Raw genomic sequence first — 57,671 nt, 5'->3', positions numbered from 1 at the left:
CAATAACATTGATCCATGGCGCGGGGGTGCTTTGGCCATCTTGCAGCACGGTGACATATTCGCGGCCATCCAGATCAAAACCACCGGTTCCGTTGAAGAACTCAAGCTGCGGCGGAGTGATCGACGCGCTGGGCAAGGCAGGTAGCGCAAGTTTTTGCGGCGCAGGGGCTGGGGTGACGGGTAGCAGATCAAGCTGCGCGCCAATGCTGCCCCGGCTGGCGATCAGCACTATGGCGGCTGCGGCCATCAGACGCGCGCGCGTCTCGTGTGGGGTCATATCGGCGCGCAAAGTATAGATCCTGCCGCCTGTTCCCGTTGTGCTGGGGCGGGCTTGGGACGAGCGCACGGCGGCTTCAATCGCGATTTGCAGATCTTGCACATAGGACGAGGCGCGGTCGTTCAGGATCACCAGATCGACCGCCAACTGCCGCATCTGCCAGTATTCTGCCGCTGCGAGCACCTCTTGCAGCCGCCCGATATCCTCGGCATCGCTGATCAGGAACAACACGATTGGCAGGTCGCCCGATACGCCCAAAGCCCAGAGATCGGATTGTGGCCCGGCCCCGGCGCGGATTTGCGCCGCATTGGCCCGCAGCCGCCCATCGCCGCGCACCAACATACCGGCCAGCCTTTGGAAATCGGTGGTGGTGGTCGCGCTGACACCCAGATGGCGCAGTTGCACCTGCGTTTGTGTCCAAGCGAGTGTCACTGCGCGACCAAAGGCGGAGGGGTCGCGGTGGCGTTCGACTAGATCCAACAAAGCCTCGGGCGTGTCGGCCACCATGGTCCAGAACGTTACGCGCACGCGGCCGCCACCGGGGATCAGCACCCGACGGCGCAGCGAAAATATTGGGTCCAGCACAGTGCCAATGGTGCCGGAAAGCGGGGATTCGGCGGCGGCAGGATTGCTTAGCATATGGCCACGCCCGATGAACTGCGCCCGGTCTGTTTCGTATTGCAGTGGTGCTGTCTCGGCACCTTCCACCACGGCGACATGCGCGGCCCAGACCTCGGGGTCAGACGGGCTGCGTTTGCGGCGCGTGGCGATCAGCACGCCCAGTTCGGGCAAATAATCGGTGACAACGAACAGCTTTGAGAACGCCGGATGCGACAGATCGGCAGAGGGGGCCGCCAGCACGAGTTCGGCGTAAGAGGTTACGTCAATCTCACGTGGATGACGCCCGGTGTTGGTGAGCGTCACGCGGCGAGCTTCGGCGTCATCCTCGGCAGAGACCACCACCTCGGTATGGGTCAGCAGATGGCGGGCGGTGTGGGTGAAGGCCGCGTGATGTTCACAAAACACCGCGCGGTGTAGGCCGGAATCCCGCCCGATGGGCAGCACGCCCGCCGACCATTGCCCGCCCGAGCGCACATCGCGCAGATAGATGAAGCCGCCATGCTGTGCCTGCGTTGCATCGGCGCGCCAGCGGGTGATCGCCAGATCGCGCCAGCGGCTAAAGCCCGCACCGGTGGGGGTCAGCATCACGCCATAGCTGCCGTTGGACAGCAGATGAGCGGTTGGCGCAACGGTGATCGGGTTGTCAAAATGGCGCACAACGGGGGTGGACAGGGTTTCGACCGCCGCCACCAAGACTTCTTTGGCGCGGGGCGGGGCGATGGGCACATCGCGCGGCACCCGTTCTTGCAACAACATCTCGACCGCCTGAATGATCGGCTCGGCGTGGAAACGGTCGCGCAACAGCCCATGATGCAGCACATTGGCGATGGCGGTGATGGTCATGCCCTGATGATGCGCCATAAAGCTGCGCACCACGACATTGGTGGCACCTTCGGGCAGTCGGGATGCGGTGAAATCCACCGCTTCATAAAAGCCAAAGCGCCCTTCTGCGCCCAGATCAGCCAAAGCCGCATAGTTCTGCAGCGCCGCTTGGGCATCGACCATTGTGGCAAGCCCAGTGGCATAGGGGGCCAGCACGCGGTTTTCGCTGAGGCCGCGTTTCAGCCCCAGCCCCGGCACGCCGAAGTTGGAATATTGATACGTCATCTCCAGATCGCGGGCATTGTAAGCAGATTCCGAGATGCCCCATGGAATACCTAGACTTGCAGCATAGGCCTGTTGTTGCTCGACGATCCGGCGGTTTGTCTCATCCAGCACCGATCCAGCAGGCGCGCGCATCACCAGCGAGGGCATCAGATATTCAAACATGCTGCCCGACCAAGAAATCAGCGCCGATCCCGCGCCGATCGGGGTGGCTCCGCGACCAAGCCGAAACCAATGCCGGGTTTCCACATCGCCCTTGGCAATCGCAAACAGGCTGGCAAGTCGTGCCTCTGACGCCAGAAGGTCATAGCAGTTGGCGTCTAACGTGTTGGTCGAGACGGAAAAGCCAATCGACAGCAGCTGCTTTTCCGGCTGCATCAGAAAGCCAAACTCCATATCCATTGCCAGTTGCCGCGCCAGATCGCCCACGGCGCGCAGGCGTTCGGGTGAAGCGGGATCAGCCAGTTGGCTGGCGTGGCTGGCGGCAACCGCACGGGTCCAGAACGCCAGTTCTGAGTCTGCTCCGGCATGGGCCTCGGCCAATGCAGCGGCCTGAGGTGCAAGTGCGGGTTGGTTTGCCACGCGCTCAAGTAGGGCAGACAACTGCGGCTCTGGGTTGGCCGAAAGCGCCTCAAGCGCCAAAGCCAGCGCCTCCTGCAGCCCGCGCAGGTCGGGTGCAGAGGGGCGTGTTTGCCATTCTTGGCAGGCCTGCGCGACGGCAATCAGATGGCCCGCAAGGTTACCGCTATCGACGCTGGAGACATAGGCCGGGTCCAGCACGCGCAGATCCGAGGTGTCGTACCAGTTGTAAAGATGGCCGCGAAACCGTGGCAGGCGCTGCATGGTGGTCAGGGTTTGCTCCAGCCGCGTCACGGCCTCAGCCTGACCGATCCAGCCCATGTCTTTTGCCACCGCCACCGACAGCAAATACAGGCCGATATTGGTGGGAGAGGTGCGAGTGGCCACCACCGGGCGTGGGATTTCCTGAAAGTTGTCGGGGGGCAGGAAATGGTTGGCCTCGGTCACAAAGGCCTCAAAGTAGCGCCAAGTGCGCCGGGCGATCAGGCGCAATGCGGTGCTCTCAGCAGTGGTCAGCGGTGGCATGGCGCGACCCATGCGGGGCAGGCTGATCAGGCGTGCGACTGCAGGGGCGGCCAGCCAAATGGTGGCAAAGGTCAGGGCCAATGGCCAGATAGGGCCATTCAAAGCCACGGCCAAGCCGCAGATGAGCAGCCCCAGCGTCACGCCGCGCGCTTTAAGCAAATAGAACCGGGCATAGCTGGGAAGACCGCCGCCGCTGGATTGCGCCGCCGTCAGCCATTCCAACAAATGCGTGCCGCTGCGCAACCGAACAGCGGTGCGAACAATTGCGTCCAGCATCAGCGCCGCCGTATCCGCCAAAAGAACCACCGTCAGGCAAATCTGTGCAAACGCGATCTTTACATCCGCCAGCAGGGCCTGAAAGTGACTGCGCGCGGTGATCCCCGCACGTCCCGGCAGAATGGCCAGCGGCAGCGCGATCAGCCTTGGCAGGGCCAGCAACACCAGCGCCGCCGCCGTCCAAGCTAAGGCCTGCGGCAGCGGCAACAGCCAGCCAACAAACAACGAAAGCAGTGTCATCGGGGCCAGTAGAGAGCGGCGTAGGTTGTCGAGCATCTTCCAGCGGTTGACCGCCGAAATTCCGCCCGTGGTTTTCCGGCTGCCACTGATCCACGGCAACAACTGCCAATCGCCGCGCACCCAGCGGTGCTGGCGGCGGGCGTCGACGTCTTGGCGGGCGGGGAAATCCTCGACCACCTGAATATCCGAGGCAAGGCCCGCGCGCGCAAAGCTGCCCTCGAACAAATCATGACTTAACAAGGTGTTGTCCGGCACCCGGCCTTCGATGGCTGCCATGAAAGCATCAACGTCATATATGCCTTTGCCAGTAAACGATCCTTCAGAGAACAAATCCTGATACACATCCGAGCTTGCCGCCGCGTAGGGCTCAATCCCACCGGGGCTGGAGGAGATCCGTTGATAGAGCGAGCCGTCCATCCCCAGCGGCAAGGCTGGGGTCACCTGCGGCTGCAAAATGCCGTAGCCCGTGATCACGCGCTGAGTGGCAGGGTCGATGACCGGACGGTTCAGCGGATGCGCCATTTTGCCGATCAACCGCCGCACGGTGTCACGCAAAATCCGGGTGTCGGCATCCAGCGTGATGACAAATTTCACGCCTTGCGGCACCACCGCGCTCGGCAGAAAGCTGGTATCCGCCGCGCCGCGCAGCAATCGGTTCAGCTCGATCAACTTGCCGCGTTTGCGCTCCCACCCCATCCAAACACCTTCGGACGGGTTCCATTGTCGCTCGCGGTGCAGAAACAGAAACCTGTCGCCATCGCCGGAGGGATAGGTGGCATTCAACTTAGCAATCGCTGCGCGCGCAGTGGTGATCAAAGCGGTGTCAAGTGGCGTGGTGGCCTCGGCTGTATCCGGGCCATCGGACAACAGCGCGTAATGCAGCGCCCCACCGACGCTGGAGAGGTGATGCACCTCAAGTTGTTCGATCTGCTGCATCAGGTCTTGCACATTGGCCAGCAAAACCGGCACCGCAACAAGCGTGCGCAAATTTGCGGGGATGCCGTCTTCCAGCGACAGGCCCGGCAGCGGCTTGGGTCCGACCAGCCGGGTGATCAGCAGATTGACCAGCGCGGCTCCAGCCTCAACCGCCAGCCAGACGCCACTGAGAATAAGCGCTGCACTGTGCAATCCAGTGAGCCACAAGGCCGCGGTCAGAAACAGCACCGAAGCCAAAGCAATCGCGCCCAAATACCCCGGCAACCCCATCCGCCGCCACTGTCGCCCCAGTGTCATGCGCAGGGGCGGCGCATAGCCGAGATTGCGACACAGGGCATCGCGACCCGCGCCAAGCAGCGCAAAACCCGGATCACGCGCGGCAGGCGTGTCGCCCGTTTGCGCCATGGTCAAAGCAGCTTCCGTCACCGCAGCCTCGTCATGGCCTGAATGGCGGGCGAGCATTTCAATGGCGGTGCGGTAGCTGTTGCGGGTGGCAAAATCCATCTCGCCGTAGCCCGAAGTTGCGCGCAAGCGCGCCTCAATCAAGCTGGCCGCTTCAAAAAAATCGGCCCAATCCATTTCGGAAAGCCGCCGCATCGAGGCGACGATATTGCGCATGGTCACATTCGACGCGCCTTGCCGCGCTTGCGCATTGGCCACCACCGACTCAACCGACAGCCCCAAATGCCGCAAACGGTCATCGAGCCAACCCGCCAGCGGCGTTTCCGCCGGATCGGTGCCGCGCAGGCGTTTGGCCACCTGTGCCGCCATGATCTCGCGCAGATCAACACCATCCAACCCGGCCAGAACCGCATGGGCAGAAATACCGGAAGCGCTGGAGGCCAAGACCTGATCGACCAAATCGTCCGCAGCTTGACGCAGGCGGTTTGCCTCGGTGATCTGCTCTGCCAAGCGGCGCATATTCTCGATCAACACGATGCGCAGGGTGATCGCCACTGCCCATAACTCGCCAATCGTCAATGGCTGAACCGTTTGATAGGATTGGACAAAACGCAACAGCGCCGTCTCAGACAAGAGGCTATCGGTATGCGCAACATAGGCCCAAGCCAATCCCAGCACACGCGGATAGCCGGCCAGAGGGCCATCGGCGAGTTTTGGCAAATGCCGATAATAGCCGGGCGGCAGATCGTCTTCGATCTGGCGCAGCTGTTGCTCGACGATATGAAAATTGTCCAACAACCACTCGGCGGCGGGGGTGATGGCCTGGCCTGCATCCAGCGACTGCGCCCCTGCCCGATAGGCGGCAAGCAAAGCCTTGGCATTATCTTTCACCCGCGTCAGCAGACTGGACACCGCGAGAGGGTGGTCTTGGCTGATGGGTTGAGCCGCTGCCAAGCTTACCGCGTGATGCTCTAACCGCTCGATCCCAAATAGATCAGAGCGGATCGGTGCTTTGTCACTCCACAGCTTGTCGACGGGCTTGCTCTGCAGCCAACCGGCAAGGCGCAAGCGCCCCGTCACCTGGCGTTCGCCGCGCTAACTTCTGCTGGCTGCGGCTCGGGCAGCTCACTCGGCTGCGTGAGGGGCTTGACTTGGCTTGGTCCAAGCCGGGTATTTTGCGGCAAATCGGACCGCACCCGACGGGCCATCGCTGCCCATTTGACTTCGATCTGGTCCCAACTCATCGGCTTTCCTTTCAAGATTCGCAAAGATAAAAATACAACTCCGACGAGAGGCAATCGTTCCCATCGCGCGATGTTTTGTTTGGGCCCAAGTTGAGCAGGGCCACGATTTTCACGCGGTGCTTAGACCTGCATTGACATGTGCCGGGCATTGGCATCGGGCGGATTACGCGGGTAGCGCGCCCATCAATGGCAGGCAACAACTGCCAAGCCACTGATATAGCCCATCACATTCTAGCTCAAATCACAACCTAAGATTGCAAAATGCCGGACCGTCAAATTGTCTGACTGAACTATCATCCCAAAGCCCCAAGCAAATTGCTCATTTCAGCAGCAAGCTCCAATGTGACAGCTGAAGTGTAACGATTCCTCGCCGTCGCAGCTGTGAAGCATGTTTGTGCATCTTTGCCTTCGCGCCCCAAATGTCTGGAGGTCTTGGCTGTGCCAAACAGCAGGTCATTGTCCAAACTGTCCGTCGAGGGGTTTGCAACACATTGCAAGCTTTGGGAAAATTTGACCAGATCGTCCCGCACAGAGATCATCTCAGCGACCAGCATATCGTATTGTGTGACGTCGCTATCTCTGCCGCAAGAATCGACATGCGGGGCAAGCAAAACAGCATTTTCGTTTGCCATCGTCGGGCTCCTCATCATGAAAAACGCAGCGTGGGCGTGGGCCAAGCGGCACCAGCGGATTGCAATCAACTTGGCCTCGGGAGCGGGCCACCGCACTAACTACGATCAGTCAGTGGCTTGCATTTTCAAAAAACGAAACTGATTTTGTTCAAGCGAAACCGCAGGCGTAAGCCCCCCGATCTCGCAGTGAAAATTGTGCAAACGCCAACATGGATCAGTGTTACGGCCCATTTTGAGTGGCAAATTTGGCCCTGAACTGTGACTAAGTGCAGTTCAGTTTTGGTGAAAACTGCAGTGAAACTCTGGGGCTAAATCGACCGATTCCTCGTTGGCTCTGGCGTTTCACGGCACATTATAGGCGCTACCAAAGCACCAAGATCACCGCAGCAGCGGGCCTTCGTGATCCAGATAAGCGCGGTCAAAGCCTGAAAGGTCGACCAAGGCCTCATAGTTTTGAAACTGGACCTTACCCTTTTGGAAGGTCAGCAAGCCTTCTTCGCGCAACTCGCGCAGCACGCGGTTGACGTGCACCGCGCTGAGCCCCAGAGCATCCGCCAGCTGATATTGTGACAGCGGGCAGCTAAAACCTTTGCGATCCGCAAGCCCCACCAGTTTCAAACGCGCACCCAATTCCAGCAGGAAATGCGCCATGCGTTCGCTTGCATTGCGTCGGCCCAAGCCTACCAAATGCTCGACCACCATGGCCTCATCGCGCGACGCCGCCCAAAGCACGGCAGTGGCCAAACGCGGCGTTTGGGTGAAGGCCGCCAGCAAATCTTGCTCTTTGACCTCTGAAGCGTGAACTCGGGTGATCGGTTCGACATTGTGATCAGCTGTGCGGAACAAAACCGACCGCAGCCCCAGGAAATCGCCCGGAATCTGGAAGTCAACAATCTGGCGCGTGCCGCCCGGTAAAAGCTTGTAAGAACAGGCCCAGCCCGAGGCGACGATATACGCGGTCTGGTCCACTTGACCCTGATGGATCATGTCGCGACCAGCCGCGAAGCTGCGCCTGCGACGATAAACATCTGACAAAACTGACAAATCGTCCTGCGATAAACGAACGAACGCTGTCAGCTTGCGGGCAAAGGGGCTGTCCAAAATCGACAGTCCAGTACTTTGTTCCGCCATACCTTACCCCTTTGGGTTGCGACTGCGGGCCAGAGACCAGCCCGGCGCTATGTGCTGCATATCAGGGCCGTTGATACTGATGCAGATTAGCACGTTATTCGGTTTAACCGTAAAGATATCCACGGGGTTGCTCAAATGCGTGATAGCCCCATAGACTCCCTACAGAAAGTTAAACTTGATGTCCGCTGTCACCGACGTTGCTGGACTTGCCGCCCTTGCAATCTGCGAATCCCTGATGCTCGCGCTGAACGATCGCAAAGTTCTTCCTGAAATTGAAATTGTCGGAGTCATCAAAGACGCCGCCGCTGCGCATGAAAATGTGTCTGCGGGCGATATATCCGCCGCAACGCATGCGGCCGTGGCGGCGCTGATCAACAAAATCATCGACGGTGGAAACTCGGTGCGCCGCCACTAGGCTCAGGGCCAAGCGGTCAAAACCCAGATCATCGCAAAACGCCTGAACGCCCGCTTGGGGTTTCGATTGCCACTCAGGATGGAAAACGATCAGCGTCACGCTTCCCAACCCAACGTTGTGGCCTAACTTGGCCACGCGAAGGGGAGGGGTTTGATGCAATATCGATACTTTGGCCGCACCGGGTGGCAGGTCAGTGAGATCGCCGTTGGCGCATGGCAACTGGGCGGCGATTGGGGCGCGGTGGATGATGACACCTCGATCCGAACCTTGCAGCACGCCTTTGATCGCGGGGTCAATTTCGTGGATACCGCCTATATCTATGGCAACGGCCATGCCGAGGAGGTGATCGGACGTGCCTTGCGCACCTGGTCTGGTCGTAAAATTTACGTCGCCACCAAGGCGCAGCCGGTGGAATGGCCCGCACCCGATGACGAGGCTCCGCAGATGCGCGGGCGCTATCCGGCGTGGTATCTGCGCCGTATGGTCGATGACGCCCTGCGTCGGTTGCAACTGGAGCGGATTGACCTGTTTCAACTGCACTCTTGGATGGGGTCGGGGCTTTATGAACTTGATTGGCTTGAGACCCTGAACGCCTTGCGCATCGAGGGAAAGATCGACCAGATCGGCGTCTCGATCCGCGATTATCGCCCGGCCGATGGCGTTGATCTGGCGCGGTTGGGTCTGGTGGCCAGTCAGCAAGTTGTGCTGAACCTGTTCGAGCAACGCCCGGCGGGGGACTTGTTTCAAGCGGGTGCGGGAAGCCAAGGCTTTATCGCACGGGTGCCATTGGACTCGGGGTCTCTGGTGGGGCATTGGGACGAGAACACCTATGCCAGCTTTGCCGCAGGCTCGGTTCCTGCGCAGTTGTTCCGGGGGGATCGGCTTGCCGAAACGCTGGCGCGTGTGCGTGCTTTGAAGACGCTCTGCGCGCCATATTATCCGACTTTGGCCGAGGCGGCGATGCGCTATGTGTTGTCTTGCCCCGAGCTGTCTTGCGTGATCCCGGGCATGTTGAACCCAGAGCAGGTGGATATGAATGTGATCTACAGTGACGGCGCGCCTTTCCCGGCCGAGTTGAAAGCCGCACTTGCCGCACATGTCTGGCCGCGCAATTTCTACCAGTAGCCACAGCTTCGACCGATAGGATGGCCATGACCCGCCAATTAGAACTGCTGCGACCTGGCCAGATTGCCGCGGAAATCGCCCGTTGCCCACGGGTTTGGCTGCCGCTCGGAACGATTGAATACCACAGCCAGCATTTGCCCGTGGGTCTGGATGGCTTGCAGGCGCACGGCCTTTGTCTGGACGCGGCAGAGATCGCGGGCGGGCTGGTCTATCCGCCGCTGTGGTGGGGCACGGGCGGCGGTCATGGCGGTTATCCCTGGACGGTGATGATGCCAGTACAGACCGAGATATTCGGCATCCTAGAGCAGACCCTGAATCGATTGCAGACCTTTGGTGTGCGGCAAGTGGTGCTGTTCACCGGCCATTTCGCCGATGAGCAATTGGCGATGATTGCGCAGCTTGCCGCCGACTGGAACGCGCAGAAGGGGCCATTGCAAGCCTTGGCGTTGGGCGTCAACGGCAATGCAGATGCGCCGCTGCCGCCCGATCACGCGGGGCGGTTTGAAACCACACTGCTGGCGGCGTTTCATCCGAAGGCCGTGGACATCACAATGCTGTCCCCCCCGCAGCCTGATGAGGCAGGCGAAGATCCATTCGGCCCGCAGCGCCATGCACCCACCCATAGCCTACATGGCATTTTTGGCGCTGATCCGCGCGACTATGCACCCGAAGACGCAGCCAATTTGCGCCGTGCGATGGCCACATGGTTGGCCGCGTGTGCAGGCACAATCTAGGCTAGTCCGGTGCCTTGTCGGGCAGGTTTTCTGGCCCGTACAGCACGATTGGCACGGTCGAGGCATAGGGCGGCGCGATATGGGTGGCCTCGGCAAAAGCGAAGTGGTTCAGCAGCACGTCAATGGCGAATTGCGCCTGCAATTCCGGGCTTTGGTCGATGGTCAGGGTCATCAGCCCGTCGCGCAGGCTTTGATAGGTGAAAGCGGTCAACTCGTGCCCGATGAACACCGGCGGCCTAAGGGCAATCCCTGCGCGGATTGCGCCCACCACACCGCGATTGGCAGCCCCCACATTGTAGATCGCCACAGCTTCGGGATGGCGGCGTAAAGCGTCTTTCAGCCGGGCCTCGGACCGCACCATATCATCGCCGCCCTCAACAATCTCAACAATGGGAAACTCCGCCGCATGGGCGACCAGATACGCCGTCAGCCCGCGCACGCGCTCGGCATGCGACTGAAATCCCAGATGGTTGCACAGCACTACCACAGGGCCGGGTGTGGTCATGCGTGACAGGAAATATCCTGCCGAACGCCCCGCCTTAGCGTGGTCAGTCCCGGCATAGGCCAGACGCGCTGACCCCGGCAGGTCTGAAATCATCGTCACCACGGGTTTGCCGCGCGCGGCCAGTTCAGCGATGGCCGCGTGGATCTGCGGGTGATCTTGGGCATAAACAATCGCCGCATCGCAGGGGCTGCACAACAGCGCCCGCGCAATCGTCGCCGGGGCTTCGTTCTCAAGCGTAGTGCGATGGATTGCAACCGAATGATCCATGCGGTCTGACAGACGGCGAAACTCCACCCCCATGCGGCGGATCAGCGGCAGTTCGGGGCGGGCGAGAATGACGTTGATCCGCACCATGCGGTGATGGCTGACCGGCAGCATCCGCCTAAGCCCCAAGCTGCGCGCCGCCTGCAAAACCTGTTGGCGCACCTCATCCGAGACATTGCCACGCTCGTTGATCACACGGTCCACAGTGGCGCTGCCAACCCCGGCAAGCTGGGCTACATCGGCCAAAGTGATGCGAGGGGGTCGGTTATTTTCGGACATAATTCCAACAATTTAGCGATTGCAGACCACAGAAGCACAGCAAGCCTGATGGGTTTCAATCAACTATCCACTGCGACAATATGTCAAGCGGTTCTAGAACTGCCCGCAGCAATGTAGCCGAGTGCCGGATGCGAGACAGGCACCAAAGCACGGTTTGAGACGGTCGGGGGGATGGATGGAGGATCTGAAATTTGGCAAGCGCAACAAGCGTGGGGATTTTTCACCCAGTAAACCGTTGCAAGTGGCCCCAATCATCGTCTGGCCGCCGAAACCGTTGAAATTGCTCGCTTGGCTGCCGCATTACATCTTGCCTTGGAACGCGCTGTTCATGGGTTTTGCCGCAGTGATCTGGTTCTATCTAACGCCCTCCAAGGAAACGCTGCAAACCCTGCACTGGACTTGGATCGTGTTTATTCTGCTGCGCAATGCTGCCCTAGTGTTCCTGTTCTACGGTGCGTTGGAGCTGCGGCTTTATATCCGTCGCGCGCAGGGCAACCGCTTCAAATTCAACGGGCTGTTCCCGGCAGATAAGAAATCGGATGTGTTCATGTTCAAAAGCCAGAACATCGACAACATCCTGCGCAGCTTTGGCACCGGCGTGCCAATCTGGACTGCCTATGAAGTCGGGATGCTCTATGCTTGGGCGCATGGCTTTGGCCCTTGGACCACGTTTGAGGCCCATCCCTGGGCGCTGATCGCCCTGCTGGCCATCATCCCGCTGTTTCACGAGGCGCACTTCTTCTGCATCCATCGGCTGATCCACACGCCGTTCCTGTATAAATGGGTGCATTCGGTCCACCACAACTCGGTCAACCCCTCGCCGTGGTCCAGCCTGTCGATGCATCCGGTCGAACACCTGCTGTATTGGTCGGATATTCTGATCCATCTGGTGCTGCCGTCGCACCCGCTGTTGATGCTCTATCATCTGCAAGTCACTGGTACGGGTGCTGTGGTCGGCCACATCGGCTTTGACAAGATCGAGGCGGGCGAGGCCGCAATGGATAGCCACGCTTATGCCCACTATCTGCACCATAAGTATTTTGAGGTGAATTACTCTGACGGCATGGTGCCCTTCGACCAATGGTTCGGCACATGGCATGACGGCTCGGCTGATGGTGAAGCTCGGATGGAAGTGCGGTTCCAACGCACCCGCGCCAAAGCCAACGCGAAGGTGAACAACACCAATTCGACGACGGGCAGCTAAAGTCGATCACCGAAAGGCACTGCGGGAGGAGGAGAGATCCCCCAGCGCCCTACGACCCATAACACCCAATATCCGCCCACAACGGCGGCAACTCGGAGGAGATGCGACCATGAAATTTCCGAAACTGAACATGAAGACCGCTCTGATGGCGACGGTTCTGGCCTTTGGCGCGCAAGCTGCACTGGCCGAAGGCGTCAGCATTGCGGTGGTCGGTGGCAAGGCGGACGACCCGTTTTTTGCCAAGGTGAAAAAGGGCATTGATGATGCCACATTGGTGGTGGCGGCCCATGGTGGCACGGTCAATTATCTGATGCTGCAAAACTATGACAACATCGGCGGCGACGCGGCAAATCTGGTGCGCACCGCGATTTCGCAGGGCGCTTCGGTGATTGCGGTGCCAAACTGGGTGCCCGATGCGGAGGACGAGGCGATCAAGGCTGCCATGGATGCCGGAATCCCGGTGATGCTGTATAACTCGGGTGGCGCGGATAAAGCCAAAGAGTTGGGCGCGATCAATTACATCGGCAACGAAGAATATCCGGCAGGTTTGGCAGCGGGGGCCTATTTCGGCAGCCATGGCTTCAAAAACGTGATCTGTGTCAACACTGTTCCGGGTGCGCAGAACCTTGAAGACCGCTGCAAGGGCGTGGCGGACGGCATCGCCAAGGAGGGTGGTGTTTCCACCCAACTGCCGCTGCCAGCCTCCAGCTTTGGCGATCCGACAGCTGTGGCCGAAGCGATCAAGGCGACCCTGATGAAAGACTCCACCATCAACGGCGTGGCCACCATTTCGGCAGCGGATGCCAATTCTGCGGCCACGGGGATCGAGCAGGCAGCCCTGACGGCAAAGGTGCAACTCGCGTCCTTCGATATGGACGGCGCGGGGCTGGACCGTATCAAGGCGGGCACGCAACTGTTTGCGGTCGATCAACAGCCGTGGCTGCAAGGCTTTCTGGCGGTGTCGATGGCGGATGCCTATGTCAGCTTTGGCACCGCGATTGCCACCGCTCCGGTGCTGACCGGGCCGGGCATTGTCGATAGCGCCAATGTTGACGCCACCATCGCTGGTGCTGCGGCTGGGTTCCGCTAAGCTTTCACCCGCCATCCGGCCCCGCAAGATTGCGGCGGGGCCGGACATTTCAAGCGCCATGATCTGACCCACCCGCGACGCTGCGCGGTAAAGCCTCGGATCTGCATCGACGGGAACCCGTACATGACCAATACCCCCACCTCGTTTTCCATCGGTGCCTTGTTGCGCCGTCCCGAGACAGGCTCTTTTCTGGGACTCGCTGCCGTGTTCGGCTTTTTCACCTTCTTTGGCGGCAGCAACTTTGCCTCAATCGGTGGGGCTGCGTCTTGGCTGAATGTGGCCGCGGCGCTGGGCATCATCGCTATCCCCATCGGCCTTTTGATGATTGCAGGCGAGTTGGATATTTCCATCGGTTCCTTGGTGCCCGCAGGGTCGATGATGGTGGCGATCATTTCGGGGCATTTCCATATGCCGATGCTGCTGGGCATTGGCGCCGCCTTGGCACTCGGGGCATTTGTCGGTCTGATCAACGGCCTTTTGGTGGTGCGCACCGCCGTTCCCAGCTTTATCGTCACGCTTGGCACGCTGTTTGCGGTGGCGGGGCTAACGCTCGGGCTGTCGGTTCTGGTCACTGGCACCACCTCGGTCGCATTAAAGGCCGGGCCCGAGGCGAAATGGCTATTGGGCCGCTTCATTGGTGGCGTGTTCCAAGTCACCATCCTGTGGTGGATTGCGGCGGCGCTGCTTTGGGGTTTCCTGTTGCACTTCACCCGCTTTGGCAACTGGATCTTCGCCATGGGCGGTGACAAGGTGTCCGCCCGCAACGCAGGTATCCCGACCGACTGGATGACAATCCTGCTGTTCATGTGCAGCGGTGCCAGCGCCACCTTTGTTGGCGTAAGCCAGGCCATTCTGTATAACTCGGCCCAAGTGTCTGCGGGGCAATCCTATATCTTCAACGCGATCATTTCGGTTGTGGTCGGCGGCGTGCTGCTGACCGGAGGATATGGCTCGGTGGTGGGGATCATCCTTGGAACGCTGACCTTCGCCGTGGTCAGCCAAGGCATCTATTACACCGGATTTGACGCCAACTGGGCCAGCCTGATCATCGGCGTGCTGCTGTTGCTGGCGGTGCTGATGAACAACACCTTCCGCAAAATGGCGCTGTCCTATGCGCCGAAGAAGAAAGGAGCCAAAGCATGACTGCGCCCATCCTCAAGCTGATCAACGTCAACAAATCCTTCGGCCCGATCGACGTTTTGCATGACCTGAACCTAGAACTGCGGGCGGGCGAAGTCCTGTGCCTGCTCGGCGATAACGGCGCCGGGAAATCAACTGTGATCCGGCTGTTGTCGGGCGTGCATCAGCCCTCTAGCGGCACGATTGAGATGGACGGTGCGCCCGCCAAATTCGCCAGCCCGCGGGATGCCTCCAACCACGGCATCGCCACAGTTCATCAGTTCGGCGGCACGTTTCCGTTGATGTCCATCGGGCGGTCGTTTTTCGTCAGGGTCGAGCCCACCAAAGGCTGGGGCCCGTTCAAGATCTATGACCGGAAGAAAGCTAATGCCATCGCGGTGGAGGCCGTGCAACGCCTTGGTATCACCCGCATCACCGATGGCGACCGTTTGGTGGGCGGGCTTTCCGGCGGCGAGCGGCAATCCTTGGCCATCGCCCGCGCCGTTCACTTTGGCGCGCGGGTGTTGATCTTGGATGAACCCACCGCAGCTTTGGGCGTCAAACAAGCTACCCATGTGCTGCGCATCGTCAATGAGGCCAAACGGCGCGGCTTGGCGGTGATCTTCATCACCCATCAAGTGATGCACGCCATGGCGGTGGGCGATCATTTTGCGGTGTTGATCCGGGGGGCGATTGCCGCCGATTTCCGCAAGGGTGACAAAACCCGTGAAGAAATCACCGACCTGATGGCGGGTGGCGAGACCATGGCCGCGCTTGAAGCCGAGATTGAGGGTTTTAGGACCGCCCCTGACGGCCAACCCGCCAAATTGGCCTGATTGAAGAGTTTCCCAGGGTGTTGACCTCTCCCAGCACCCCAAACCTGTCCGGGCCGGGGTATGCCTCGGCCCGGACGCTTTAAGCATAGTGGGTCGTCCACGGCCCTCTCAAACTCAGACCAAAAACGCCCCGGACCAAGCCGGGGCGTTGCATTTGCCTTTTTCTGGGGTCAGAGCAGGAAGTCGCCCGCACCCAAATTCAAGTTCCCGGTCAGTTGCACGATCAGATCGGGGTTGCCGTCGCCATCCAGATTGACCGCGATCTGGGTGATCGCATCGGCTCCGGCGCCGAACTTCTCGATATGGATGGTGCCCGCCGCATTGCCACCCAGCACCAAGGCAAAGGCCTGATCTCCGGCCGCAATCGGATCGGCGTCAAGGCCAGTGAAGTCCAGCTTGTCGATGCCAATCTGGAAGTCGGTGATCAGATCAGCGCCGCCGAGTTGGTTCAAAGAGTCGGTGCTGGCGCGGAACACAAACACATCCGTACCGCTGCCCCCGGTCAGCACATCCGCCCCGGCATCACCGATCAGCACATCGTTGCCGGTGCCACCGCTTAGCAGATCGGCACCCGCACCCCCCTCAACCCGATCATTGTCGAAGCTGCCATCGATGGAGTCGTTGCCGTCACCGCCCGTTAGGGTGTCATTGCCCAGAAAGCCCGTCATCACGTCGTTGCCGCTATCTCCGGCCATCACGTCATTGCCCGTGCCGCCGTTCATCACATCATTGCCGCTATCGCCATGCATCTGATCGTCGCCCGAGTCGCCGTTCAGCCGATCATCGCTGGAACCGCCACTCATCACATCATTGCCCGAGTCTCCGTCCAACGTGTCGCTGCTGCTGCCGCCGAAGATCAGGTCATTGCCTGCGCCGCCAAACAGTTGGTCCGCATCAAAGCCGCCGTCGATGCTATCCGCGCCGTCACCGCCCAAAATGGTGTCATTGCCAAAGCCGCCGAGGATGGTATCGCTGCCGCCCATGCCGTCCAATCGGTTTGCCACCGAACTGCCGCTGATCGTGTCCACATTGCTGGTGCCGATCACGTTCTCAAAGCCCGAGAAAGTGGTGGTGCCGAAGGTGCCAGTCACAAGGTTGATCTGGTTGTTGCCGCCGATCACCTGAAACAGCGTCGACATATTGGTGAAATCCAGCGTGTCGGTGCCGCTGTCGCCAAACAGCGTATCGCCCGAGCTGGCCAGCACGGTATCGTTGCCAATCCCGCCGCGCACCAGATCATTGCCCGCGCCGCCATCCAGCCGATCATCGCCCTCCCCACCGTCAAGGCTGTCATTGTCCAAGCCGCCCGTCAGCACATCATTGCCGCTGCCGCCAGTGATGCTGTCGTTACCTGTATCGCCTGCCATCGTATCGGCATCGGTGCCCCCATCCATCCGGTCATTGCCGCTGCCGCCGCTCATCGCGTCACGACCCGAGCCGCCAAACATCTGGTCATTGCCAGCCCCCCCGGACACCGTGTCATTGTCGGACCCCGCGTCGATCAGGTCATTGTCGTTGCCGCCATCAAGGCTGTCACGCCCGCTGCCGCCAAAGATACTGTCATTGCCAGAGCCGCCAAAGATGCTGTCATTGCCGCTCAAGCCTTGCAACTGATTGGCTAGGCTGTTGCCCACCAAACGGTCGGCAAAGCCCGAGCCATTCACATTCTCGATGCTGATCAAATGGTCGCCCTGCGCAAAACCACCGCTTTGCACCGTGCGATTCAGATCGACATTCACCGCAGCGGTCGAGCTGCTGTAGGTGGCGGTATCGGTATCCGCGCCACCGTTTAGAGTGTCATTGCCAAGCCCGCCAAACAGCGTGTCATTGCCATCATCGCCGTTCAGATTGTCATTGCCGGAAACCCCCAGCACAGCCTCGTCGTGCAGCACGTCATTGCCTTCGCCGCCCGACAGGGTGTCGTCGCCAACGTAGGAAAACAGCGTGTCATTGCCGGTCAGACCGGAAATCACATCGTTCAAGACGCCCAAAGTGCCATCGGTGACTTCCGAGTCATTGCCAAGGGTGCCGGATTTGCCAAAAAGGGATGCCATTTTAATCTCCATCAAAACTGTGTCACGCGGCGTGATTGCCGTCGTAGGGCTTAAATGCCATGCGGCGGCGCGGGCGGCTGTTCCCTGCGGAACAGGGGTTTTGTGTGCAAACCCTTGCGTGAAATCACAGGGCAGGCGAAGTTTGCCAAAAGCTTCGGAGCCCGGATGAGCCCTGCACCGCCCTCACGCGAAAAACCAAGCTTCTGGCGGTCTTTCCCGCTGTTTCAGGATCTGCCCGATGCGGTGCTTGCGTACATTGATGCCGCCGCCACCCCGCAGCGCTGGGCAGCGGGCGAGGCGATCTTTCAGCGTGGCGATGCGGGCGAATGGCTGCTGGCGCTGAAATCGGGCCGCGTGCGGCTGTCGCTGATCACCCAAGCTGGCCGCGAACTGACCCTGCGCCATGCCGAAGCGGGCGATACTTTGGGCGAATTGGCGCTGTTCGATCAAGATCCCCGCTCGGCAGATGCCACCGCGGTGCTGAACACCACAGGCTATGTCCTCGCCCGTCGAAGTTACGAGGCGCTCGCCAGCAAGCACCCCGCCCTGACCATGGGCGTGGCACGCTACCTCAGCCGCCGCCTGCGCGAGACGACTGAACAGTTGGAATCCATCGCGCTCTACCCGCTCGAAGCCCGTGCCGCGCGGTTCCTGCTGTTCACCTTGCGGCAGTTGAACGGTCTCGATCTGCCCAGCCGCGCCACCCTGCGGCTAGAGATCAGCCAGACCGAACTCGCCACCGTGCTGGGCGCCAGCCGCCCCAAGGTCAACCGCGCGCTTTTGGCGCTGGCTGAAGCGGGCGCATTGATCAAAGGGCCAGACGGTTGGGATTGCGACATTCCCGCGCTGCAAGCCTTGGCCGAACCCGATGCAGATTGAACGGGCTGCCCGGCGCGCAGGCTTTGTGGCGCTGCTGGTGGCGGGTGCTGTGGCTTTGGCGATGCCCGACCGCTTGCATGATCTGCGCGAGGCGACGCTTGATGTGGGCCTAGCCGCGACTGCGGCAGCACCATCGGGTCAAGTGCAAGTGATTGAGATCACGGCACAAGATTTAGCCCAACTTGGCCGCTGGCCGTGGCCACGCACCAGATTGGCGCGGGTGATCGACCAGATCGCTGCCCAAAATCCCAATGTTCTGGGCCTCGATCTGGTGCTCTCCGGCCCCGATCCCGCCGGACCACTGGCCTTGTCCGATGTGCCCGGGGGCAAGGCCCTGACCGATGGCGATGACGCCCTGCAAATCGCTTTGTCCCGCGTACCAACGGTTCTCGCCGCCGCTTTGTCCGATCAATCTGCCCCCGTGCCACCGTTGGCCCCGCTGCTGTCGTCCGGCCCGCCGGTGCCAACGCAGCCATGGTTTGCCAATGGCTTAGAAGCCTCAACCCTGACCGCAGCGGGCCTAGGCGTCAGCGCGCTGCGCGGGGAGGCACAGGGCAGGGTCCGTCGCGTGCCCCTGCTGGTGCTGGCAGATCAATCCCCCGCCCCCGGATTTGCCACTGAAGTTGTGCGACTGGCCCAAGGCGCAAGCGCGCTGCGCATCGGGCAAGGCAAATTAAGCCTCGGTGCGATTGTCCTGCCCCTCGGCACCCAAGCCGACCTGCGCATCCGCCCGACTGATCCCGCCAAATGGAGCAACCGGACCATCAGTTTGGCGCAAGCCTTGTCACAAGACCACGATTTTTCCGCAAAAATCGTCTTACTTGGCCTCAGCGCGCCGCAGGCGGCCTCCTTGCGCCCAACGGCTGTCACCCCGCTCGCGCCCTCGGTGCAGATCCAAGCCGATGCAATCGAAACCATGCTTTCGGGCCACATGCTGCTACGTCCGGCTTGGGCGGCATGGGTCGAGATTGCGGCAGCTGTGGCGATGGCCCTGCTGGCGCTTTGGATCGCCGCGCACGGCTCCGCCACCAAAGCCTTAGCCGTGACGCTCGGTCTGCCCTTGCTCTGGGCTGTCGCCACCACCGCGCTGTGCCTGCGCGCGGGCCTTGCACTCGACCCGGTCAACCCCGCTCTGCTGCCGCTCGCCACGGGCCTCACCGCCACCACCGCCGCGATGCTGGCCGCCCGCCGCCATGCCCAAGTCCTGCGGCGGCGGTTTGAGCGGCATCTCTCGCCCGCTGTGGTGGCGCGGATCGCCGCGCAATCGGGCCTCAGCCGTCTTCCCGGCGAGGTGCGCGAGATCACCGCTTTGTTCACCGACATCGCGGGTTTCTCGCCCTATGCCGACGCGCTGTCGCCCACCGATCTGATCGCCATCCTCGACCGCTATTTCGCCGGGCTGACCCTGATCGTCCACGCCCATGGCGGCATGGTGGACAAGTTTGTCGGCGATGCCGCACATGTGCTGTTCAACGCCCCCTTCGATCTGCCAGACCACTGCGCCCGCGCGGTGAAAGCGGGGCAAGCGCTACAAGCCTACGGCGTTGCATTCGCCGCTGATCCGCAGAACCAAGGCCTCGGCATCACCCGCGTCGGGATGGAATGTGGCGTGCTGGTGGTCGGTGATGTCGGTGCGGGGGAAAAGCTGGATTACACCGCGCACGGTCGCGCGATGAACATCGCCGCACGGTTGGAGCAAGCGGGCAAAGGCCTTGGTGTCACGCTTTTGGCAGGGCCAGCTTTATACGCGGCACTTCCTGCGCTGCAATGGCACAGCATGGGCGAGGTCGAGTTGCGCGGCTTCGGCAAGGTGGCGGCCTATACGCTCCCGCCCACCAGCTAAGCCCCCACCAAAGCCATCGCCGCCGCAATCCGCGCCTGTTTCCAAGCTGCTGGCTGTGACGGAGCTTCCCCAGGTGCCGCAATATCGCTGCCAAAGCCCGGCAGAATCGCCACCTCCACCCCGCCGCTAGACAGCCGCACTTCACCGCGCTCGACAAACACCCCGAACCTATCCTTGCTGGGTCCGGCAAAAAACCGTGTCCCGCGCACTGCGATCAGGCCAAACGCTGTGTTGAGTTGAACTGGCGTTTTCAGCGCGCCCTCGGCGCGGTCAAACAGCATGGCCCCCGTGCCCAGCACCAACTCGCCCCCCGCCTCGGCGGTGAATTGGTCAATGGTCAGCGTGGTCTGTGGCCCCATCAGAATACGCGTGGTACCCGCCAGCAGCATCGTCAGCCGAGACTCCGCCCCGGTGCCAATCTCATCGCCCAGAAACACCGCCGCTTGCGCCACCAGATCTCGGGCAGGTGACCCCGCGGCCCAAGCTTTACCCTCGGTGGTTTCCACCACGCCGACATCACTGGCCGCCCAGATCGGCAGCGGCAGCATCACAGCAGATGTCGTCAGCATCACCTGCCGACGGCTAAGCTCAGTACGGGGGGCCATCGCAATACCTCATGTCAATAATACCGCCCAGCCTAGCCGATTTTTGGCGCTCAAGCCAGCGCTTCGGCCCGCGCCGCAGGTTCCGCGCCGTCACACCATTAATGAAAAACCGTGCGACCTTGGCGTCGATCTGATCGGGCCTAAGGGCGCGGCGCGGCAGGGACGAGGTCATATTAGCCCCCACCTGATCGAGATACCAAAACCCGCGCAAATACCCCGGAAGCGCGCGCAAGATGCCGGGGCGGATCGGTTGACGCGGACCAATCAGAAAGTGAACATGGATTCGGATTTGCAAAAGCTGCTGCGATGCAGGCTGCCCCGCCTGCGCCAAGCCCGCAGCTATCCCCCCGGTCTGCGCTTTAGCCGCCAGTTTTTTTGAAGAAATCAAACCGCCCGGACGCCACATCACCATGCCAGCTTTCGCCAGCATGAACGATCAAGCTGGGCACATCAGGCATGGTGAAGGTTGGTGGGCATCAGACACTCGATAAGGGCCCCTCCAGCCTAGCCCGCCCGCAAGGCTCAAACCAGAGGCATCCGCCGCATCTGCCCCGGTACAGCGGGGTCGCGGTATTTGTTCGGCACGCCGTTTTCCACCAACAACCTGGCGCAATAGGCGACGCGATCCGCATCCAGTGTCACACCAAGGCCGGGGCCTTTTGGCAAAGCAATATGGTTGTTCTTCGGGCTGAACGGCCCTTCCGCGATCACATCATGCGGCTGCTGGCGCAGCAGAGATTGATTCGGCTCACGGATATGCGGATGGGCGGAGCAGGCCTGCAGATAGGCGGCGGTTTCCAGACCCGAGCCACCCGAATAGCACCAGAAATCAATCCCCGCGCCTTGGCACGCCGAGACAAACCGCAGCATCGCCGAAAAGCCGCCAAACCCCGCCACATCCGACACAATCGCATCCGGCACGCCATAGGCCACCGCCTTGCCGATATCGGTATTATGCCCCGAAAACGGAATTGTGGTGCGAGTGCGCAGCCGTTTCATCGCCGTCCAGTCCGGCGTCGGGTCCTCCCAGTTGCGGATATTCAATTCCTCAAACGGCGGTGCAAGATGCAGACACGACGGCAGCGAGAACGCCTGATTGCTGTCGATCCGCAGCATCGCATCCTCGCCCAAAGCCGCGCGTAGGGCCTGCATCAACCGGATATTGGCGTTGAGATCGGGGTCGGAGACTTTGCCTTCAAACCACGTCGTGCCGTGGGCTTCGCGCAGGGAAAGGCAATAGTCGACAACATCCTGAATACTGGCCTCGCCGCCCTTACCTCCCTGCGGCAAGCGGTAAGAAAAATAATCGGTGAATGGAATGTCCTCGCGCTGAATGCCGCCCAGCAGATTCGCCACCGGCTGACCCCACAGCTTGCCGCGCAGATCCCACAGCGCAATCTCAATCCCGCCCCAAGCCGCCCGCGTCGCGTAGTCCGTCACCGAATGATTGGCGGGCATCGACGGCAAAACCCGCCGCTCTAGCCCCGCCATGTCCAGCGGATCATGGCCCACCAGTGCTTCCGCCATCCGCGCGATGATCGTGGCAGAGCCATGACTGGGCGCTTCGGCAATGCCGATCAGACCGTCGCTGGTTTCCACCTCCACAATCGTCTTGGTAAACCCATCCAGCGCGCCATAAGACCAAAGGTAAGGTGCTTCCAATGGGATCAGGACGGGCGTGGCACGAATGGCTTTGATCTGCATGGCGGCTCCTTGGTTGCGGTCAGCGTGGCTAGGATCGCAGGGCATGTCCGGTGTGTTTGCGACAAGAAAAGTCGCCGCTTGCCACTTTGCGGCGCGGGGTAGGGCAGCTATGCTGACGGCATGATCCGCGCCTTGCCCCTTTTGATCGGTCTTTGCCTCGCCAGCCCAGCGGCGGCGGAGTTTGCGGTCTGCAACCAAAGTTTCGACGTGGTGAACGTTGCCATTGGACAGGATGTCGAAGGCGAGTTTCAGACCGAGGGTTGGTGGACCATCGGCCCAAACCAATGCGCCAATGTGATCAAAGAAGAACTGACCAGCCGCTACATCTACCTCTATGCGCAAGACGTGTTTGGCCAACCAATCCTGAACGGCACGACGCAGATGTGCGTCTCGCCGCGCAAGTTTTCGATCCGGGGGATTTCGGAATGCTGGTCGCGCGGCGATATTTCGGCGGGGTTTATTGAGGTCGATACGCTGAAAACCCAGAGGTGGACGTTGTTTTTGGCGGCCACGCAGTAGGGGCTTTCCGCCCCTCGGCCTGCGGCCTCACCCCGAGGATATTTGAGCACTGAGGATGACCATTTTAGACAAGTTTAGCAATTTGTGAGCCGCTGGCCAGTTGATCCCCGCTGCGCTAGGTTGGCCTTGGTTCATAGATTGTATTTCAGCTTATTCCGGCAAGGTTGGCATGGAAATCGACCCCCGATTCAAAGCGGCGCGCGACCGATCTGCGCAGCGGCGTAGCAACGCGGTCGCGGTGCGCGTTGTACTGTGGGTCGCGGCGCTGCTGGCTTTGTCCGGCGTGGCCGTGGCTTTGTATTTCGGTGGCGTGGTGACGGTTGGCACCCCGGATGATCCGCTCGATGTGGCCGATGATACGCCGCCCGCCGCCTATGTCTCGGCCTTCGTCGATCTTGCAGGCGATCCGATGGTGCTGCGGTTTGATACTGGGGCCGCGCAGAAAACCCGTAAGTTGCTGCGACCGATAGATATTCCGGCAGACCGCGCCGGGGATGAGCTGTCTTTGCTGAGTGATGATCTGATCACCGGCGAAGAAAAATTGATCACCACTTTGCCGTCGAGCCGTGAGGATTTCGCCTATTTCCAAGCCCAACGTAGCGCTCCCACCGCCTTACCGAAAGCCCAGGTGCCATCCGAACAGCCCGCCGAAACCATTGTCGTCGCCGATGGTGATGCCAGTTGGGGCGAGAATATGGACGGTACCACCACGCCGGAAACCTATGTGAAAACCCGGATTGAAAACACCACCAGCGTCAATTTCATCCTGCCAGAAGCGCAACGCAAGCCGCCCTATCAAGACACCTTCCTGCGGCTGAAAGACACCACCGATCTGATAGGCCTGATGACCGAGAACGGCATGGATGCCACGGCGGCCAAACGCTTTGCGGAGGCAGCAGCACTTCTGCTGCCCGAATTTGCCAGCTTGGGGCCGGGGAAAATTCTCGCGATGCGGGCGGCGAACCGTTCTGGCATGATGGTGCCGGTGCAGGCCTCGCTTTACACCAAGACCGATTATTTCGGCTCGGTGGCACTGAATGATGCGGGCAATGTGGTGACTTCGGCGGACCCATGGGTCGAGGAGGATCTGTTCAGCTTCGCGGGCGATCAGGTCGCCGCAGACGTGGACACCAGCCGCAAATACCGCATGCTGGATGCGTTCTATTCGGCGGCTATCCGCAATGGCGTGCCTTCGGCCGTGGTGGCCGAAACCATCGTGATGATGAGCCAAGCCTTTGATATGGATAGCTTCGCCGCCCCCGGCGATAAGATGACTTTGCTTTACTCCCGTGACCCGGGTACGGGGGGTTCCGGCCCCGGTCAGGTGCTGTATGCCGCGATCAAGGGTGAGGGCAAGGTGCTGGAATGCCATGTCTACAAGCCCGCAGGCAGAGAAGATTACACTTGCTTCGGCCCCGGCACCAGCGGCGGCGGCGGGGCTGCGGGCGGTGGCGTTTCCCTGCGCGCGGGCTTCGTCACCCCGGCCAAAGGTGTTTTGACCTCACGCTTCGGCCCCCGGATGCACCCGATCCTCAAGGTGCTAAAGCTGCACAAGGGCACGGATTGGGCAGCCCCGGTCGGCACCCCGGTGGTCGCGGCTTTCGGCGGCACCATTTTGGCGGCGGGCGACGGCGGCACTTATGGCAACCTGATCAAGATCAGCCATCCCGGCAATCTGGAAACCCGCTACGCGCATCTGAGCGCCTTCGCCGATGGCATCAAGGCGGGCATGGCCGTCACCGCAGGCCAGCTGATCGGCTATATCGGCACCACCGGGCAATCCACCGGGCCGCATCTGCATTTCGAGTTGTATGAGAACGGCGTGGCCGTTGATCCGCTGGTGGGTGGGGTGACTGTGGTGGCGGATGGCGGCGGCTCGGCGGTGGAAATTCTTGTCGATCAGATCATCCGCGTCGAATCAGGCGGCAAGGCCGATGCCGCCAATCCGCTGTCCAGCGCCGTGGGTCTAGGCCAGTTTATTGAGAGCACATGGCTGAGGATGATGCAGCAATACCGCCCCGATCTGGCTTCGACGATGGGCCGCGCCAGCCTTCTGGCCCTGCGCACCGATCCCACCATCAGCCGCGATATGGTCACCGCCTTGGCGCGCGAAGGCGAAAGCTATCTGCGCGCGCGCGGCCATGACATCACCGCCGGGCGGCTTTATCTCTGCCATTTCTTGGGGGCCGAGGGCGCGAATATGGTGCTGAGCGCGCAGGATGATCAACTGGTCGCCGATGTGATGGGCGGCGGTGTGGTTAAGGCCAACCCGTTCCTTGCAGGCCGCACGATTGCCTATGTCAAGGAATGGGCTGAATTGAAGATGAGCCGCAAGGGTGGCGGTTCATTGCCTACTGTTGCTGCGACCCCGCCCGAAGTGCTGGCCTATCAGAAGATCATCGCAGGGATATTGGGCACGCCGATATAAAAGGGGTGCGTGCAAGCACGCACCCAACATTGCCACCACATGTCAGCCGAAATCGTAACCGATCTTGCCGTCTTTCATCACGATCTCCACCGTTTTCATCTCGGTCTGCGACACCATGCGCGACAGCACCTCGCGGCTGAGGTCAGGCAGAATGGTGTTGGTGATGATGTTATCGACCATGCGGCCACCCGAATCCGGATCTTTGCATTGATCGACAATATAATCCATCACCTCGGGCGACACCGTCATAGTCGCGCCGTGGTTTTCCTTCATCCGGCGCACGATGGCCTTCAGTTTCAGCTTCACAATCCCCGCCAAAACATCGGCCGAGAGCGGGAAATACGGAATCGTCACAATGCGGCCCAGCAGGGCAGGCGGGAACACGCGGGTCAGGTGGGGCTTCATCGCCTCGGTCAGATCCTCGACCGCGGGTTTGGTTTCGCCCTTCTCCGCCATATCCATGATCACTTCGGTGCCGACATTTGAGGTCAGCAGAATCAGGGTATTCTTGAAGTTGATCGACCGCCCCGAGCCATCCTCCATGATGCCCTTGTCGAACACCTGAAAGAACAACTCATGCACGTCGGAATGCGCCTTTTCGATTTCGTCCAGCAGCACCACCGAATGTGGTTTGCGCCGCACCGCCTCGGTCAGCCGCCCGCCTTCGCCATAGCCAACATAGCCGGGAGGGGCACCTTTCAGCAGCGACACCGTATGCGCCTCTTGGAACTCGCTCATATTGATGGTGATGATATTTTGCTCACCGCCATAGACCGCCTCGGCCAAAGCCAGTGCCGTCTCGGTCTTGCCAACGCCCGAAGGCCCGCACAGCATAAACACCCCAATCGGCTTGTTCGGATTCGCCAGTTTGGCACTGGACGTCTCGATCCGCTTTGCGATCATTTCCAAGCCGTGATCCTGCCCGATCACCCGTTCTTTCAGCCGATCCCCCAGCGTCAGGATCATCTGTAATTCGTCCGATACCATCCGCCCCGCTGGAATCCCGGTCCAGTCGGAAATGATCGAGGCAACCGATTGCTCATCAACATGGGAATAAACCATCCGATCATCCGGCTTGGTTTCCTCCAGCCCCGTCATCTTGCCCGCAAGCTGGTCGCGCAGCGTCACGGTATCCGCACCTTCTTCAGTCAGCGACGCGCGCAGGGTCAAAATTTCATCGACCATCGCCTTTTCGCCGCTATACATCGCCTCGGTCACGGCCAATTCAGCCTCGGCCACTGCCTGTTCAGCCTGCGCTTCTTTGATACGGTCCTCGTTCACCTCCCCCAGATCGCGCTGCGATTCCTTGGCAGCGATTTCGCTTGCCAAGGCCTGAATTTTCACCCGCAAATCCTGCACTTTTGCCGGAGTGGTCGATTGGCTGATCGCCACCCGTGCGCAAGCGGTATCCAGCAGCGACACCGCCTTGTCGGGAAGCTGCCGCGACGGGATATAGCGCGCCGAAAGGTTCACTGCAGCCACCACGGCCTCATCCGAGATTCGCACGCCGTGGTGCTTTTCCATCGGGGCCAGAATCCCGCGCAACATGTAGCACGCGCGGTCAATCGAAGGTTCATCAATGGTGATCGGCTGGAAGCGCCGGGTCATTGCCGGGTCTTTCTCGAAGTATTTCGCATACTCCATCCAAGTCGTCGCCCCCACGGTGCGCAAGGTACCGCGCGCCAAAGCAGGCTTCAAAAGGTTCGCTGCGTCGCCGGTGCCAGCCGCCCCACCCGCGCCCATAAGCGTATGAATTTCATCAATAAACAGGATGATCGGCACCGGGCTGCCCTGCACCTCGTCAATCACCGAACGCAGGCGCTGCTCAAATTCGCCCTTCATGCTGGCCCCGGCCTGCATCAGCCCTAAATCCAGCATAAACAGCTTGTTGCCCTGCAATTTCGGCGGCACATCACCTGCCGCCAAGCGTTGCGCAAAGCCTTCGACCACGGCGGTTTTACCCACCCCAGCCTCGCCCGTCAGGATCGGGTTATTCTGCCGCCGCCTTAACAGAATGTCGATGATTTGACGGATTTCCTCATCCCGCCCCACAATCGGGTCCATCTTGCCCGATGCCGCAACCGCCGTCATATCCACCGCGAACCGATCCAATGCCGTGGTCCCGGTGGGCCCACCCGCCGCCGCAGCCCCTGCCGCCGCCCGACCCACCCCGGTGCCGTCCATCGGGCGCATGTCTTCCTCATCCGAGTCTTTCCACGCCGCCCGCGCCTCATTCACCAAAGTATCGACGTTGATTTCGCCGAACACCTTCGACATCTGCACCAGCTTGGTCCTCGCCTCTTTATCCTTCAGCGCCGCGACCAGAATATGCCCAGTCCTGATCTGCGCCTCACCGAACAGCAGGGTGGCATAGCGCCAGCCGTGGTCCATCACCGTGGTCATCGATTCCGAAACCGACGGCATTTCAGTGGCGTTTTTCCGAAAGCTGTCGATCACCAAAGCCAGATCCTTCTCCAGCTTGGCGCGGTCGAGTTTGAAATGGTTCAGCGTCGCGGAAATATCCGATTTTGGGTTCTGCACGATATGGAACAGCCAATGCGACAGTTCCACATTGCGGTTGCCCTCATTTTTTGCGTGGCGCAAAGACTGCAGAAACGCGTCATAGCCGACTCGGTTCAGCTTTCCGGCGACGGTTTCAAGGCTAATATCGGCCATAGTGTTTCCCTTCAAATCAGTTTTCAAATGTCAGGCGGTGCGGCGGTCCGAGGCGAAAACGGCGTCGGATCGGTAGGTTCCGGGCGGGGCTTGTGGTGGTGCGATCCACCCCGTCCACCCCAAAGCGCCGCTTTTGCCCAAGGCAACGCCCTTGATCTGATCGGCGGGCAAAGACGGCGCGATTTCCACTTCCGTCTCATGTCCGAGATATGTGAACAACAGTTCGGTCAGGCGCTGAAAGCTGGAACCACCCGGCAGAAAGCTTTGATATTGCGGCAGGCTTTCGGTCTTCACCGCCACACGGATTTTTTCGTTCACCGATTGCACGCGTGATCCTAGCCGACAATCGTGGCCCAGCCCTGAATTCGCAGCCCCAAGACGGGTTAAATCCGAAGCTTCAAACCCCAGCCAGACCGGCACGTTTTCTTCAATCTCAACCGTCACGCCGCAGAGGCTTTCCAAAATCTGCCGCAGCCGCACCGGGCTTTTCACCCGCGCCATCGCGATGCCCACCAGCGGCAGCCGCGCCATATCCGGCACGGTGCCCCGCGCTTGCAAGGACGGTGAAGCCAAGCCTACCGCAGCGCCAACGTAGCCCTGAAACCGATCATCGCCCGGGTGATCATATTGCGTGATGCCGCGTGCATCCGACCAAGCCCGGAAAAACAACTGCTGGAAACGGTTGGTGAACAAATCAGCAAGGCGTACAAACGCCTCGTCCTTGAACATATACCACTGCTGCACTTCCGCCGTGGTGTTCATCGGCAAGGCACCTTGCGGGCCGAAATAGCCAAGGAAGTTTGAGCGCACCCGCAGCTTTCCTTCGGCGCCTTCCGTCACTTGGCTGACGTTGCGGTCGGGGAAGGCCTGAAACGGTTCCTGCCCCAGCCGCACGACTTCCTCGCGCAGATTGCTATTCCGCCCGATCCGAGGCCGCTCTGGCTGACCGCGTTCCACCTCCCGCATCAGCGCCAAAAAGCCAAAGGCGGCGGGGTCGGCTTTCAGATCATCCCGACGCGCGCTCATAGCAGCGGTCCTTGCCCGGTGCGCGGCGGGAAGGTTTTGATCATGCCGCGTTGGTCAGAGGTCAGCACCAGTTGGGTAAAGCTGTTGATGCTGGCGTATTCGGCAAAAAACCGATCCAGCACCGCGCCCAGCAAAAACACGCCCGAGCCCTCAAACGCCCGTTCATCAAACCGCAACGTCACCTGCGTGCCGCGCGCCGCGTGATAGCCGCCCGCGCGCTGAATGGTTCGGGTGACGGGGCGGCTTGTCACCGCCTTCAGCCCTTGCAACTGCCGCTCGGTGATCTGCGAGGATACATCGGCAAACAGGGTCAACAACTCGCGCAACGCCGCCGCTTCATCGCGGCTGCCCCGGTTGTCCAACCCCAGAAAGTTCAACGACACGAACGAAATCAGCCGCCAATGCACCGGCCCCGCTTTGGCACGATGCGGCGCACTTTCATCGAGTTCCAACACCGACTCGCGCGGATTGGTCGGCCCAGCGATGCAGCGCAACGGGATCGCGGTGTCGTCGTTCAGCCGGAAATCCGCACCACCTTGGGCGATGGGCAAGTATTGCGGCAAGTGGCGGTTTGAACAGAGCAGTTTGATCTGCAACCGCTTCACCCGCTCGGCACTGTCCAGATGGCCGGGCTCATAAATTGAGATGAAACTTTCGGTGCCAGTATAGCCCTGCACCTGCCCAAAGCGTTTTTCCTTTGCGGTCAACCGGCGGGGCCGCTGCTTGGCGGTGTAATAAAGCGCCTCGCGCGGGGCCATCACATCGGCTGGCATGCCATACAAAGGATGCACCGGAATCTTGGTTTTCACCCCGGCGTAATAGGCGAACACCTCGGTAATCCGATGCACTTCGTAATGCGAGGCGGGGCTGGAATCGGCACTCACCAGATAGTCGTGGCGCAGAGTGTCCAGCTTCACCTGCGCGCAGTTTTCCTCAAATAGATTGATTGCGGGCGCAGCGAACAGGCGGAAATTCTCGGCGGTGATCCGCGCGGGCAGGCTGGGCCGCACCGCGTTCATCTCAAGCATCAGATCAAAGCTCGCCGCCGGGATGCGCGGCAGTACCTTGCGCAGACCTTGCAGGCGAAAGCCCAGAAACTTCTGCGGAAACAGAAAAAACTCGCGCAGCAGGGTAAAGCCGCGGAACACACGGGTATCTTCAGGGAAGATCGCTTCGGTCTCGTCAAAGCCAATCTGCTCCAACCAACCCGCTTCCAGCCGCATAAAAACCGGATCGCCGCGCGCGTCCAGATAGCGGATGGTGGCGCGGGTGGTGTTGGTGAACATATGTTCATAAACCGCAATCTGTTCGCCCAGATCGCCTGTCAGATAGATCGGCAGCGTATCGGCCTGAATAGCGCTTACTGGTTTGCCCGGTTTGTCTTTTTGCGCGGTAGATGCGGGCCGCAGAAACGACAAGATCAGCCCGCCCGCCGTATCCGCGCCAACGTCCAACCCCAAAGCCTGAAACCCGGTCGGGCCAGAGACAAACCGCGCCGTGGTCAGCCGCAGCGGCCACAAAGTCAGCGGGGCAGACAGTCGAAAACGGCAGGAAATCCGCTGATCCCGATCCACATAACGTGCATCGAGATAGGCCCCGGCCGGGAAATTCTTACCCTTCTCCAGCTCATCCTCGGCATAATTCGGATCGGCTTGCGCGAGGATGGCCGAGGGCGTCGGCGCCATGAAGTTCGGCAAAAGCTGATCCAGCAATTCGCTGGTAAAGGTGTCAAACTCAGTGTCCAGCTTCAACTGCACGCGGGCGGCCATGAACGCCGCACCCTCCAGCAAGCCCGCCACAGCAGGGTCAAGATTGTCTTGCGTCAAGCCACCCAAGCGCTCGGCAATACCCGGAAAATCCTCGGCAAACTCCTTGGCGCCTTCATAAAGCAGAGCCAATTCGCGGTTATATGCCTCAAGAAATGCCCGGTTCATCCGCGCACCACAAGGTTCGACAGCGCGACTTTGCCCGCCCCGGTGTCGATCTCGGCGACAAATTCCAACGGCACATCGACCGGGCGCGCGGCCATCTCGGCGGTGATGTCAAAGGCGATGCGCTGGGCGGCATCCGCCTCGGGCCGACGCATTTTCACCACCAAGGTTTCGGCGATCAAACGCGGCTCATGCGCAAGCAGGGCATCGCGCAGATCGCGGGCGACTTGGCTGTGGCGGTGATCATCCACCGTCAGCCGCGACATATCAGGGATACCGTAGTTCAAAATCGACTTCTTCACATAATCCAAACCGTTCAATGGGATAGAGGCCTCCAGATGAACCGTGGCCATCAGGTTGCCCAGATCAATCGCCAGATGATCGCGCAAGGTGGCCTGCCCCGCGCCCTCGCGGCGTTCAATGCTGCGCGCCGACAGCACCCGGCCATCGCCATCGGTCAGCACATCATCACGCGCCGAAGCATCCCGCTCGCGCGCGGCTTGGCGGAACACGTTCATCAAAGAGACTTGGAAAATACCGTCACGCTCTGCCATAGGCCGACTTTCTTAGGATCAGGTCGCCTGAGAGCGGTGATAGGTCAAGCGGTGATCGAAGGGGAAGGCCGGGCAAGCGCGCTCGCCCGGCCTTTGCACTCAGGAGCCTTTGTTGGTGGCGAGGTCGTATTTCTTCTGCACTTTCGCGCCTTGGCCACCGGCTGCGGTCTGCTGCCAGTAGGTCAGGGTCAATTCGCGGAAGTTAAACGAGAATTGCTCGTTGATCAGAGCACCTTGGCCGCCGCCCGAGCCGGTCTGATACGACGACACCAGCACGTCTTTCATCTCAAACTGGAAATAAACCATCGCCTTGTCGCCAGTGGCTTTGCGCACATACAGCGTCGCATCCGGGATGTGCTTGCCGGTGGCGCAAGCGATCATCAGTTCGGGCGAGGCTTTGCAGATCAGCTTGGTGAAGTGCATGTCCTGCACCATCGAACGGCCTGCGCCGCCGCCAGCACCCGAACCCGCGCTGAATGTGCCTTGTTGGGTGACGCCCCAACCGTAGCTTTCGATATTCAGGTGGTCTTTGAATTGGTCATCGGTGGATTCACCGTTGATATTCCCGCCAACCTTCAGAAAAATGTCTGTTCCGGCCATCTGTACTCTCCTTTGAATGTAACTTTAGCTGTCCGGGGCGACCGTATGAGTGTCTGCGCCCCAGACCGCGACTTATTTGCCGGAAGGCAGCTTGGAGACCAGGCTCATCCCGATGTCCATGCCTTCCAACTGGTAGTGCGGTCGAAGGAAAAATCTGCCGACATAGTAGCCGGGGTTTTCTTCATCCGCGATCACTTCGACCTTGGCCGCAGCCAAAGGCATCAGAGCCTTTTCCCGCTCGGATGCGGTGCCAGGGTTGCCGTGAACATACTGGTTGATCCAGTTTTGCAGCTCTTTTTCAAGCTGCGCCTGTTCGCGGTTTGAACCGACCATGTCGCGCACCATGCACTTCAGATAATGGCTGAAGCGCGAAATCGCAAAAATGTAAGGGATGCGCGCAGACAGATTGTCCGAGGCCGTGGCCTCCTCATTTTGGTATTTCTTCGGTCGGTACAACGATTGCGCGCCCAAGAATGCGGCGCGGTCGGTGTTCTTGCGGTGGATCAGTGGCATGATCCCCGATTTGGAAAGCTCGCCTTCCCGGCGGTCGCTAATGGCAAATTCGGTCGGGCATTTCATATCGGTGGAGCCATCGCCGGTATCGAAATTATGTACCGGCAGGGCGGTGATTTCCCCGCCCGACGTGACACCGCGAATTTGCACCGTCCAGCCATATTCCTTATGGGCGCGGTTGATGTTCACCGCCATCGCATGGGCGGCGTTCATCCAAGCGTATTGCTTGCCTTCATGGCCGTCGGTGGTTTCTTCAAAGTTGAACTCCTCCACCGGCTCGCCGTTCTGACCGTAGGGCGAGCGTGCCAGCACCCTCGGCATCGCCAGCGCAATGTAGCGCGAGTTTTCAGAGTCGCGCAGCGAGTTCCAGCCGGCGTAATCCGGCGTGTCAAACACCGTCGACAGATCGCGTGGGTTGCCGAGTTCGTTCCAGCTGTCCATCCCCATCAGGGTCGGCGCGGGCGAGGTGATGAAGGGCGCGTGGGCGGCGGCAGCAATCTTGCCCAGATCACGCAGCAGACGTACGTCAGACGACGAATGGTCGAAGGCAAAGTCCCCGACCAGCGCGCCGAACGGCTGACCACCAAGCTGGCCAAATTCAGCCTCGTAGATCTTCTTGAACAGTGGGCTTTGGTCCCACTTCGCGCCCGGATAGCCGCGCAGTTCTTTGTCCAACTCGGTTTTCGAGATGTTCATCACTTGCAGCTTCAGCGTCGCATCCGACTCGGTGTTGTTCACCGTGTAGGCCAGACCGCGCCAAGCGCTTTCCAGCTTTTGATACTCGGCGTTGTGGATGATCTCATTGACCTGCTGCGACAGCTTTTCGTCGATCTTGGCCAGCATCTTGTCGATGGTGTCCAGAATGTCATCGGTGATCACCGTCTCATCGGCCAAAGCCTCACGCACCAGCGTTCCCACGGCGTTTTCAACCTCGCGCGCGGCGACATCGCTGCGCGGTTTGAAGTTTTGCTTCAGGATCGCCGAGAATTCATCCAGCTCGTGAAGGGCGCCACCGGCTCCGCCGTCTTGTTGCAGTTCAGTTGCCATGTCGATGTCCTAAAAAATGTCTTGTGTAATCAGCAGCCTGCAACGGCGGCCATTCAGGATTATTCTTCGCCCTCGGGCTTGGCGGCAGCACGGCGTTCATCCAAAGCCGCCATCAGCGCCGGGTCAGCCAGCAACTGCTTCAACTGCTCTTGCGCGCCGGACTTGCCGTTCATATAGCGGGCAAGGTTCGCCAGCTGCTGACGGGCTTCCAGCAGTTTGTTCAACGCAGGCACTTGCCGCGCAATCTCGCCGGGGCTGAGATCAGCCATTTTCTTGAAGTTCAGGTTGACCGAAAGCTTGCCGCCCTGTTCCGCGTCAAGCTTGTTGTCGACGTTGATCGCCAAACCGGGCGAGACGCTTTCCATATAGTCATCCAGCGTATCCGAGGTCACGGCGGTAAACTCACGATCAGCGACCGGGGGCTTTTCGACCTTGCTGGCATTGCCTGACAAGTCGGACATGATGCCCATCACGAAGGGCAGTTCGACCTGTTTGTTTGCTTCAATCGGGTCAGCGTAGGAAATCTGCACACGCGGCGGTCGATTGCGTTTGATAAAGCCGGTGGCTGAATCGGAAGAGGCCATAACAATTCTCCTGTCTAATACGAAAAGGAAAGCCGCACCGGCGCTACAAGTCAACAGATTTCAACTCTGCGCCAGAAACGGGCATTTGGTCAAAGGAAACGGTGGTCAGTCAGGCAAAATTTAGCCGAAATCAGGAAGGCGGAATCAATTCGCGCACCAGCGCGTGGAAGTCTTTAGACAGCATATTTCGGGCTTTGAATAGTAGGATTGGAATCGGGCTGGCCGGTTCGCGCATCCGGTAGAAATCTTCGATCTGCTTCAGGATTTGCCCCGCATGATCGCGGCTGACCACTTCGGGCGCGGGCGGATCATTTTCATCGGGCGTCGAGAAATCATCTGATGTGATATTCGCCTGCCCCGACAAATCGCGCATCCGCGCCATGGAAATCGCAAAGCCAGTCTCGGTGCCAAAGCTGATCGAGGCGTAACCAGCTGAATTTTCAAGCAAAGCGTCCAGTGCCTCCACCAGAGGCCGCCCGATCAACAACCGCGATTGAGTCACCAGAACCAATGCCAAAGACGCGGGTTCGGTGGTGGCAAAATACCGCTCCACCGCTTGCAACAGCTGATAGGCCACGCGATGGTTTGGCACCTCAGCCGTGCCTGTTTGCACCGTGATCGTGGTGGTGCCACCCGCTGCAACCGCCGCGCCTGCTTCGCCTTCGGCCCGCTCAATCACCGGGACCGCTTCAGCCCCCAGATCGCCGCGGGCGGAAACCACCATCGCCAGAATATCGGCCAGCTTATCGTCCAATCGATCCAGCTTGGGCGAGAACGGCGGCGTGCTAGATTGGCACAGCTGAATCATGGTCTTGATCGCCGCCCGCAGCCCCGTCAGCTGCTCATACAGAGCATCGACAGCCTTGGCGTTTTCTGAAGAACTCAGCGCCCCGGTGATGCTGCCAACGTCGCCCGGCTGCTCACCCTCACGCGTCGGAATTTTGCCCGAAGCAGTGCCGTAGCCGCGATAGATAATGTCGCCAACCCGCTTGTCGGTCAGCAAAATCGCATAGTCCAGCGGCGCGGCGATCGTGGCGAGGGCGTTCAGTTCCTCAATCGCGTTCTGCCGATCAACCCGATCCACCGGATGCACATCGCCCGGATAAGCTTCAATCAGCCCGGCGAACCCCATCACCGCATCGGCAAAGCCCTTGAAACGCCCGGCAAGAATCTGAAACTTGGCCTCCAGCCCCAACAGACGCAAATCTCGGCTGCGCTTTAGCAAGCCGTCAAGCTGCGCCGACTCGGCCTTTTGATCAACGGACTTGGGATCAAACAGCGTGCCGCGCACCATGTTGAAATAACTGGTGGGCAGACGGTCTTCGACGTTGAAGTAATAGTCGCAGTAATCCGGATCATCCAGCGCAAGCAGGTCTTCACCGCATGGCGCGTCCGGCGAGATCGGCTTGATCAGATCATCCAGCCGCATGGGGCAAGGTTACTTGCGGTTCGCAGCAACACGCGCAGGCTGCGGTTTCGGCAAAGCGGCCAGCAGGCCGGTGCCAAGGAGAAGGGTGATCAATGCGGCAGTCATTGTCGGTCCTTTGCAAAACTTATGTGAAGGCTAGCGCCGCAGCGCGGCATGGTCAACCGGCGTTTTTCGGAGTGGCGGACTTCACCGCTTCGTCATAGGCGTCGGAAAAATAGGCCAAAAACACATCCAACATACCGTTTTCATAGGGATGGGTCTTGGCATCCCATCGTTCCACGAACAATTCCCAAGCCCGCGCCTTTTTGGAGGACATGATTCCACCGGTGGAGCGTTCTTCAATCGACTCAGGCGAAAGGTCTTCCAGCAACCGCGCCAGCGCAGGCTGCATCGCCGCATAAACCGCCGTTTGGTGGCGTTTCACGTCATCAAAGCCTTGGGAAAACGCCGCCACCGCCCCCAAATAACTCTCGGTTTTCTGCGCAAACATCGTGGTCAGCGCTTCGGTGGCGTTGGGCTTGAACTTCAACGGCGAATTGTTGATTCCGCCGATCATTGTCCGACTAGAGCTTTTCACAAACTGCTTCGCAGCCGCCCGCGCACCCAACAGCGCCATCATTTGCTCGGTGGCGATGCGCAAAGATTTGCCAATGTCTTCGCCCAGTTGCGCCACATCCACCTTCGACAAACTGCCCGCAGGCAAGCCAGCGCCTTTGCAGATCGCGTCTAACAGCGGCAAAGCCTCGGCCGGGGCCTCGATCTGTGCGGGAACGGGCCGCAGCGGAAACGGTTCAGAGGCAGGCGGGGCGGGCGGAAGCGCATTCACCACCGGAGGCGGCGTTGTCACCGCTTGCGGCAACGGGCTGATAAGTGGGGCAATCGGCACATTCTGCGGCGGCGTGGTCGGCACAAAGGCCGCAGACCGCGGGTTTTCCACGAAACTATCGCCAAACTGCCCGGCCAGTGCCTGCGATGGCCGCGTTGGCGGCGGCAGCGGCGTGGTTGAAAACTGCGGCATCGGCGACGGGCTGGGCGCAAGGCTCCACGGATCGGACACTGGTGCGGTCAGCGGCGGCGCTGCAAAGGCCGAGACTGCCGGGTCCACCACCAACACCCGGATGATATACTGTCCGACCTGCAAGCGCTCATTATGGCTCAGCGCCAAGGGCGACGACACCCGCATCGACGCGCCATAGATAAACGTGCCGTTGGTGGAAATGTCGTTCAGCCAGAACTGACCATCGCGAAACGTCACCTCAAAATGCCGACTGGAAATATGGCGGTTCGGATCAGGTAGCGTCCAATCCATCGCGGAATCGCGACCCACTTCAAAGCCGCGCGCCACAGCCGAAAACTCCAGCGGCCCGCCATCCGGCAGGCTATCCAAATTCTCAATCCGCAGGGTCAGTTTCATTTCGGGGGTATTCCAACAGGGGCAAGACCTAAGATAGGCGGCTTAAACAGTTTTTGCCAGCATCTCGGCCATGCCAACGTAATGGTCCAGCATCCGCCGCCGCTTGTCTTGCGGCACCCGCGCCAGTGCCGTCAACACCCCCGCATTCAACGCCCGCCCAATCGCAAACATCGGAACCAGTGCGGGCGGCAGGCCTTCCGGTGCCATCGAGCCCGAAGCCCAGCCCACCGCCAGTGCCAGCCACGCCCCCGGCCCGCGCACCGCCACATGCAGCCCCGCATCCAGCGCCAGATAGCGGTTGGGCTCGGTCGGTTCCGCCACCCAAGCCTCGCAAAGCGCCAACATCTCACGGTCCTGATCGGTCAACAGCTCTGGTGCTGCCTTCAAACATTCATGCCCCCACCACACCGCAGGGCGTGGCTGCAAAGCAAAGGCCATCAGCGAGATCGCTTCCTCCGGCGTCTCCCCCAACCGCAAGCGACGGCAAAAGTCGAACACATGCTCGCCTTCCCCCGGCCTTGCCACAATGTCATCCGCCATTTCCGGCATGGTGCCGAACAACTGACGCCCCAGTTGCACCCGCAGCCCCGGTGCAGGCGCAATGGTGACGGGCGGAGTGGTGTCAGATGCGCTGCCCATCAGTTAATCGTCACCAGAACGCCTTTGATCACCATCATCGCCCCCCCGTCATGCGTGGCCATCGCCCCCGCTTTGGTTTTCAACTCGGCGGTGGCTTCAACCTCCACCGTCAAAGCTTTGATCTTGATCGAGGTTTGATCAATGGTGATGCTGGAACTCCCCACTTTCAACTCGATCTTCTCTTTTGATTCGATCGACAGGCTGCCCTTCACCCTATGGGTTTCAGCGCCACTGACCGAGGTAGACATATCGCCGCCGACCGAGGATGAAGAACTGCCGCCCACGCTTTCGCTTTTGCTGGCGTCAATCTTCAGCACCTGTTTGCCGTGGGTGGTGGATTTGTCATCATGCATCACCACCCGTGTCATATCCCGCTGCGCCCGGATGTAGATTTCTTCCTTGCCCTCGGTGTCATAGAAGAAAAGCTGGTTGTTGCGCACAGTCTTAAAGCCGCTGGTCAGGTGGTTGTCCGGCATCTGCGGGCGATTTTTCTCGTTCCACACACAGCCCGTCACCAAGGGCTGATCCGGGTCGCCGTCTAGGAATTCAACGATCACTTCCATGTCGACATGCGGGATAAAGATCGTTCCCCATTCATCCTGTCCCCAGATCTGTGACACCCGACAATACATTGACACCTCGTCAGGTGCCCAAAAAAACTTGACCTTGATGCGGCCAAATTCGTCAATGTCGCCCTCGGCTCCGGTGACCACCACCGCCGTCTGTGGCCCCAGCACGCGCGGTGGCCGGGTTAAGCGTTGTGGCGCAATCGGATTGGCACTGCGCGTCAGAACGTAAGCCCCTTGATAGGCGGTGTCCGCAGCCACACCCCCGCCCGAACGGAACGTGCCGTTTGAGACAAAGTGCTGCGCCGCCAGCACGGCATATTCGTCCAACTGCCCAGCATCGGAATGCGCCGAAAGCTGAAACTTCATCCCTGCGCCAAGGCTGGCTGCATTGCCGTTCGCCCGCACCGTCGCATCGCCCATCCGGTAGGCATCCAGACGCCGCTGCGCAATCGGATTGCCTTCTCCGGGGGTTAAATAGACGCCGGGATAGCCAAAGCTTTCCATATTTCCGCCGACAAAACCGCGCAAATTCTCGCGCGTCACCTCCATCTGCGCCGAGACGGTCTTGAAGTTGTAATCGGTCAGCCGCACCGATCCCGTGGTCAACTGCCGCTGCGGCGACCAGGCATCGAAATGCTCTGCGGTGGCATCGCCCCGGCTGCCCAAAGGGCTGAACGCGCGCGCAGAGGCCGGGGCATCGCTGAACGCATCCGCGCCGGTGGTCAGCACCAAGGTGTGCCGCGTCGGCTCCATCTGGAAATGGTAGTTGATCCCGAAACGCTCCATCAGGCGGCACAGGAAATCCATGTCGGATTCGTTGTACTGCACGACATATTCCATTTCAGGAAAACTGCCGACAGTTAGGTCAATAAAGCCCGCCACATCAGAATTACCGTATTCATCAACGATTTTTCGGATCACATCGACGACGTTCACCTCGTGGAAAATCCGGTAATTGATCCGCCGTGACAATTGCCAGAACCACGGCCGCAGTTCGAACTCATAGATGTGGTGATCGCCCTCTGGCCCCAGATAGCGGATCGCATCCACCATCTGATGAAAATCCCGCACGTCGCCCAGCGGGGTGACAATCTGAACTGCAATCGCTTCGCCCAGCAAGGGCTCGATCTCTGAAATCGGTTTGGCGGACAGCGCCTTGACGCGAAACTGACTGATCGCGTTCACCGCTTCGCTGCCGGAAAATTCAATCAGCACCAAGTCGTTCGCCTTCAATGGCGTGAACATCCGACCGATGCGATTGTCTTGGGAAAAGGTCGTGGGCATCTGGATATCGCTTTCAAAAATAGGCGTAAAACGGGCAGGCTGGGGAAAATAACCCCGGATACCTGCAACGTTACATCAAGCCGCAGCAATCTGGCAAGAAAAGCTGGCAGCCGCCCCCCGTTCAGTTCTCCAGCCGGAAATAGGCGAAGCTGAGCGTCGGTTTCACCCCGGCTTTCTCCAACTGTTTTTCCAGGAACGGCATCAGCGATTGCGCCGTCACCCCCGCAGGCACCTTGTCCAGCGCAGGCAACGGCTTATCCGTCACCATCGCCACCAGGATCTGCGGTGCGGGCGGCGCATTTGCCTCCAGCGTCAGGTTAAACTCAAAACTGGCGGTGCCATCGCTGCCCATCGTGGTCCAAGGTTTCAGATTGGTCGCCCCGCCGCCCTCCGAGAAGATGAACAGCGCAAAATTTCGACCCTCCAGCCCTTCGACCTTGCCGCTGACATTGGCGCCGCTTTTCACCACCTCCCCCGTCGCTTGCATCACCACCGCCAGCGGATCGACATCCGGCGCGGGGTAGTGGGTGGCAAATTCAATCAGCGGGCATTGCGCGGTGTTGATCGGGTGGACCGCAAGGTCCGGCGTGGTCCGCGTCGCCGCCTGCCAGTCCTTCACAAACCCTGCCAAAGCCGCCGGGTCCGCCGTATAGCCCTCCAGCCCAAAGCCCGAGGCCTTGGCATCCTTCAGCGTCACCAAAGCACATAGCGGCGGCTGCACGCCCGCCAGATACGCCAACTGCGTCGCCACCGGATCGGCCTTGGCCGCAGCTTCCTCTGCGGCTTTCTTCGCAGCCGCCTCATCCGCCAATTTCTGCGCCGCAGCGGCTTCCTCGGCAGCTTTTTGTGCAGCAGCCTCCGCTGCGGCAACTTCAGCCTCCGCTGCCTGCTTTGCCGCAGCCTCATCGGCGGCTTTCTTGGCTGCCGCTTCGTCCGCAGCCTGTTTAGCTGCAGCCTCCTCCGCCAGCCTTTGTGCCTCTGCCTCTGCCTCGGCAGCCAGCCTTTGCGCCTCTGCCGCTTGCTTAGCCGCAGCCTCATCCGCCGCTTTTTGCGCCGCAGCTTCCTCGGCAAGCTTCTGCGCCGCTGCCGCATCTGCCGCCTGTTTCGCCGCAAGCGCCTCCGCAGCCTTCTTGGCCGCCGCATCCGCCTCAGCCTTCTGCGCCGCCGTTTGCTGAGCTGCGGCGTCCTCGGCGGCTTTTTGCGCCGCTGCCTCGTCAGCCGCTTTCTGCGCCGCCACCTCATCAGCGGCTTTTTGTGCGGCAAGCTCCTCGGCCGCCTTCTGCGCTGCAGCCTCCGCCTGCTTGGCCGCATCCTCTGCGGCTTTGGCATCTGCCGCAGCCTTAACAGCCGCCGCGTCCTCGACCGCCTTCGCCGCTGCGGCATCCGCTGTCGCTTTCGCCTCGGCTGTGGCCTGTTCAGCGGCGGCTTTATCTTCCGCTTCAGCCTTCACCCGCGCATCGGCTTCTGCCTGAGTCTCCCCCGCCACAGGCACCACTTTGCTGTCAAACACCCCGCCGAAATACGCCCCCGCAGCCCCGCCGCCCAAAGCCAACAGCGCCAACACCGCGATCAGGCCGCTTTTGCTGTTCTTCACCACCAGCGGCTCGACCTGCACGTGCCGTGCAACCGCCGCCACCCCCGGCGCCCCAAACGGACTGACATCTTCGCTTTCCGGGGCCTGCGTCACAGCCGCAATCATCGTCGCCCCAACCGGAGCCGAGGTTTTCACTACAGGCGCCACAGATACCGGAGCCACCGAAACCGCAGCCTCAACGGGCGCGACTGGAACCAGCTTAGGCACTTGGATCGGCAAAGCCCCGCCAATCACCGTGCGGTTCGGATCAGGTGCTTTCGGCGCAGGCGCAGCAATCTGCGGCACCAGAGACGGGTTGTCCACCGCCGCCATCACCTTCGCCATGCTCTCAGGCCGCAAAGCCGGATCAGGCTGCAACATCCATGACAGCAGCGGCACCAGCCCTTCATCCACCCCGGTTAAATCCGGCACGCCCGAGCGTTTGCCCACAGCATCGACAATCGACGCACCCATCGGCAGTACTTCACCCTTGCTCGCCGCCGCCGTCACCAAAGCCAGCGAGTATATATCCGACCGCCCATCGACCGTGCCGCCAAACGCGCCTAACTGTTCCGGCGACACCCAGTTGAATTTACCTGCAAACTGGCCCTGCAACAGCGTCCCCGCCCCCAAAGCAGTGCTTTTCGCAATGCCAAAGTCGATCAGCTTGGCGTGTTCAACATGGCCGTCTTCCAAAATCACATTGTCCGGCGACAAATCGCGATGCACCACCCCGGCCCGATGCGCCTTGTCCAAGCCAGAGGCCACCCGCCGCAGCATCACCCGCACATCGTCGACTGGCATCGGCCCTTGCTCAATCCGGTCCGACATCGAAGTACCCGAGACGAACTCCATCACCATACAAGGCCGCCCGATGGTCGGATCGACGGTAAACACATGATAGCGCACAATCGCCTCGTGGCTCAGCCGCGACAGCGTGGTGCTTTCCTTCTGGAACAAAGCCACGATCTTCGGATCATGCGCCAACGATGGCAGCACAATCTTAATCGCCACAGGCTCGTCATTGTGGATATTGCGGCCGCGATACACCTCACCCATGCCGCCCGAATTGATCAGTCGCTCAATCTCATAGGTGCCCATGATCAAAGTGCCGGAAGACACCGTGGTTGCATGGTTCGGGCCTTTGTCCGAGGCGTCACTCATGACCAGGCCCTCGCAGCAGCGACCCGCACCACCACCACCGTCACATTATCCTTTGCGCCGCGCTGCAAGGTCAGCTGCACCAAAGCATCGCAGGCGGCTTGGGGCGCAAACTGCGCCAAAGCCTCGGCCATCTCGCGATCTTCGATATGCTCCGTTAGCCCATCCGAGCACAACAAAAACACATCGCCATCCACCAGCCCACCCGAACGCTCATCCGTCTGAGGTTTCTCATGCACCCCAATCGCCCGTGTGATCACATTGCGCCGTGGCCACGTCAGCGCCTGCTCCGCCGTGATCGCCCCGGTGCGCAGCAATTCATTGACCTCGGTATGATCCACAGTGACCTGCGTATATTGCCCCGCCCGCAGCAGATAAATCCGGCTGTCCCCGGACCATACGCAGGCAAAATGCTGATCAAACGCCAGCAGTGCCACCAAGGTCGCCCCCACGGTCGCGCCATTCAACAGCGCCGACTGATCCTGAATCAACTGATGCGCCCGCAGCAACCGATCCATAAACCGCGCCTGCAAATCCGGCGCGGAAACCGGGCGGCCCAAAGACCCCACACTTTCCACAATCGTCTTGCTGGCAAAATCCCCGGCGTGATGCCCGCCCATACCATCGGCCACCACCCAAACCCCAGCCTCGGGCAGCGTCAAAAAACTATCCTCATTGTGATCGCGCACGCGGCCCGTATCGGTCGCGGCCCCGGTCTCGAATTGAAATGGAGCCTCGATCATCGACCCACCCATTTGAAACAACCTTGCCCCCAAGGCTGAAAATCCGGGGGCTGAAAACATTTGGTCAGCTTAGGCGGAAACCTATGCAACTGCCTAGCCCCAACCTGCCTAAGCATTTTCGGCATACCCGCGCAAAAACCACGCAAGTACATGGCCCGAGGGCAAACCCTCACCCGCCCAAACCTGAGAATGGCCAAAGTCATCCCCCGCGATCCACCAATAACTGCGATTGTGGCTGGCGCGGTGGTGATCTGTGGTCGCGATATCCTCCAGCAGCCCCACCACATCCGCACCGGGCCGAGCCGCCCAAAACTCCGGCGGGCCAGCAGGCATCGCGGTAGGGCAGGGGGCTGCAAACCCGTTCAGATCGGCAGTCTCACCCGCAAGCATTTCGACCAGCTTCGCCTCAACTGCACCGTGCCAGTCTTGTGCCGGGTCAATCACCGGGCAGGGTGGGCACTCTGCGCCAAACCCCGCGATCAGCAACGGATACCGTCGTCCGACCTTATCGGCACTCGCCCCCAGCACCCCGGCCAAAGCCTCACCCCAAACACTCGGCCCAATCCAGAACCGCAAGGGGCGCGCCGATCCCCAAACGCCTTCCCATTCAGCATCCAAGCCATGCCGCGCCTCGGCCAAAGCCGAATCCAGCCAGCCCTCCAACCACGCTTGAACCGGCAAACCGCCGCCGATGAAATCTCCCTTCGACGGATGTTTGCCATACAGCGCCAGCATCACAGGCCTGTCGGGCAGCGGAACTCACGCAGTTCCGCCATGTTGAACGGGTTGACCAACGCATTCACCCGGATTTCATAGGTGATATTGCGCCCGCCAATCACATAATCCACCTGCATCACGTCACCAATCTGCCGCGGATTGCCATCGCGGATGAACTGCAACAACGCCCACGGCCCTTGATACATGATCTGGCTTTCGCGGTTGTTCATTTCGGGCAACAACTGCACCGAAGTATTTCCCGCCCCACCCGGCCACGTCACGGTAACCGGCGTATTTCCCGCCTGCCGCATCTGGATCGGCTGATCGTCAATCACCAGAATCGATTGCTTGATCCGGTCATGCGCAGTGATCTGGTTCACCGTTATGTCCAACTTGACGACCGGAGATCGCCCCGGAAAAAACGCATCCCGGATCGCTGCCGCCTTCTGAAACTGCCGCAAACTCTGCAACGACAGCTTCTTCGCCAGCGGGCTGTCATCGCGCCACGTCCAATCCCCCGCGCCCATATTGGCGTGGATCGCCAAATTGGCGTTGAAGAACCGGTCCAGCACGCCATCCGGCGCGAACAGTTGCGCAAACTCCGACAAAGGCACCTGCCGTGCCGGGCTTTTGCTGAACGGATAGCGCCCGTCGACAATCCCCTCGCACACCGCCGTCACCTGCGAGGTCAAATCCGCGTTGATCTGCGCCACCGCCGTTGAGGCTGCATCGCCCTCAAAATTATCCACCGCCTCGCCCACCATCCGCGACAATTCCGGCGGCAGCCGTGAAGCCGCCGTCTTCAACTGCCCAATCAGCGCCGGAATTTGCGCATTCGCCTCCGCCTGATTGAACCCCGCCGCAATCACCAAACCCTGTTGAATAGCCCCCAACGAGTTCAGCAAAGCATCAATCGGCCGCGTCCCCGGCGAGCCCTCCAACAAGGCGTGATATTCCGCAAACTGCGCCTCAATATCCGCGCCCGGAATCGTCGGCCCAGCCCCCGCAGCCGCCCCCGCCCGCTTCTGCGATTTTCCTGCCGCCAGAGCTATATCAAGGCCAATCCGCTGCAATCCAGAGGTCCGGCTCGCGATCATCTGCGTCACATCGCTGCCCGCCTGAGAAATAGCCCCCGCCACCGCATCGGCCTCTCCGGCTGCCTTATCCACGGCACCTTCCGGCACCAACGGCTGCGTCAGTTTCGTCTCCGCTGAGATCCCCTCAACCAGCTTCAAAATCGGCGAAGTGGTCGGCGAGGATGCCGCTGACAAAGCCATATAAGCCGGTTTATCCGCCGCCATCGGCGCGAGTTTGATGTTCGACAACACCGCATCCCAAGCCGCCAGATAATCCTCACGATACCGCGCCAGCAACTGCGGCCCCAACCGCGACAACTGCTCATCCACCTTAGCCGCCGCTGCCTGTTCGCCCATAACCCATTGCTCAGTCTCAAGCTTATGCGCAACCGCCGCCAACTGCTCTAGGAAGAAATCGTTGAACCCGGCATAGGTATACAAAGCCGGCACCGTCAGCGTGCCAAGGTCCGAGCCGTCCACCGTCTCAAACACCAGCCGCGCATCCGGCCCTGCGCGTTCGACCACGTTGAAATCCGGCAGACCAGATACAGGCGCGGTAGCCACGATCAAAGAATAGGCCTGATCCGCTACCGACATCCGGGCCAAAATCACCTCGGCTTTTGCGACCAGATCGGCGTTCAATTCCACCGTCGGCGCAGTCGTATCATCCAGCTCCAACATCGCCGCCAGATGTTTGTTTAGCATATCGCGCGCGGGTTCCTCGTTGATGCCGGGGAACAAGACCTGCTCCCAATCATCATGGAACCACGTCTTCACCAGATCATCCTGCGGCGCAGGTGCAGCGCCGCCGAGCAGCTTATACACCTTCAACGTTTCATAAATCGGGATCGGCTCATTGGCCAAAACGAACTGTTGCAACTGGCCTTCCACCCGCAACACCAGCCGCGGCCGCAACAGCCGCTCCAACGCCTGCGCGTAAGAATCTCGCGCCGCCTGCCGGATCGCGCCCTGCTGCGATAGCCCAAAGCCGCGCGTCCAATCGCCTTCCGGCTCCTCGGGCGACTCGAACCCCGAGGGCATTGTGCGCAGCAGCTTCAACTCATTGCTCACACGCAGAAAATCGGTGTCCTTCACCTCAATCGCCTGCAAATCTTCGGTCGCCGCCAACTCGTAATCCGCCATCGCCGCCTGCGCCGAGGCCACCAGCGTGCGATTGTTCAGATAGCTATACCCCCAAGCCCCCAAGATGCCAGCCGAGGCTAAAAACATCGCCGTGGTCAGCCCGATTCGCAGCACAGACGCCCGCCGCACCGCCTTGCGATCATAAGAAACCCAGCCCTGTTCGCCAAAAATCACCTTGGTCAACAAATCGTGCAGGAAGAAACTTTTGCCCTTGCCCGAAAGCTGCGCCTGCACGCCAAGGCTACGGCTCATCGCGCCCAATACCTGATCAATCGGCGTGCCTTCTTGCGTGCCGGATGTGAAATAGAACCCGCGCAAGATCGCGCTCGTCTTATACCGCGTCGGCTCAAACACCTGCCGCAGGAACGATTCCACCTCGTCCTTCAACATCGCCATCTGGCCGGGAAGTCCGAAAATCGCGATCCGGTTCACGCCATCGGGTTCTTCCGACAGACGGTCAATAACCTCATCCGACAACCGCGCCACCAACGCATCAAACTCGCCCGCAACCCGGTCAAAAGTCTGCTCCTTCCGGCTTTCGGTCTGGAACGTCGCCCCCCAAACCTTCTTCCGCCGCCCTGCCGCAAAGCTGCTGAAATACTCGCGGAACCCCGCGATCAGATCGGCCTTGGTGAACATCACATAAACCGGGAAATCCACCTTCAACGTTTCGTGAATTTCCCCCAACCGCGCCCGGATCGTCTCGGCGTGGGCAGTGATCTTGTCCGGCCCCGCGTTCATCAGATCGGCCACCGAAATCGCCAAGATCACCCCGTTGATCGGCTGCTTCGGTCGGTTTTTCTTCAGTAAATTCAGAAAGCTGGTCCAAGACGCCTTATCCGTCCCCCCATCACTATCCTGAGTCGTATACCGCCCCGCCGTGTCGATCATCACCGCGTCTTCGGCAAACCACCAATCGCAGTATCGAGTCCCACCAAAGCCCTGTAAGCCGCCCTGCTGGCCTGACAGTGGAAACTTAATCTCAGAGTTCACCAGGGCCGTGGTCTTGCCCGAACCCGGCGGCCCGATGATCACATACCAAGGCATATCATAGAGATAAGTCTTTGAATTACCAGACTTCTTTAAAGTGCTCAAAGCCGCCGTCATCCGACTGGCCAACTCGCGGCCATCGCCCGTAGGCACATCGACGACAATCGCCTTTTCCAGCGCAGCACTGCCCTTGCGTCGCCGCAAAAACGCAATCAGCCCCCAGACCAGCAGCACCAGCGCCAGCAAACCAATGATCAGTGCGCGCACCCAAACCGGATCAAACGGATGCGACTCGCCGAATCCAATCAGCGGGCCCGCGAACCAGACCACGGCGGAAAACGCCAAAAACCCGATCAGAACCAGCGCAAGCTTTACCCACTTCATTGCAAAGTCTCTTCCCGCTTGATCATGATTTCCACCCGACGATTCGCGCCGCGCCCATCATCGGTGGTATTGTCGCCAATCGGCTCGGCCTCGCCCTTGCCTTCAACCTCAAAGCGAGTGGGGTCGGTCATGCCAACCGCCAGCACCTTTTGCACCGCTTCGGCGCGCGCCTGCGACAGATCGTGATTGTTCTTGAACCGCCCGCGCCCCGACATTGGCACGTTATCGGTATAGCCCCAGACAAAAACAGGCCCCGGTTCCTTATCCAAAGCCGCTGTGATTCGTGCCGCCAACTCATTGAATTCAGGCTTGGTTTCTGCCTTGCCACTGGCAAACAGCGCCGCATTGCTGACGCGGATAAAGATGAAATCACCCTTGATATCGACCTTCACCAAGCCGCTGGCGATATCGTCCTTCATCTTCTGTTGCAGGCGGTCCAACTGGCTGCTTTCGGTCACCGGAACCACTTCCAACGGCGTAAACGCCACCGCCCGCACCAGCGAAATCTTCGAGGTCGGCGTCAGCGACAACAGCCGTTGCGACACCACCGAGCCCTCCTGTGCGATCAGCGTCGAGAGGCCAAAGTAAGCCCCCATCAGCACCACCCCCAGTACCGATCCGATCACCCACAGCGGCGTGCCGCCAAACCGTCGCCGCCCGCCCACCATAACAGGCTGCCAACGCGGCGAGATATCGTCGTCCGGACGGTTCTGCACCCGGCGCAGCGAGTCATAAATCATCCCCCGCACCCGCGCCAATTCCACCGCGCCATTGGGGGCAGAGCGATACTGCCCCTCAAACCCAAGGCTAAGACAGGTCATCGCCAATTCCAGCAGTTGGAAATTCTGCGCCGGGGCCTGCAACGCCTTCTCAACTTCCTGAAAGAACCCAACGCCGCTTGTGCGCCGATTGAAAAACCGCGCCACCATCGAATATTGAATCCACAAATGCCGATCCGTGCCGGGGATATTCTGCACGATATCATCCGCCGTGCCGCACAGCAGATACTTCGCCACCTGAGTCTGATGCGCGTCCACCCCACCTTTCAGACAGTTCTCCTCAAACCCCTCAATCTCGCGGGTGACGTATTCCATCAATGGAACCGCCTCCATCTCGACCATCTGAGTCCGCAAGCGTCCAAACAAAATCAACAGATTAGCCGCCGCCGCCAGCATCGGGCTTTTCGGCCCCCCCGCGCCCAAACCCTTGGCCACCAACGCCTTACGCAGATCAATCTTCGGCCCGGTATTCGCGTAATTCGTCGGTTGAGCGGTGGAAGCATCCGGAAAAAACTGATCCGGCTGCGCAAACGCCCCCGCCACTGGCCGTGGTGCAGGCTGTTGCCCAAACGGCTGCCCACCAAAGCCTGGGCTATTCACCCCCGGATGCGTCGAGGCCGGCGGGATCGGTGCAAACCCACCCTGACCCCCACCAGCAGGCGCTGGCGCCGGCACGCCCCAAGCATCGGTATCGCCGCCAAACCCCGGCGAACTGGCCGGAGGCATCCCACCCTGCGGCCCAAACCCGCCCGGCCCAAACGCACCACCCGCCCTCGGCAGCGCGCCACCAATCACCGTGCGTTCATTCGGGCTGACCTGCCGCTTCCCACCCGGCATCGGGTTCACCCCCCCCGGCAACGGCGACGGCATCCCCATCCCGCCAATGACGGTCTTGTCTTTGCCATCGCCGCTGCCGCTCATACCTTCGTCTCCACGATGGCCCACAACTCCATCTTCAGATCAGGCCAATCCCCCGCAAAATGCATCCCAATCGCGGGGGCCGTCGAAAACTCCCGCCAAAGCGGCGAGTTCTTCTCCAGAATGAAATACACATTGCGCGATACCGCCCGGATCTGCCGGGGAGGCGTCGGAATATGGATCAACTCGATCCCCGGCAGGTTGTTGTTCACAATCTCCGACATCCGGGTGTTCGGCCCGACTTTGCACAACAAAGGAAACTGCTGCTGCACCAGCGTCAAAGCCCGCGAACTCTCCACCTCGACCACAAACGTCGCATCGCGGAACAGGTTGCGATCCGGCACCTGCGCGAGATAGGAATTCTGCCGCACCTGCACCAAATCCAACCGCGTCGCCCGGCCCACATCACGGCTCAACAACCGCTGAATATCTCGCACGACAGGCTCTACCGATCCCTTCAGATCGGCATGGTCATAGGCGTCATAGGGCGGAGCCAAGCGCTTATCTTGATCAAACGTCCACAACTCACCCGAGAACCGCAGCAATTCCTCATACAGCCGCTCAGGATGCACATATCGGCTCTGCCGCAAATGCCTGAGCACGTTGATCTGACGGTTCAAACACAGCAACATGAAATAATCCGTCGCCTGCAACCCGCCCGCCGCCGAAGGGTCAGCCGCATAGCGCGCCAAACTGTCCAGCTTGGTCTCCACCCAGCCGATCACCCGATCCAGCCAGCCCAAAGCCACGCCATGCGCCGAAATCGTCAGCAAAGGCGGCGGAAACGCATCATCCAAAATCACCACATTGTCGCGCACTTCCACGATCCGCGCGATCTTGATGCACTGATAGCCGGGCTTCGCCGTCGCCCGAATGTCCAACTCCAACCGAGGCGAAGCCACCTCAATCTGCTGCTCTAACCGCAAAGCCGAAGCGCTATCCGCCACCGTTTCGGCCCCCAGAACATAGCGCGAGCCCGCCTCGGCCTCCATCGCCACTTCGCGCCCGTTCATCACCTGATCGGGCAAAGTCAGCCACACGCCAAGTCCATCCGACCCCGCAGGCACCTCAACCGCCCTAGGCAAAGGCGAAATCCCCGGCGCTTCAAACGGCGTGCCATCGGGGAAAATCCCCGCCACGCTCGCCAATTCAATCCGCCCCTGTTGCAGACGGTCGCGGTTGACCTTCATCTCCTCGATACCCCAAGGATAGGGCGAGACATGCCGCACCCGCGCCTCGATCAGCTTTTCCACATAGCGATCACTTTGCTGCAAGTGGTGCGGCTGCAAGAACAGCCCTTCCTTCCACGCAACCTTGCTATACCAAGACATGCAAACCTCAATCCAACGGGCGTTTCGGCCCACAATAGCGCTTCTAAATCTGCCACCTAGAAAAAACAGCGGCGGCCTAAAGGAAAAACCTGAGGTCAGTTTGCAGCGCCAACAGCGCCGGATCAAGCCCGAGATTGCCATCCCGGCTGCCGTATCTAAACTGGCCCAGACTTCCCTCCACCCGGAGGCGCTGGTATGCAACGGTATGCGAATGACCCTGACCGAGATTTATGAGGCCGAAGTGGCCGCAGGCCGCCTGCGCCCCGACCCCGCGCAACTGGCGCTGCTGCCGCTGATGGAAGACTTGCGGGTCTGGCTAGAGGCAAATGCCACCCGAAAAGTCGGCCTGTTCGCGGGCCTGTTCGCCAAACCCGTGACCCCGCCGAAAGGGCTTTATCTGTGGGGCGGTGTCGGGCGTGGCAAGTCAATGCTGATGGATTTGTTCTGTATCCATCTGAACATCACGCAGAAACGCCGGGTGCATTTTCATGCCTTCATGCAGGAAATCCACCACGCCATACACGAGGCGCGCAAGGGCGGTGTTGACGACGCCATCGCCCCCGTGGCCGAGGCGATCAGCCGCGATATCCGCCTGCTGGCGTTTGACGAAATGCAGATCACCGATATCACTGATGCGATGATCGTTGGCCGCCTGTTCGAAAAGCTGCTGGCTGCAGGCGTGGTGATCGTCACCACCTCGAACCGCCCACCCGAGGATTTGTATAAAGACGGGTTAAGCCGGGCCTTGTTCCTGCCGTTCATCGCCATGCTGCGCGAACGGCTGGAGGTCGCGGAAATCGCCTCGCTCAACGACTACCGCCAACACCGCCTGACAGGCGCGCAGGTCTATTTCCACCCCGCAGGTAAAGCCCATGGCGAAATCAACGCCATCTGGCGCGACCTGACAGGGGGGGCACCCGGCGAACCCCTCCGCCTGCCCGTCAATGGCCGTGAAACCATCCTGCCCCGTTTCGCCAATGGCATCGGTCGCGCCAGCTTCTGGGAGCTATGCGCCAAACCCCTCGGCCCCGCCGATTTCCTCGCCATCGCATGCGCCGTCCGCGTGCTGATCCTCGAAGACATCCCGCAGCTTTCCGCCAGCAACTACAACGAGGCCAAACGCTTCGTCATCTTGATCGACGCTTTATACGAGGCGAAAACCAAACTGATCTGCTCGGCGGCGGATGAACCCGAACGCCTGTATATCGAAGGCTCCGGTAGCTTTGAGTTCGAGCGCACCGCCAGCCGTCTGCGTGAAATGCAAGCCGCCGATTGGGGGCAGTAAATATCAGCCGCTACGCGCTGCACCACCCATGCCGGGGGTTTCACACCCCCGTGGAGTATTTGAGCCAATGTGAAGGCAAACTCTACTAAAATTGTCATCCTCTGCGCTTAAATATCCCGCAGGGGTCTGGGGGTGTGAAACCCCCAGTTCTACCTCTGCACAAAGCGAGAGCGTTAAAAATCCCTTAACGGGCCTATGTCAACTCACTGACATAAAACAATAAAATTTGGTCCCGAGTTGGGACCTCAGCCAAAAGCCTGCCACAACAACCGCAACGCCATCGCCGTCGACGTCACCACCAGCAAAGGCTTGATCAACCGTGCTCCGATCCGCATTGCAAGCTTAGCCCCCAAAGCCGCCCCCGCGACCTGACCCACGGCCATCGCCAGCCCAACCCCCCACCACGTCGCCCCACTCCAAACAAACACCGCGAGCGAGCCGATATTCGAGGCAAAGTTCAGCATCTTAGTATGCGCCGTCGCCTTCAACACCCCAAACCCCGCCAGCATCACAAAGGCTAGCATCAGAAAGCTACCCGTCCCCGGCCCGAAGAAACCATCATAAGCGGCAATCATCGGCACCGCAGTGAAAGTGAACACTGCAGGCTTGATGCGCTCCACCCGGTCCGCATCGGTCAACCCCGGCTTGAACGCGAAAAACAAAGCCACCGCGACCAGCACCACCGGCATGATCAACCGCAACACCTCGGCAGGCATCAGATGCGCCACTAGGGCGCCCAAACCGCCACCACAGGCTGAAACCGCCGCCATTCCCAACTGCTCCATCGGCTTCACATGGCCAGCCCGCGCATAGGCCAGCGCCGCCGTGCCTGCGCCGAAACTGCCCTGAAGTTTGTTGGTCGCCAAAGCCTCAATCGGCGACGCCCCGGCCAGCAGCAGGGCAGGGACCGAGATCAATCCGCCACCCCCCGCAATCGCATCGACAAACCCCGCAACGAAAGCGGCGCAGACCAGCAGCAGGGTCAGATGCATCGCGATTTCAAACATCAATCATTCTGCCTCACAAATCAAACCGGCGGCTCACCCGTCCGACCTTGCGGCCATCCGCCAGCACCCAATCCGGCTGCGACTCGTATTCAACAAAGCCGCACTTACCGTAATAGGCCAGCCCGGGAACATTGTCAGCGCGTATGGTGGCGTTCAGAACCTGCAATCCTGCCGCTCGTGCCGACGCGAGGCTGGCGGCGAAAAGTGCGCCGCCAATGCCTTTCGCTTGCAGCCCTGGCTGCACAAACGTGCCGATGTCACCCCAGTCCTCGGGCAAAGGCGTTGATCGCGAAATGGACTGAAATCCCAAAATCAACCCATCTTCATCAGCCAGATGGCAAGAAACCACGCTTGCGCCAGCAATATAGCGCAACATATCCACGGCCGCGCGCGGGGTCTGATAGGCCGTCGTGCCGCCAATCCTGATGATCTCATTCTGCAGAGTGACCATCGCTTCGGCGTCTTGCGGGCTAGCAGGCCGGATAATCATTGCGCAAACTCCTCACGGGCGTAGCCCTGCATATACAACAGCGCCGTCAGATCGCCGTGGTTCACCCGCAAATCGCACTGCGCCGCAACGCTCGGCTTGGCGTGCAAGGCCACCCCGGCCCCCGCCAGCCCCAGCATCCCCAGATCATTCGCGCCATCCCCCACCGCCATCGCATCCGCGACCGAAATCCCCAATCGCGCCGAAATCTCCTCCAGCGCTGTCACCTTCGCGGCACGACCCAAGATCGGCTCCGCCACTTGGCCCGTCAGCTTGTTATCCTCGATCAGCAGGATATTGGCGCGGTTCTCGTCAAACCCCAGCATCCCGGCAATCGCCGAGGTGAAGGCGGTAAAGCCGCCCGACACCAGCGCTGCATGCGCGCCATTCGCCTTCATCGTCGCCAGCAACTGCGGCCCACCCGGCATCAGCGTAATGCGGTCGCGCACCACCTCCGCGATCACCGTGACGGGCAGGCCTTTCAACAAGCCAACCCGTTCGCGCAGAGCACCTTCGAAATCCAGCTCACCATTCATCGCCCGCGCGGTGATCCCGGCGACATAGGCCCCGACGCCCGCTTCATCGGCCAATTCGTCAATACATTCCTGCTGGATCATCGTGCTGTCCATATCGGCGATCAGCAGTTTCTTGCGCCGACCCGCCGCAGGTTGCACCACCAGATCAACGCCCATGCCTTGCAGACCCTGCCACACATCCCAACGATTGGCGGGCATCGTTTCAACCGCGAACTCTGCCGCCACGCCCGGATCAAGCCAGACCGCATCCCCCCCCCCCCAAGCATTGCGCAAAGACTCAACCGTCACACGGTCAAGCACGGGGCGATTGGGGTTGGTCAGCAAAGTGGCTACGAACATGCGTGTTTCCGATAGTGGAGATTTGTGTCGGTTTTTGCAGATGATGCGCCGGAATAGCGCGATTATTTGGCTTGCGCCACCCCGGCGGGGCCAATATGCACGGCGGCGGGACACCCTTCCCCAACGAAGGGCATTTATCTGTGAGGATACCATGGCTGACTTCACCGCCCCGGCGACGCGTCCGGAAAACCCGCGTTTTTCTTCTGGCCCCTGCGCCAAAATCCCCGGTTATACCCTTGATATGCTTGGTGATGCGCCCTTGGGTCGCTCGCACCGTGCGGCTGTTGGCAAGGCCAAGTTGAAACAGGCGATTGACCTGACCCGCGAAATTCTGAGCGTCCCCGCCGACTATCGCATCGGCATCGTCCCCGGTTCGGATACCGGCGCGGTTGAGATGGCAATGTGGTCGCTGCTGGGTGCACGTCCGGTTGAGATGCTGGCGTGGGAGTCGTTCGGTGAAGGCTGGGTTACCGATGTGGTCAAGCAGTTGAAGCTGGATGCCAAGGTTAAAATCGCCCCCTACGGCCAGATCGTTGATCTTGCGACGGTCGATTTCAACAGCGACGTGGTGTTCACTTGGAACGGCACCACATCTGGCTGCCGCCTGCCGAATGCAGATGCGATCCCGGCTGACCGCCAAGGCCTGACCATCTGCGACGCCACTTCTGCCGCCTTTGCGATGGACCTTGATTGGGCCAAGCTGGATGTAACCACCTTCTCTTGGCAGAAAGTGCTGGGTGGCGAAGGCGCGCATGGCATGATCATCCTGTCGCCCCGCGCGGTGGAGCGGTTGGAAAGCTACACCCCCGCATGGCCGCTGCCGAAGATTTTCCGCATGACCAGCAAGGGCAAAGTCATCGAAGGCATCTTTGTGGGTGAGACGATCAACACCCCCTCGATGCTGGCGGTGGAAGATTATCTCGTGTCGTTGAAATGGGCGCAATCGGTCGGCGGTCTGGCCGGTCTGGTCGGTCGCGCCACGGCCAACGCGAAAGTGGTCTGGAACTTTTGCGCTGCAAATCCGTGGCTGCAGAACCTTGCCGAAACCCCGGCGATTGCCTCAACGACCTCGGTTTGCCTGAAATTTAACGATCCCCGCATCAAAGATGGCGAGGCTTTCGCCAAAGCTGTCGCCAAGCGGTTGGAGCAGGCAAAGGTTGCCTATGATATCGGCGCGTATCGTGACGCGCCTGCGGGCCTGCGCATCTGGTGCGGCAGCACAGTGGAAACCGCCGATGTTGCGGCGCTGATGCCGTGGATCGCCCATGCCTTTGACGCGGAAATCGCCGCGCAAGTTTGAACGGGATGGCGGGGTAAACCCCGCCCTACCCAATCCGTAGGGCGGGGTTTACCCCGCCATCCCCCTCGCAAATCATAGGAGTCCCTCATGGCCCCCCGCGTTCTCGTATCCGACGAACTTTCCGAAACCGCCGTGCAAATCTTCCGCGACCGGGGTGTCGAGGTTGATTACATGCCCAAGCTGGGCAAAGATAAAGACGCGCTGGCCGCGATCATTGATCAGTATGATGGTTTGGCGATCCGGTCTGCCACCAAAGTGACCGACAAGCTGCTGGCCGCTGCCACCAACCTGAAAGTGGTGGGCCGCGCGGGTATCGGCGTGGATAACGTCGACATCCCAGCCGCGTCCAAAAAAGGCGTGATCGTGATGAACACGCCGTTCGGTAACTCGATCACCACCGCCGAACACGCCATCGCAATGATGTTCGCCGTGGCGCGGCAGTTGCCCGAGGCCAACGCCTCTACCCAAGCTGGCAAATGGGAGAAATCCCGGTTTATGGGGGTGGAGCTGTTCAACAAAACCCTTGGCGTGATCGGCGCTGGCAACATCGGCGGCATCGTCTGCAACCGTGCGGTGGGCCTGCATATGAAAGTCGTCGCCTACGATCCCTTCCTGTCGGACGAGCGCGCCAAGACGCTGGGCGTCACCAAGGTGGAACTTGACGAACTGCTGCACCGCGCGGATTTTATCACTTTGCATGTGCCGTTGACCGACAAAACCCGCAACATTCTGTCGGCGGAAAATCTGGCGAAAACCAAGAAGGGCGTGCGCATCATCAACTGCGCACGTGGCGGTCTGGTGGATGAAGCCGCCTTGGCCGTGGCGCTGAAATCCGGCCATGTTGCCGGGGCAGCACTGGATGTGTTTGAGGTTGAACCCGCCACCGAATCGCCGCTGTTCAACCTGCCCAACGTGGTCTGCACCCCGCATTTGGGCGCATCGACCACCGAAGCGCAGGAAAACGTCGCCCTGCAAGTGGCTGAGCAGATGTCGGATTACCTGCTGACGGGTGCTGTCTCTAACGCCCTGAATATGCCCAACGTCACCGCCGAAGAGGCCGCCGTGATGGGGCCGTGGATCAAACTCGCCAGCCATTTGGGTGCGTTCATCGGCCAGATGACCGAGGAGCCGATCAAGGCAATCAACATCCTCTATGATGGCACCGTAGCTGGGATGAACCTTGCCGCCCTAAACTCGGCTGTCATCGCGGGCGTGCTGAAAACCCAGAACCCCGATGTGAACCTCGTCTCGGCCCCGATTGTGGCGAAAGACAAAGGCATCCAAGTCTCGACCACCCGCCAAGACAAAACCGGCACCTTTGACGCCTATATTAAAGTCACCATGGTCACGGAAAAACGCGAACGCTCGGTCGCAGGCACATGCTTCAGCGATGGCAAACCGCGCTTCATCCAGATCAAAGGCATCAACATTGACGCCGAAATCGGCGAGCATATGCTGTACACCACCAACGATGACGTGCCAGGCATCATCGGCCTTCTCGGCATGACGATGTCGAAAAACAACGTCAACATCGCAAACTTTACCTTGGGCCGCGAGGGCATTGGCAAACAGGCTATCGCGATCTTGTATCTTGACCAAGTCATCGACCCCAAGGTGCTGGAAACCCTCGAATCCACTGGCATGTTCCAATCGGTGAAAGCGCTGCAATTCGACGTGGCGTGATCGGCTTGCGCTTTTGGTTTGGCGCAAATATCCAACACGGGTCCGGGGGCGTGAAGCCCCCAGCCTTTGCACTGAGAGGCGCGCATGAGAACCTATGCCATCGGCGACATTCACGGCCATATTGAACTTCTGCGAGAGGTTCATTCTTGGATTGCCGCTGATCAAGCAAAACATGGCGCAGCCCCGATTGTGCATGTCGGTGATCTGGTGGATCGCGGTCCGGATTGCCGGGGCGTGGTTGAATACTTGCGCACAGGGGTCGAGGCCGGGCAAGATTGGGTGGTACTCAAAGGCAATCATGACCGCATGTTCACAAACTACATCCGCGACATCAATTACCACGACCCGTGCCTGCGCACCGACCTATCCTATCTACACCCCAA

General features: G+C 60.3%; 43 protein-coding genes (2 of these 43 only partly in view). 15 read left to right on the top strand and 28 right to left on the bottom strand.

All coding sequences use genetic code 11. The features are described 5' to 3' along the window. From AKV04_RS21775 to AKV04_RS21765, 3 genes are all read right to left on the bottom strand, one after another. Nucleotides 1–6,040, bottom strand: the 5' portion of a protein-coding gene (locus AKV04_RS21775) for a GH36-type glycosyl hydrolase domain-containing protein (RefSeq protein ID WP_082351786.1). Its footprint begins 2,285 nt before the window's first position; the window shows 6,040 of its 8,325 coding nt (coding positions 1–6,040); the start codon lies at nt 6,038–6,040; its stop codon lies off the left edge, out of view. Between the two features lie 457 nt (nt 6,041–6,497). Next, nucleotides 6,498–6,836 carry a hypothetical protein gene (locus tag AKV04_RS21770; protein ID WP_156317729.1) on the bottom strand — a complete coding sequence of 113 codons (339 nt, stop codon included), beginning with the start codon at nt 6,834–6,836 and terminating at the stop codon, nt 6,498–6,500. 378 nt (nt 6,837–7,214) lie between these two features. Next, nucleotides 7,215–7,967, bottom strand: coding sequence for a Crp/Fnr family transcriptional regulator (locus AKV04_RS21765; protein ID WP_054008472.1), 753 nt, complete (start codon nt 7,965–7,967; stop codon nt 7,215–7,217). Nucleotides 7,968–8,145: 178 nt separating this feature from the next. Here AKV04_RS21765 and AKV04_RS27330 point away from each other — a divergent pair, with 178 nt between their 5' ends. The 3 genes from AKV04_RS27330 to AKV04_RS21750 all read left to right on the top strand — a co-directional run bounded on the left by AKV04_RS27330 (nt 8,146) and on the right by AKV04_RS21750 (nt 10,241). Then, nucleotides 8,146–8,382, top strand: a complete 237-nt coding sequence (locus tag AKV04_RS27330) for a hypothetical protein (RefSeq protein ID WP_054008471.1) — start codon at nt 8,146–8,148, stop codon at nt 8,380–8,382. Between the two features lie 153 nt (nt 8,383–8,535). Then, a complete protein-coding gene (locus AKV04_RS21755; RefSeq protein WP_054008470.1) occupies nt 8,536–9,507 on the top strand; it encodes an aldo/keto reductase in 972 nt (323 codons plus the stop codon). 26 nt (nt 9,508–9,533) lie between these two features. After that, complete coding sequence (locus AKV04_RS21750; protein WP_082351794.1) at nt 9,534–10,241, top strand: creatininase family protein; 708 nt, start codon at nt 9,534–9,536, stop codon at nt 10,239–10,241. 1 nt (nt 10,242) lies between these two features. On the opposite strand, the gene AKV04_RS21745 is transcribed toward AKV04_RS21750, so the two are convergent. Further along, nucleotides 10,243–11,289 (bottom strand): LacI family DNA-binding transcriptional regulator, encoded by a 1,047-nt coding sequence (locus tag AKV04_RS21745; protein WP_054008469.1) that lies wholly within the window; start codon nt 11,287–11,289, stop codon nt 10,243–10,245. A 175-nt stretch (nt 11,290–11,464) separates the two neighbouring features. Between AKV04_RS21745 and AKV04_RS21740 the strand changes: the two genes are divergently transcribed. The 4 genes from AKV04_RS21740 (at nt 11,465) to AKV04_RS21725 (ending at nt 15,538) form a co-directional block, all read left to right on the top strand. After that, nucleotides 11,465–12,493 (top strand): sterol desaturase family protein, encoded by a 1,029-nt coding sequence (locus tag AKV04_RS21740; protein ID WP_054008468.1) that lies wholly within the window; start codon nt 11,465–11,467, stop codon nt 12,491–12,493. A gap of 109 nt (nt 12,494–12,602) precedes the next feature. Beyond that, entirely contained in the window at nt 12,603–13,583 is a 981-nt protein-coding gene (locus tag AKV04_RS21735; protein ID WP_054008467.1) for a substrate-binding domain-containing protein, read from the top strand. A gap of 123 nt (nt 13,584–13,706) precedes the next feature. Next, entirely contained in the window at nt 13,707–14,726 is a 1,020-nt protein-coding gene (locus AKV04_RS21730) for an ABC transporter permease (RefSeq protein WP_054008466.1), read from the top strand. Then, on the top strand, nt 14,723–15,538 hold the full coding sequence (locus tag AKV04_RS21725) for an ATP-binding cassette domain-containing protein (protein WP_054008465.1): 816 nt from the start codon (nt 14,723–14,725) through the stop codon (nt 15,536–15,538). Before AKV04_RS21730 ends, AKV04_RS21725 begins: the two co-directional genes overlap by 4 nt. Nucleotides 15,539–15,708: 170 nt before the next feature. Here the strand turns inward: AKV04_RS21725 and AKV04_RS21720 are convergent, their stop codons facing one another. Next, complete coding sequence (locus tag AKV04_RS21720; RefSeq protein WP_162232924.1) at nt 15,709–17,592, bottom strand: calcium-binding protein; 1,884 nt, start codon at nt 17,590–17,592, stop codon at nt 15,709–15,711. Between the two features lie 165 nt (nt 17,593–17,757). Here AKV04_RS21720 and AKV04_RS21715 point away from each other — a divergent pair, with 165 nt between their 5' ends. Together AKV04_RS21715 and AKV04_RS21710 are read left to right on the top strand one after the other, a co-directional pair. Further along, the gene (locus AKV04_RS21715; RefSeq protein ID WP_054008544.1) at nt 17,758–18,471 is read left to right on the top strand and encodes a Crp/Fnr family transcriptional regulator; all 714 of its coding nucleotides are present in this window, start codon (nt 17,758–17,760) and stop codon (nt 18,469–18,471) included. Next, nucleotides 18,461–20,314 (top strand): CHASE2 domain-containing protein, encoded by a 1,854-nt coding sequence (locus AKV04_RS21710; protein WP_054008463.1) that lies wholly within the window; start codon nt 18,461–18,463, stop codon nt 20,312–20,314. Before AKV04_RS21715 ends, AKV04_RS21710 begins: the two co-directional genes overlap by 11 nt. On the opposite strand, the gene AKV04_RS21705 is transcribed toward AKV04_RS21710, so the two are convergent. The 3 genes from AKV04_RS21705 to AKV04_RS21695 form a co-directional block, all read right to left on the bottom strand. Continuing rightward, a complete protein-coding gene (locus tag AKV04_RS21705) occupies nt 20,311–20,919 on the bottom strand; it encodes a FecR family protein (protein ID WP_082351785.1) in 609 nt (202 codons plus the stop codon). The genes AKV04_RS21710 and AKV04_RS21705 overlap by 4 nt on opposite strands. Beyond that, nucleotides 20,903–21,349, bottom strand: a complete 447-nt coding sequence (locus AKV04_RS21700) for a hypothetical protein (protein ID WP_054008461.1) — start codon at nt 21,347–21,349, stop codon at nt 20,903–20,905. The genes AKV04_RS21705 and AKV04_RS21700 overlap by 17 nt, the downstream gene beginning before the upstream one ends. Nucleotides 21,350–21,441: 92 nt before the next feature. Then, complete coding sequence (locus AKV04_RS21695) at nt 21,442–22,623, bottom strand: mandelate racemase/muconate lactonizing enzyme family protein (RefSeq protein ID WP_054008460.1); 1,182 nt, start codon at nt 22,621–22,623, stop codon at nt 21,442–21,444. Nucleotides 22,624–22,743: 120 nt separating this feature from the next. Here AKV04_RS21695 and AKV04_RS21690 point away from each other — a divergent pair, with 120 nt between their 5' ends. Both AKV04_RS21690 and AKV04_RS21685 read left to right on the top strand, forming a co-directional pair. Beyond that, nucleotides 22,744–23,142 (top strand): DUF1036 domain-containing protein, encoded by a 399-nt coding sequence (locus AKV04_RS21690; protein WP_054008459.1) that lies wholly within the window; start codon nt 22,744–22,746, stop codon nt 23,140–23,142. 169 nt (nt 23,143–23,311) lie between these two features. After that, complete coding sequence (locus tag AKV04_RS21685) at nt 23,312–25,570, top strand: peptidoglycan DD-metalloendopeptidase family protein (RefSeq protein ID WP_054008458.1); 2,259 nt, start codon at nt 23,312–23,314, stop codon at nt 25,568–25,570. A 42-nt stretch (nt 25,571–25,612) separates the two neighbouring features. Here the strand turns inward: AKV04_RS21685 and tssH are convergent, their stop codons facing one another. The 17 genes from tssH to tssK all read right to left on the bottom strand — a co-directional run bounded on the left by tssH (nt 25,613) and on the right by tssK (nt 50,651). Continuing rightward, nucleotides 25,613–28,246, bottom strand: coding sequence for a type VI secretion system ATPase TssH (tssH, locus tag AKV04_RS21680; protein ID WP_054008457.1), 2,634 nt, complete (start codon nt 28,244–28,246; stop codon nt 25,613–25,615). 30 nt (nt 28,247–28,276) lie between these two features. Next, nucleotides 28,277–29,272, bottom strand: coding sequence for a type VI secretion system baseplate subunit TssG (gene tssG / locus AKV04_RS21675; protein ID WP_054008456.1), 996 nt, complete (start codon nt 29,270–29,272; stop codon nt 28,277–28,279). Next, nucleotides 29,269–31,206: a type VI secretion system baseplate subunit TssF gene (tssF, locus tag AKV04_RS21670; protein WP_054008455.1), complete on the bottom strand. Its 1,938-nt coding sequence runs from the start codon at nt 31,204–31,206 to the stop codon at nt 29,269–29,271. Before tssF ends, tssG begins: the two co-directional genes overlap by 4 nt. After that, the gene (tssE, locus tag AKV04_RS21665; RefSeq protein WP_054008454.1) at nt 31,203–31,757 is read right to left on the bottom strand and encodes a type VI secretion system baseplate subunit TssE; all 555 of its coding nucleotides are present in this window, start codon (nt 31,755–31,757) and stop codon (nt 31,203–31,205) included. Before tssE ends, tssF begins: the two co-directional genes overlap by 4 nt. A gap of 99 nt (nt 31,758–31,856) precedes the next feature. Next, complete coding sequence (locus AKV04_RS21660; protein ID WP_054008453.1) at nt 31,857–32,357, bottom strand: Hcp family type VI secretion system effector; 501 nt, start codon at nt 32,355–32,357, stop codon at nt 31,857–31,859. A gap of 72 nt (nt 32,358–32,429) precedes the next feature. Beyond that, nucleotides 32,430–33,917 carry a type VI secretion system contractile sheath large subunit gene (tssC, locus tag AKV04_RS21655; protein WP_054008452.1) on the bottom strand — a complete coding sequence of 496 codons (1,488 nt, stop codon included), beginning with the start codon at nt 33,915–33,917 and terminating at the stop codon, nt 32,430–32,432. A 59-nt stretch (nt 33,918–33,976) separates the two neighbouring features. Then, the gene (tssB, locus tag AKV04_RS21650) at nt 33,977–34,501 is read right to left on the bottom strand and encodes a type VI secretion system contractile sheath small subunit (RefSeq protein ID WP_054008451.1); all 525 of its coding nucleotides are present in this window, start codon (nt 34,499–34,501) and stop codon (nt 33,977–33,979) included. A gap of 130 nt (nt 34,502–34,631) precedes the next feature. After that, on the bottom strand, nt 34,632–35,930 hold the full coding sequence (locus tag AKV04_RS21645; protein ID WP_054008450.1) for a type VI secretion system protein TssA: 1,299 nt from the start codon (nt 35,928–35,930) through the stop codon (nt 34,632–34,634). Between the two features lie 157 nt (nt 35,931–36,087). After that, nucleotides 36,088–37,344, bottom strand: a complete 1,257-nt coding sequence (gene tagH, locus AKV04_RS21640; RefSeq protein WP_054008449.1) for a type VI secretion system-associated FHA domain protein TagH — start codon at nt 37,342–37,344, stop codon at nt 36,088–36,090. A gap of 42 nt (nt 37,345–37,386) precedes the next feature. Next, nucleotides 37,387–37,983: a DUF6931 family protein gene (locus AKV04_RS21635; RefSeq protein WP_054008448.1), complete on the bottom strand. Its 597-nt coding sequence runs from the start codon at nt 37,981–37,983 to the stop codon at nt 37,387–37,389. After that, nucleotides 37,983–39,836 carry a type VI secretion system Vgr family protein gene (locus AKV04_RS21630; RefSeq protein WP_054008447.1) on the bottom strand — a complete coding sequence of 618 codons (1,854 nt, stop codon included), beginning with the start codon at nt 39,834–39,836 and terminating at the stop codon, nt 37,983–37,985. Before AKV04_RS21630 ends, AKV04_RS21635 begins: the two co-directional genes overlap by 1 nt. 121 nt (nt 39,837–39,957) lie before the next feature. After that, a complete protein-coding gene (locus AKV04_RS21625) occupies nt 39,958–42,573 on the bottom strand; it encodes a serine/threonine-protein kinase (RefSeq protein WP_054008446.1) in 2,616 nt (871 codons plus the stop codon). Beyond that, nucleotides 42,570–43,313, bottom strand: a complete 744-nt coding sequence (locus AKV04_RS21620) for a PP2C family protein-serine/threonine phosphatase (RefSeq protein WP_054008543.1) — start codon at nt 43,311–43,313, stop codon at nt 42,570–42,572. The genes AKV04_RS21625 and AKV04_RS21620 overlap by 4 nt, the downstream gene beginning before the upstream one ends. A gap of 108 nt (nt 43,314–43,421) precedes the next feature. Further along, nucleotides 43,422–44,048 (bottom strand): type VI secretion system-associated protein TagF, encoded by a 627-nt coding sequence (gene tagF, locus AKV04_RS21615; protein WP_054008445.1) that lies wholly within the window; start codon nt 44,046–44,048, stop codon nt 43,422–43,424. Continuing rightward, the gene (gene tssM / locus AKV04_RS21610; RefSeq protein ID WP_054008444.1) at nt 44,048–47,623 is read right to left on the bottom strand and encodes a type VI secretion system membrane subunit TssM; all 3,576 of its coding nucleotides are present in this window, start codon (nt 47,621–47,623) and stop codon (nt 44,048–44,050) included. Before tssM ends, tagF begins: the two co-directional genes overlap by 1 nt. Continuing rightward, entirely contained in the window at nt 47,620–49,323 is a 1,704-nt protein-coding gene (gene tssL, locus AKV04_RS21605) for a type VI secretion system protein TssL, long form (RefSeq protein WP_054008443.1), read from the bottom strand. Before tssL ends, tssM begins: the two co-directional genes overlap by 4 nt. After that, nucleotides 49,320–50,651 (bottom strand): type VI secretion system baseplate subunit TssK, encoded by a 1,332-nt coding sequence (gene tssK / locus AKV04_RS21600; protein ID WP_054008442.1) that lies wholly within the window; start codon nt 50,649–50,651, stop codon nt 49,320–49,322. Before tssK ends, tssL begins: the two co-directional genes overlap by 4 nt. 205 nt (nt 50,652–50,856) lie before the next feature. On the opposite strand from tssK, the gene zapE reads away from it, so the two are divergent. Beyond that, nucleotides 50,857–51,936, top strand: a complete 1,080-nt coding sequence (gene zapE / locus AKV04_RS21595) for a cell division protein ZapE (protein WP_082351793.1) — start codon at nt 50,857–50,859, stop codon at nt 51,934–51,936. A 245-nt stretch (nt 51,937–52,181) separates the two neighbouring features. Here zapE and AKV04_RS21590 read toward each other — a convergent pair whose 3' ends face one another. From AKV04_RS21590 to serB, 3 genes are read right to left on the bottom strand one after another with little or no spacing between them, the layout of a single operon-like run. After that, complete coding sequence (locus tag AKV04_RS21590; RefSeq protein WP_054008440.1) at nt 52,182–52,943, bottom strand: TSUP family transporter; 762 nt, start codon at nt 52,941–52,943, stop codon at nt 52,182–52,184. Nucleotides 52,944–52,956: 13 nt separating this feature from the next. Continuing rightward, a complete protein-coding gene (locus AKV04_RS21585; RefSeq protein WP_054008439.1) occupies nt 52,957–53,433 on the bottom strand; it encodes a GNAT family N-acetyltransferase in 477 nt (158 codons plus the stop codon). Further along, a complete protein-coding gene (gene serB / locus AKV04_RS21580; RefSeq protein WP_054008438.1) occupies nt 53,430–54,305 on the bottom strand; it encodes a phosphoserine phosphatase SerB in 876 nt (291 codons plus the stop codon). The genes AKV04_RS21585 and serB overlap by 4 nt, the downstream gene beginning before the upstream one ends. 151 nt (nt 54,306–54,456) lie before the next feature. Here serB and AKV04_RS21575 point away from each other — a divergent pair, with 151 nt between their 5' ends. From AKV04_RS21575 to AKV04_RS21565, 3 genes are all read left to right on the top strand, one after another. Beyond that, nucleotides 54,457–55,605 (top strand): phosphoserine transaminase, encoded by a 1,149-nt coding sequence (locus AKV04_RS21575; RefSeq protein ID WP_054008437.1) that lies wholly within the window; start codon nt 54,457–54,459, stop codon nt 55,603–55,605. Between the two features lie 87 nt (nt 55,606–55,692). Then, nucleotides 55,693–57,288, top strand: coding sequence for a phosphoglycerate dehydrogenase (gene serA / locus AKV04_RS21570; protein ID WP_054008436.1), 1,596 nt, complete (start codon nt 55,693–55,695; stop codon nt 57,286–57,288). 84 nt (nt 57,289–57,372) lie between these two features. Then, nucleotides 57,373–57,671 carry the 5' end (the start) of a metallophosphoesterase gene (locus tag AKV04_RS21565; RefSeq protein WP_054008435.1) on the top strand. It continues 433 nt past the right edge of the window, so only the first 299 of its 732 coding nucleotides appear in the window; the start codon lies at nt 57,373–57,375; its stop codon lies off the right edge, out of view.

Origin of the sequence: Cypionkella psychrotolerans, assembly GCF_001294535.1 — a bacterium.
GTDB classification, from domain to species: Bacteria; Pseudomonadota; Alphaproteobacteria; order Rhodobacterales; family Rhodobacteraceae; genus Cypionkella; species Cypionkella psychrotolerans.
The sequence above is the reverse complement of the archived record's forward strand: the minus strand, read 5'-3'. Positions and strand labels throughout refer to the sequence as shown.

What these genes read in the sequence shown, in the direction of transcription:
- AKV04_RS21770 (WP_156317729.1), bottom strand. Translation starts at nt 6,836, where the DNA reads ATGGCAAACGAAAATGCTGTTTTGCTTGCCCCGCATGTCGATTCTTGC.
- AKV04_RS21765 (WP_054008472.1), bottom strand. Translation starts at nt 7,967, where the DNA reads ATGGCGGAACAAAGTACTGGACTGTCGATTTTGGACAGCCCCTTTGCC.
- AKV04_RS27330 (WP_054008471.1), top strand. Translation starts at nt 8,146, where the DNA reads ATGTCCGCTGTCACCGACGTTGCTGGACTTGCCGCCCTTGCAATCTGC.
- AKV04_RS21755 (WP_054008470.1), top strand. Translation starts at nt 8,536, where the DNA reads ATGCAATATCGATACTTTGGCCGCACCGGGTGGCAGGTCAGTGAGATC.
- AKV04_RS21750 (WP_082351794.1), top strand. Translation starts at nt 9,534, where the DNA reads ATGACCCGCCAATTAGAACTGCTGCGACCTGGCCAGATTGCCGCGGAA.
- AKV04_RS21745 (WP_054008469.1), bottom strand. Translation starts at nt 11,289, where the DNA reads ATGTCCGAAAATAACCGACCCCCTCGCATCACTTTGGCCGATGTAGCC.
- AKV04_RS21740 (WP_054008468.1), top strand. Translation starts at nt 11,465, where the DNA reads ATGGAGGATCTGAAATTTGGCAAGCGCAACAAGCGTGGGGATTTTTCA.
- AKV04_RS21735 (WP_054008467.1), top strand. Translation starts at nt 12,603, where the DNA reads ATGAAATTTCCGAAACTGAACATGAAGACCGCTCTGATGGCGACGGTT.
- AKV04_RS21730 (WP_054008466.1), top strand. Translation starts at nt 13,707, where the DNA reads ATGACCAATACCCCCACCTCGTTTTCCATCGGTGCCTTGTTGCGCCGT.
- AKV04_RS21725 (WP_054008465.1), top strand. Translation starts at nt 14,723, where the DNA reads ATGACTGCGCCCATCCTCAAGCTGATCAACGTCAACAAATCCTTCGGC.
- AKV04_RS21720 (WP_162232924.1), bottom strand. Translation starts at nt 17,592, where the DNA reads ATGGCATCCCTTTTTGGCAAATCCGGCACCCTTGGCAATGACTCGGAA.
- AKV04_RS21715 (WP_054008544.1), top strand. Translation starts at nt 17,758, where the DNA reads ATGAGCCCTGCACCGCCCTCACGCGAAAAACCAAGCTTCTGGCGGTCT.
- AKV04_RS21710 (WP_054008463.1), top strand. Translation starts at nt 18,461, where the DNA reads ATGCAGATTGAACGGGCTGCCCGGCGCGCAGGCTTTGTGGCGCTGCTG.
- AKV04_RS21705 (WP_082351785.1), bottom strand. Translation starts at nt 20,919, where the DNA reads ATGGCCCCCCGTACTGAGCTTAGCCGTCGGCAGGTGATGCTGACGACA.
- AKV04_RS21700 (WP_054008461.1), bottom strand. Translation starts at nt 21,349, where the DNA reads ATGCTGGCGAAAGCTGGCATGGTGATGTGGCGTCCGGGCGGTTTGATT.
- AKV04_RS21695 (WP_054008460.1), bottom strand. Translation starts at nt 22,623, where the DNA reads ATGCAGATCAAAGCCATTCGTGCCACGCCCGTCCTGATCCCATTGGAA.
- AKV04_RS21690 (WP_054008459.1), top strand. Translation starts at nt 22,744, where the DNA reads ATGATCCGCGCCTTGCCCCTTTTGATCGGTCTTTGCCTCGCCAGCCCA.
- AKV04_RS21685 (WP_054008458.1), top strand. Translation starts at nt 23,312, where the DNA reads ATGGAAATCGACCCCCGATTCAAAGCGGCGCGCGACCGATCTGCGCAG.
- tssH (WP_054008457.1), bottom strand. Translation starts at nt 28,246, where the DNA reads ATGGCCGATATTAGCCTTGAAACCGTCGCCGGAAAGCTGAACCGAGTC.
- tssG (WP_054008456.1), bottom strand. Translation starts at nt 29,272, where the DNA reads ATGAGCGCGCGTCGGGATGATCTGAAAGCCGACCCCGCCGCCTTTGGC.
- tssF (WP_054008455.1), bottom strand. Translation starts at nt 31,206, where the DNA reads ATGAACCGGGCATTTCTTGAGGCATATAACCGCGAATTGGCTCTGCTT.
- tssE (WP_054008454.1), bottom strand. Translation starts at nt 31,757, where the DNA reads ATGGCAGAGCGTGACGGTATTTTCCAAGTCTCTTTGATGAACGTGTTC.
- AKV04_RS21660 (WP_054008453.1), bottom strand. Translation starts at nt 32,357, where the DNA reads ATGGCCGGAACAGACATTTTTCTGAAGGTTGGCGGGAATATCAACGGT.
- tssC (WP_054008452.1), bottom strand. Translation starts at nt 33,917, where the DNA reads ATGGCAACTGAACTGCAACAAGACGGCGGAGCCGGTGGCGCCCTTCAC.
- tssB (WP_054008451.1), bottom strand. Translation starts at nt 34,501, where the DNA reads ATGGCCTCTTCCGATTCAGCCACCGGCTTTATCAAACGCAATCGACCG.
- AKV04_RS21645 (WP_054008450.1), bottom strand. Translation starts at nt 35,930, where the DNA reads ATGCGGCTGGATGATCTGATCAAGCCGATCTCGCCGGACGCGCCATGC.
- tagH (WP_054008449.1), bottom strand. Translation starts at nt 37,344, where the DNA reads ATGAAACTGACCCTGCGGATTGAGAATTTGGATAGCCTGCCGGATGGC.
- AKV04_RS21635 (WP_054008448.1), bottom strand. Translation starts at nt 37,983, where the DNA reads ATGGGCAGCGCATCTGACACCACTCCGCCCGTCACCATTGCGCCTGCA.
- AKV04_RS21630 (WP_054008447.1), bottom strand. Translation starts at nt 39,836, where the DNA reads ATGCCCACGACCTTTTCCCAAGACAATCGCATCGGTCGGATGTTCACG.
- AKV04_RS21625 (WP_054008446.1), bottom strand. Translation starts at nt 42,573, where the DNA reads ATGAGTGACGCCTCGGACAAAGGCCCGAACCATGCAACCACGGTGTCT.
- AKV04_RS21620 (WP_054008543.1), bottom strand. Translation starts at nt 43,313, where the DNA reads ATGATCGAGGCTCCATTTCAATTCGAGACCGGGGCCGCGACCGATACG.
- tagF (WP_054008445.1), bottom strand. Translation starts at nt 44,048, where the DNA reads ATGCTGGCGCTGTATGGCAAACATCCGTCGAAGGGAGATTTCATCGGC.
- tssM (WP_054008444.1), bottom strand. Translation starts at nt 47,623, where the DNA reads ATGAAGTGGGTAAAGCTTGCGCTGGTTCTGATCGGGTTTTTGGCGTTT.
- tssL (WP_054008443.1), bottom strand. Translation starts at nt 49,323, where the DNA reads ATGAGCGGCAGCGGCGATGGCAAAGACAAGACCGTCATTGGCGGGATG.
- tssK (WP_054008442.1), bottom strand. Translation starts at nt 50,651, where the DNA reads ATGTCTTGGTATAGCAAGGTTGCGTGGAAGGAAGGGCTGTTCTTGCAG.
- zapE (WP_082351793.1), top strand. Translation starts at nt 50,857, where the DNA reads ATGCGAATGACCCTGACCGAGATTTATGAGGCCGAAGTGGCCGCAGGC.
- AKV04_RS21590 (WP_054008440.1), bottom strand. Translation starts at nt 52,943, where the DNA reads ATGTTTGAAATCGCGATGCATCTGACCCTGCTGCTGGTCTGCGCCGCT.
- AKV04_RS21585 (WP_054008439.1), bottom strand. Translation starts at nt 53,433, where the DNA reads ATGATTATCCGGCCTGCTAGCCCGCAAGACGCCGAAGCGATGGTCACT.
- serB (WP_054008438.1), bottom strand. Translation starts at nt 54,305, where the DNA reads ATGTTCGTAGCCACTTTGCTGACCAACCCCAATCGCCCCGTGCTTGAC.
- AKV04_RS21575 (WP_054008437.1), top strand. Translation starts at nt 54,457, where the DNA reads ATGGCTGACTTCACCGCCCCGGCGACGCGTCCGGAAAACCCGCGTTTT.
- serA (WP_054008436.1), top strand. Translation starts at nt 55,693, where the DNA reads ATGGCCCCCCGCGTTCTCGTATCCGACGAACTTTCCGAAACCGCCGTG.